Annotated in this window: 54 protein-coding genes and 1 pseudogene; 47 read left to right on the top strand and 8 right to left on the bottom strand. The window is 70.0% G+C overall.

Going from position 1 to position 48,281, the window contains the following annotated elements:
* The first annotated feature begins 39 nt into the window (after positions 1-39).
* A complete protein-coding gene (locus C1I98_RS02850) occupies positions 40-513 on the top strand; it encodes a GNAT family N-acetyltransferase (protein ID WP_158557884.1) in 474 nt (157 codons plus the stop codon).
* 20 nt (positions 514-533) lie between these two features.
* Here C1I98_RS02850 and C1I98_RS02845 read toward each other — a convergent pair whose 3' ends face one another.
* The gene (locus C1I98_RS02845) at positions 534-773 is read right to left on the bottom strand and encodes a glutaredoxin family protein (protein ID WP_111165475.1); all 240 of its coding nucleotides are present in this window, start codon (positions 771-773) and stop codon (positions 534-536) included.
* Positions 774-940: 167 nt separating this feature from the next.
* On the opposite strand from C1I98_RS02845, the gene C1I98_RS02840 reads away from it, so the two are divergent.
* The 7 genes from C1I98_RS02840 (at position 941) to hemL (ending at position 8,745) form a co-directional block, all read left to right on the top strand.
* The gene (locus C1I98_RS02840; protein ID WP_111165474.1) at positions 941-1,648 is read left to right on the top strand and encodes a redox-sensing transcriptional repressor Rex; all 708 of its coding nucleotides are present in this window, start codon (positions 941-943) and stop codon (positions 1,646-1,648) included.
* A complete protein-coding gene (locus C1I98_RS02835; RefSeq protein WP_111165473.1) occupies positions 1,645-3,009 on the top strand; it encodes a glutamyl-tRNA reductase in 1,365 nt (454 codons plus the stop codon). The genes C1I98_RS02840 and C1I98_RS02835 overlap by 4 nt, the downstream gene beginning before the upstream one ends.
* A gap of 5 nt (positions 3,010-3,014) precedes the next feature.
* Positions 3,015-3,923 (top strand): hydroxymethylbilane synthase, encoded by a 909-nt coding sequence (hemC, locus tag C1I98_RS02830; RefSeq protein WP_111165483.1) that lies wholly within the window; start codon positions 3,015-3,017, stop codon positions 3,921-3,923.
* Entirely contained in the window at positions 3,920-5,533 is a 1,614-nt protein-coding gene (locus C1I98_RS02825; RefSeq protein ID WP_438672066.1) for a bifunctional uroporphyrinogen-III C-methyltransferase/uroporphyrinogen-III synthase, read from the top strand. The genes hemC and C1I98_RS02825 overlap by 4 nt, the downstream gene beginning before the upstream one ends.
* Before the next feature lie 15 nt (positions 5,534-5,548).
* Positions 5,549-6,538, top strand: coding sequence for a porphobilinogen synthase (hemB, locus tag C1I98_RS02820; RefSeq protein ID WP_111165482.1), 990 nt, complete (start codon positions 5,549-5,551; stop codon positions 6,536-6,538).
* Between the two features lie 206 nt (positions 6,539-6,744).
* The gene (locus C1I98_RS02815) at positions 6,745-7,386 is read left to right on the top strand and encodes a bifunctional DNA primase/polymerase (protein ID WP_111165472.1); all 642 of its coding nucleotides are present in this window, start codon (positions 6,745-6,747) and stop codon (positions 7,384-7,386) included.
* Between the two features lie 69 nt (positions 7,387-7,455).
* The gene (hemL, locus tag C1I98_RS02810) at positions 7,456-8,745 is read left to right on the top strand and encodes a glutamate-1-semialdehyde 2,1-aminomutase (RefSeq protein WP_111165471.1); all 1,290 of its coding nucleotides are present in this window, start codon (positions 7,456-7,458) and stop codon (positions 8,743-8,745) included.
* A gap of 19 nt (positions 8,746-8,764) precedes the next feature.
* Here hemL and C1I98_RS41110 read toward each other — a convergent pair whose 3' ends face one another.
* The gene (locus tag C1I98_RS41110; protein ID WP_158557883.1) at positions 8,765-8,911 is read right to left on the bottom strand and encodes a hypothetical protein; all 147 of its coding nucleotides are present in this window, start codon (positions 8,909-8,911) and stop codon (positions 8,765-8,767) included.
* Between the two features lie 74 nt (positions 8,912-8,985).
* Between C1I98_RS41110 and C1I98_RS02805 the strand changes: the two genes are divergently transcribed.
* The 6 genes and pseudogenes from C1I98_RS02805 to ccsB all read left to right on the top strand — a co-directional run bounded on the left by C1I98_RS02805 (position 8,986) and on the right by ccsB (position 14,757).
* The gene (locus tag C1I98_RS02805; protein WP_111165470.1) at positions 8,986-9,927 is read left to right on the top strand and encodes a LysR family transcriptional regulator; all 942 of its coding nucleotides are present in this window, start codon (positions 8,986-8,988) and stop codon (positions 9,925-9,927) included.
* Between the two features lie 65 nt (positions 9,928-9,992).
* Positions 9,993-10,674, top strand: a pseudogene (locus C1I98_RS02800) (histidine phosphatase family protein).
* 120 nt (positions 10,675-10,794) lie between these two features.
* Positions 10,795-11,394, top strand: coding sequence for a TlpA disulfide reductase family protein (locus tag C1I98_RS02795; RefSeq protein ID WP_233507072.1), 600 nt, complete (start codon positions 10,795-10,797; stop codon positions 11,392-11,394).
* Positions 11,375-12,112, top strand: coding sequence for a cytochrome c biogenesis CcdA family protein (locus C1I98_RS02790; protein ID WP_111165468.1), 738 nt, complete (start codon positions 11,375-11,377; stop codon positions 12,110-12,112). The genes C1I98_RS02795 and C1I98_RS02790 overlap by 20 nt, the downstream gene beginning before the upstream one ends.
* The gene (gene resB, locus C1I98_RS02785; RefSeq protein ID WP_111165467.1) at positions 12,112-13,740 is read left to right on the top strand and encodes a cytochrome c biogenesis protein ResB; all 1,629 of its coding nucleotides are present in this window, start codon (positions 12,112-12,114) and stop codon (positions 13,738-13,740) included. The genes C1I98_RS02790 and resB overlap by 1 nt, the downstream gene beginning before the upstream one ends.
* A gap of 39 nt (positions 13,741-13,779) precedes the next feature.
* Entirely contained in the window at positions 13,780-14,757 is a 978-nt protein-coding gene (ccsB, locus tag C1I98_RS02780) for a c-type cytochrome biogenesis protein CcsB (protein ID WP_111165466.1), read from the top strand.
* A 14-nt stretch (positions 14,758-14,771) separates the two neighbouring features.
* Here the strand turns inward: ccsB and C1I98_RS02775 are convergent, their stop codons facing one another.
* Positions 14,772-15,071: a PLDc N-terminal domain-containing protein gene (locus C1I98_RS02775; RefSeq protein ID WP_233507071.1), complete on the bottom strand. Its 300-nt coding sequence runs from the start codon at positions 15,069-15,071 to the stop codon at positions 14,772-14,774.
* Positions 15,072-15,218: 147 nt separating this feature from the next.
* Between C1I98_RS02775 and C1I98_RS02770 the strand changes: the two genes are divergently transcribed.
* Positions 15,219-16,241, top strand: coding sequence for a hypothetical protein (locus tag C1I98_RS02770; protein WP_199536677.1), 1,023 nt, complete (start codon positions 15,219-15,221; stop codon positions 16,239-16,241).
* 21 nt (positions 16,242-16,262) lie between these two features.
* Positions 16,263-16,502, top strand: a complete 240-nt coding sequence (locus C1I98_RS02765; protein WP_111165464.1) for a hypothetical protein — start codon at positions 16,263-16,265, stop codon at positions 16,500-16,502.
* 96 nt (positions 16,503-16,598) lie between these two features.
* Here the strand turns inward: C1I98_RS02765 and C1I98_RS02760 are convergent, their stop codons facing one another.
* Complete coding sequence (locus C1I98_RS02760) at positions 16,599-16,838, bottom strand: BldC family transcriptional regulator (RefSeq protein WP_111165463.1); 240 nt, start codon at positions 16,836-16,838, stop codon at positions 16,599-16,601.
* 242 nt (positions 16,839-17,080) lie between these two features.
* Between C1I98_RS02760 and C1I98_RS02755 the strand changes: the two genes are divergently transcribed.
* Positions 17,081-17,362 carry a DUF4229 domain-containing protein gene (locus tag C1I98_RS02755; protein ID WP_111165462.1) on the top strand — a complete coding sequence of 94 codons (282 nt, stop codon included), beginning with the start codon at positions 17,081-17,083 and terminating at the stop codon, positions 17,360-17,362.
* On the opposite strand, the gene C1I98_RS02750 is transcribed toward C1I98_RS02755, so the two are convergent.
* Positions 17,259-18,509: a hypothetical protein gene (locus C1I98_RS02750; RefSeq protein ID WP_233507069.1), complete on the bottom strand. Its 1,251-nt coding sequence runs from the start codon at positions 18,507-18,509 to the stop codon at positions 17,259-17,261. The two genes, C1I98_RS02755 and C1I98_RS02750, sit on opposite strands and share 104 nt — an antisense overlap.
* A 98-nt stretch (positions 18,510-18,607) precedes the next feature.
* On the opposite strand from C1I98_RS02750, the gene C1I98_RS02745 reads away from it, so the two are divergent.
* The 17 genes from C1I98_RS02745 to C1I98_RS02665 all read left to right on the top strand — a co-directional run bounded on the left by C1I98_RS02745 (position 18,608) and on the right by C1I98_RS02665 (position 37,174).
* Positions 18,608-19,333 carry a demethylmenaquinone methyltransferase gene (locus tag C1I98_RS02745; protein ID WP_111165461.1) on the top strand — a complete coding sequence of 242 codons (726 nt, stop codon included), beginning with the start codon at positions 18,608-18,610 and terminating at the stop codon, positions 19,331-19,333.
* A gap of 123 nt (positions 19,334-19,456) precedes the next feature.
* The gene (locus C1I98_RS02740) at positions 19,457-20,731 is read left to right on the top strand and encodes a geranylgeranyl reductase family protein (protein WP_111165460.1); all 1,275 of its coding nucleotides are present in this window, start codon (positions 19,457-19,459) and stop codon (positions 20,729-20,731) included.
* A 127-nt stretch (positions 20,732-20,858) separates the two neighbouring features.
* Complete coding sequence (locus tag C1I98_RS02735; RefSeq protein ID WP_111165459.1) at positions 20,859-21,218, top strand: NADH-quinone oxidoreductase subunit A; 360 nt, start codon at positions 20,859-20,861, stop codon at positions 21,216-21,218.
* A 2-nt stretch (positions 21,219-21,220) separates the two neighbouring features.
* Positions 21,221-21,769 (top strand): NuoB/complex I 20 kDa subunit family protein, encoded by a 549-nt coding sequence (locus C1I98_RS02730; protein WP_111165458.1) that lies wholly within the window; start codon positions 21,221-21,223, stop codon positions 21,767-21,769.
* Between the two features lie 59 nt (positions 21,770-21,828).
* Positions 21,829-22,476: an NADH-quinone oxidoreductase subunit C gene (locus C1I98_RS02725; RefSeq protein ID WP_199536680.1), complete on the top strand. Its 648-nt coding sequence runs from the start codon at positions 21,829-21,831 to the stop codon at positions 22,474-22,476.
* The gene (locus tag C1I98_RS02720) at positions 22,473-23,813 is read left to right on the top strand and encodes an NADH-quinone oxidoreductase subunit D (protein WP_111165457.1); all 1,341 of its coding nucleotides are present in this window, start codon (positions 22,473-22,475) and stop codon (positions 23,811-23,813) included. The genes C1I98_RS02725 and C1I98_RS02720 overlap by 4 nt, the downstream gene beginning before the upstream one ends.
* Positions 23,810-24,484: an NADH-quinone oxidoreductase subunit NuoE gene (gene nuoE, locus C1I98_RS02715; RefSeq protein WP_111165456.1), complete on the top strand. Its 675-nt coding sequence runs from the start codon at positions 23,810-23,812 to the stop codon at positions 24,482-24,484. The genes C1I98_RS02720 and nuoE overlap by 4 nt, the downstream gene beginning before the upstream one ends.
* Positions 24,481-25,767, top strand: coding sequence for an NADH-quinone oxidoreductase subunit NuoF (gene nuoF, locus C1I98_RS02710; protein WP_111165455.1), 1,287 nt, complete (start codon positions 24,481-24,483; stop codon positions 25,765-25,767). The genes nuoE and nuoF overlap by 4 nt, the downstream gene beginning before the upstream one ends.
* Complete coding sequence (locus C1I98_RS02705; protein ID WP_111165454.1) at positions 25,764-28,175, top strand: NADH-quinone oxidoreductase subunit G; 2,412 nt, start codon at positions 25,764-25,766, stop codon at positions 28,173-28,175. The genes nuoF and C1I98_RS02705 overlap by 4 nt, the downstream gene beginning before the upstream one ends.
* Positions 28,176-28,233: 58 nt before the next feature.
* The gene (gene nuoH / locus C1I98_RS02700) at positions 28,234-29,595 is read left to right on the top strand and encodes an NADH-quinone oxidoreductase subunit NuoH (protein WP_111165453.1); all 1,362 of its coding nucleotides are present in this window, start codon (positions 28,234-28,236) and stop codon (positions 29,593-29,595) included.
* Positions 29,582-30,097 carry an NADH-quinone oxidoreductase subunit NuoI gene (gene nuoI, locus C1I98_RS02695; protein WP_111165452.1) on the top strand — a complete coding sequence of 172 codons (516 nt, stop codon included), beginning with the start codon at positions 29,582-29,584 and terminating at the stop codon, positions 30,095-30,097. The genes nuoH and nuoI overlap by 14 nt, the downstream gene beginning before the upstream one ends.
* A complete protein-coding gene (locus C1I98_RS02690) occupies positions 30,090-30,857 on the top strand; it encodes an NADH-quinone oxidoreductase subunit J (protein WP_111165451.1) in 768 nt (255 codons plus the stop codon). The genes nuoI and C1I98_RS02690 overlap by 8 nt, the downstream gene beginning before the upstream one ends.
* Entirely contained in the window at positions 30,854-31,150 is a 297-nt protein-coding gene (gene nuoK / locus C1I98_RS02685) for an NADH-quinone oxidoreductase subunit NuoK (protein ID WP_111165450.1), read from the top strand. Before C1I98_RS02690 ends, nuoK begins: the two co-directional genes overlap by 4 nt.
* Positions 31,151-31,217: 67 nt before the next feature.
* A complete protein-coding gene (nuoL, locus tag C1I98_RS02680) occupies positions 31,218-33,065 on the top strand; it encodes an NADH-quinone oxidoreductase subunit L (protein WP_199536679.1) in 1,848 nt (615 codons plus the stop codon).
* On the top strand, positions 33,065-34,624 hold the full coding sequence (locus C1I98_RS02675) for an NADH-quinone oxidoreductase subunit M (protein WP_111165448.1): 1,560 nt from the start codon (positions 33,065-33,067) through the stop codon (positions 34,622-34,624). The genes nuoL and C1I98_RS02675 overlap by 1 nt, the downstream gene beginning before the upstream one ends.
* Entirely contained in the window at positions 34,621-36,168 is a 1,548-nt protein-coding gene (gene nuoN, locus C1I98_RS02670; RefSeq protein WP_111165447.1) for an NADH-quinone oxidoreductase subunit NuoN, read from the top strand. Before C1I98_RS02675 ends, nuoN begins: the two co-directional genes overlap by 4 nt.
* 10 nt (positions 36,169-36,178) lie before the next feature.
* Entirely contained in the window at positions 36,179-37,174 is a 996-nt protein-coding gene (locus C1I98_RS02665) for a polyprenyl synthetase family protein (RefSeq protein WP_111165446.1), read from the top strand.
* On the opposite strand, the gene rarD is transcribed toward C1I98_RS02665, so the two are convergent.
* Positions 37,150-38,076 carry an EamA family transporter RarD gene (gene rarD / locus C1I98_RS02660; protein WP_111165445.1) on the bottom strand — a complete coding sequence of 309 codons (927 nt, stop codon included), beginning with the start codon at positions 38,074-38,076 and terminating at the stop codon, positions 37,150-37,152. The two genes, C1I98_RS02665 and rarD, sit on opposite strands and share 25 nt — an antisense overlap.
* 99 nt (positions 38,077-38,175) lie before the next feature.
* On the opposite strand from rarD, the gene msrA reads away from it, so the two are divergent.
* From msrA to C1I98_RS02620, 7 genes are all read left to right on the top strand, one after another.
* Positions 38,176-38,877 carry a peptide-methionine (S)-S-oxide reductase MsrA gene (msrA, locus tag C1I98_RS02655; RefSeq protein ID WP_497843988.1) on the top strand — a complete coding sequence of 234 codons (702 nt, stop codon included), beginning with the start codon at positions 38,176-38,178 and terminating at the stop codon, positions 38,875-38,877.
* A gap of 310 nt (positions 38,878-39,187) precedes the next feature.
* The gene (locus C1I98_RS02650) at positions 39,188-39,634 is read left to right on the top strand and encodes a hypothetical protein (protein ID WP_233507067.1); all 447 of its coding nucleotides are present in this window, start codon (positions 39,188-39,190) and stop codon (positions 39,632-39,634) included.
* Positions 39,631-39,984: a hypothetical protein gene (locus tag C1I98_RS02645; protein WP_111165442.1), complete on the top strand. Its 354-nt coding sequence runs from the start codon at positions 39,631-39,633 to the stop codon at positions 39,982-39,984. Before C1I98_RS02650 ends, C1I98_RS02645 begins: the two co-directional genes overlap by 4 nt.
* Before the next feature lie 720 nt (positions 39,985-40,704).
* Positions 40,705-40,890 carry a hypothetical protein gene (locus C1I98_RS02640; RefSeq protein ID WP_111165441.1) on the top strand — a complete coding sequence of 62 codons (186 nt, stop codon included), beginning with the start codon at positions 40,705-40,707 and terminating at the stop codon, positions 40,888-40,890.
* Positions 40,891-41,012: 122 nt separating this feature from the next.
* Positions 41,013-41,660, top strand: a complete 648-nt coding sequence (locus tag C1I98_RS02635) for a PadR family transcriptional regulator (protein WP_111165440.1) — start codon at positions 41,013-41,015, stop codon at positions 41,658-41,660.
* 170 nt (positions 41,661-41,830) lie between these two features.
* Complete coding sequence (locus tag C1I98_RS02630; protein WP_111165477.1) at positions 41,831-42,508, top strand: class I SAM-dependent methyltransferase; 678 nt, start codon at positions 41,831-41,833, stop codon at positions 42,506-42,508.
* 650 nt (positions 42,509-43,158) lie between these two features.
* Positions 43,159-43,542: a nuclear transport factor 2 family protein gene (locus C1I98_RS02620; RefSeq protein ID WP_111165439.1), complete on the top strand. Its 384-nt coding sequence runs from the start codon at positions 43,159-43,161 to the stop codon at positions 43,540-43,542.
* On the opposite strand, the gene C1I98_RS02615 is transcribed toward C1I98_RS02620, so the two are convergent.
* Positions 43,539-44,063 (bottom strand): alpha/beta fold hydrolase, encoded by a 525-nt coding sequence (locus C1I98_RS02615; RefSeq protein WP_438672067.1) that lies wholly within the window; start codon positions 44,061-44,063, stop codon positions 43,539-43,541. The two genes, C1I98_RS02620 and C1I98_RS02615, sit on opposite strands and share 4 nt — an antisense overlap.
* Before the next feature lie 507 nt (positions 44,064-44,570).
* Between C1I98_RS02615 and C1I98_RS43515 the strand changes: the two genes are divergently transcribed.
* A complete protein-coding gene (locus C1I98_RS43515) occupies positions 44,571-44,735 on the top strand; it encodes a hypothetical protein (RefSeq protein WP_233507066.1) in 165 nt (54 codons plus the stop codon).
* Positions 44,736-44,847: 112 nt separating this feature from the next.
* Here C1I98_RS43515 and C1I98_RS02605 read toward each other — a convergent pair whose 3' ends face one another.
* Complete coding sequence (locus tag C1I98_RS02605; protein WP_111165437.1) at positions 44,848-45,183, bottom strand: MmcQ/YjbR family DNA-binding protein; 336 nt, start codon at positions 45,181-45,183, stop codon at positions 44,848-44,850.
* Between the two features lie 104 nt (positions 45,184-45,287).
* On the opposite strand from C1I98_RS02605, the gene C1I98_RS02600 reads away from it, so the two are divergent.
* The 5 genes from C1I98_RS02600 to C1I98_RS02585 form a co-directional block, all read left to right on the top strand.
* Positions 45,288-45,599 (top strand): hypothetical protein, encoded by a 312-nt coding sequence (locus C1I98_RS02600; RefSeq protein WP_111165436.1) that lies wholly within the window; start codon positions 45,288-45,290, stop codon positions 45,597-45,599.
* A 331-nt stretch (positions 45,600-45,930) separates the two neighbouring features.
* A complete protein-coding gene (locus C1I98_RS02595) occupies positions 45,931-46,527 on the top strand; it encodes a dihydrofolate reductase family protein (protein ID WP_111165435.1) in 597 nt (198 codons plus the stop codon).
* Between the two features lie 565 nt (positions 46,528-47,092).
* Positions 47,093-47,569 carry a DMT family transporter gene (locus tag C1I98_RS43510; RefSeq protein ID WP_233507064.1) on the top strand — a complete coding sequence of 159 codons (477 nt, stop codon included), beginning with the start codon at positions 47,093-47,095 and terminating at the stop codon, positions 47,567-47,569.
* The gene (locus C1I98_RS43505) at positions 47,470-47,976 is read left to right on the top strand and encodes an EamA family transporter (RefSeq protein ID WP_233507075.1); all 507 of its coding nucleotides are present in this window, start codon (positions 47,470-47,472) and stop codon (positions 47,974-47,976) included. Before C1I98_RS43510 ends, C1I98_RS43505 begins: the two co-directional genes overlap by 100 nt.
* 2 nt (positions 47,977-47,978) lie before the next feature.
* Positions 47,979-48,281 (top strand): GntR family transcriptional regulator (locus C1I98_RS02585; RefSeq protein WP_233507074.1); only part of this gene is annotated, 303 nt, incomplete at its 3' end.

Here is a 48,281-nt window from a genome sequence, read left to right as displayed (position 1 = left end):
GTTGGGAGGGCGGGATTCGGCCCTCCCAGCATGGGGATCATGCTATCTGTCCGGAGCGCCTTGTCCGATGACGTGGCCGCGATCGTCGCCCTGATGGCCCGGTGCAGGGAGAGGTACGCAGAGCATCAGCCGGTCTTCTGGCGTTGTGCGGCGGATGCTCAGGACCGTCACGCCGAGTTCATCGCCACCCTGGTGGAGGACGCGGAGGTCATCTGCCGGGTGGCCGAGCGGGATGGGCGGTTCGTCGGGTTCGCGATCGGCTCGCTGGTGCCCGCGCCTCCGGTGTACGACCCGGGCGGGCCGACCTGCACGCTCGACGACTTCGCGGTCGAGGAGGACGGCGACTGGACCACGGTCGGTGTCGATCTTCTGAAGGCCGTCACGGAAGAGGCGCACCGGCGTGGGGCGGTGCAGGTCGTGGTGGTGTGCGGGCACATGGACGAGGCGAAGCGGCAGGCCCTGCGCCTCGCCGGGTTGTCCATCGCGTCGGAGTGGTGGACGGCCCCGCTCTGATCCAGAACGTGGTCAGTCGGTCAGGTGGCCAGGGCCGCGCGGAGGCGGGATTCGTCGACCCGCCAGAAGTCGTGCTGCACGCCGTCGATCAGCGTCACCGGGATCATCTCCCAGTATTTCTCCTGGTCCTCGGGAGATCGGGTGATGTCCCGCTCCTCCCACGGAACCCCCAGTTCGCCCGCCACGCGGGCGATGATCTCGCGGGCGTCGTCGCAGAGATGGCAGCCCGGCTTGCCGAGCAGCGTGATCCGGTGGGTCATGTCCGTCAACGCTAGTCCAGGCACGGGACGGTAAGACTCGCTGCCTCTCACTTTGTGCATACGTTCACAAAGGGATTAACCTGGAAGACGCTGCTCATCACCTTATCCACCGCGTCCGGGCACGCGGCAGCGCCGCGCCGGAGGCCCGTCCCCTGGAGTTCCGGCACGTGATACGCCGCCTGCCCCAATCCCGCGACCGTGGCATACCCGAGGCGACCGTGGCCCGGCTGCCGCTCTACCTGCGGGCGCTGACCGGCATGGCCGAGCGCGGGGTGGCCACCGTGAGCTCGGAGGATCTCGCGCTGGCCGCAGGTGTCAACTCGGCCAAGCTCCGCAAGGACCTCTCCCACCTCGGCTCGTACGGCACGCGCGGTGTCGGCTACGACGTCGAGTACCTGATCTACCAGATCTCCCGCGAACTCGGCCTCACCCAGGACTGGGCGGTGGCGATCGTCGGAATAGGAAACCTCGGCCGGGCGCTTGCCAACTACGGTGGATTCGTGTCGCGCGGCTTCAGGGTGGCCGCGCTGTTCGACGCCAACCCCGAAGTCGTGGGCGACCACATCGCGGGGTTGAATGTCGAGCACATCGACGAGCTTGAAGCCGTGATCGAGCGGCGGGGGGTGTCGATCGTGGTGATCGCGACACCGGCTGCGGCTGCCCAGCAGATCTGCGACCGGGTCATCGCCGTCGGGGTGACCAGCATCCTGAACTTCGCCCCCACCGTCCTCTCCGTCCCAGAGGGCGTCGATGTCCGGAAGGTCGATCTGTCCATCGAACTGCAGATCCTCGCGTTCCATGAGCAGCGCAAGGGTGATCGCGAAAGTGGGGGCCCAGTGATGGCCGAGGGGTTGCAGCAGGGAGCCAGCGCATGAGCGTCCTTGCTGTCGGGTTGAGTCACCGGACGGCACCGGTGGCACTGCTGGAACGCGTGGCCGTGTCCGGCGACTCGCTGGTGAAGCTGCTGCACGACGTACACAGGAGCGAGTGCGTGGCCGAGGCCATGGTCGTCTCCACGTGCAACCGGGTGGAGATCTACGCCGACGTCCACCGCTTCCACAGCGCGGTGAGCGGCCTGAGCGAACTGCTCGGCACCTATGCGGACGTACCGGTCGAGCATCTCACGCCGCACCTGTACGTGCACTACGAAGACCGCGCCGTGTCCCACCTGTTCTCGGTCACGAGCGGCCTTGAGTCCATGGTGGTCGGCGAGGGTCAGATCCTCGGCCAGGTGCGCCAGGCGCTGCGCCTGGCCCAGGAGGAGGGCACGCTCGGCTCCACGCTCAACGAGGTGGCCCAGCACGCGCTGCGCGTCGGCAAGCGCGTCCACACCGACACCGGCATCGACCACGCGGGCGCATCGCTCGTGGGCGTCGGCCTGGAGCTGGCCGAGCGGGTGCTCGGGCCGATCCAGGGCAAGCGCGCGCTGGTCGTCGGGGCCGGATCGATGAGCGCGCTGTCGGCCGCCACGCTGGCCCGCGCCGGGGTGACCGGCATCGTGATCGCCAACCGCACCTACGAGCGCGCCGTACGGCTGGCCGAGACGGTCGGCGGCCGTCCCGCCCGGCTGGACGACCTGCCCGCCGAGCTGGCCCAGGCCGACATCGTGATCTCCTGCACCGGCGGCGGCAACCTGGTGATCACCCCCGAGATGATCACCGGGACGGGCCCGCTGTTCCTGCTGGACCTCGCGCTGCCGCACGACATCGACCCCGGCGTCCGCGCCCTGCCCGGCGTGACCCTGATCGACCTCGAAGCGATCCAGAACTCCGGCCTGGGCTCAGGCACGGGCCCAGGCACGGGCACGGACGGCGGCGACGTGGTCGAGGCGGCCAGGCGGATCGTGGCCGAGGAGGTCGCCGGCCACCTTGAGGTCGTACGCGCCGCCCGGGTCACCCCCACGGTCGTGGCGCTGCGCAGCAAGGCCGCCGGCGTGGTGGAGGCCGAGCTGGGGCGGCTGGTGTCCCGGGTGCCCGACATGGACCAGCGGGTCAGGGACGAGGTCATCCAGACCATGCGCAGGGTGGTGGACAAGCTGCTGCACGAACCGACCGTGCGTGTCAAACAGCTCGCCGCCTCGCCCTCGGGCGATCATTATGCCGAGGCGCTGCGCGAGCTGTTCGACCTCGACCCGAAGATGCCCGAGGCCGTACGGCAGGCGGGGATCGACGGGTCCGTTCGATCTTCTCAGATGACTCGATCTTCTCCGGCGACCCGGCGAAAGGGGGAGCTGTGACCGAGATGCCCCCCCTCGAGCTGGGCACCCGCCGCAGCCTGCTCGCGACCACCCAGTCCCAGCTCGTCGCCGACCGGCTCACCGAGCTGACCGGGCGGCCGGTGGAGCTGGTCGGCGTGACCACGTTCGGCGACGTGACCAAGGCGCAGCTCAGCCAGCTCGGCGGCACCGGCGTCTTCGTCAGCGCGCTGCGCGACAAGGTGATCGACGGTGAGATCGACTTCGCGGTCCACTCGCTGAAGGACCTGCCGACCGCGCCCGATCCCCAGATCGCGCTGGTGGCGACACCGCCGCGCGCCGACCACCGGGACGCGCTGATCGGGTCCGCCAAGCTCGCCGACATCCCCCCGGGGGGCAGGGTCGGCACCGGGTCGCCGCGCAGGATCGCCCAGCTCCGGGCACTCCGCCCCGACCTCGACTTCGTGCCGATCCGCGGCAACGCCGACACGAGGATCGGCAAGGTCCTGTCCGGCGAGCTGGACGCGATCGTGCTCGCCGTCGCGGGGCTGTCGAGGCTCGGCCGGGAGTCAGAGATCTCCCAGATCTTTGAGATCGAGGAGATGCTTCCGGCGCCCGGACAGGGTTCCCTGGCGGTGGAGTGCCGCGCCGACAGGGACGATCTGGTCGAGCTGCTCGGCGTGCTGGACGATCCCGGCACGCGGGCGGCGGTGACCGCCGAACGGTCCCTGCTGGCCGCACTGGAGGCCGGGTGCGCCGCCCCTGTCGGGGCGTACGCGGTCACCGATGGGCATGTCCTGAACATGACCGCCGCCGTCATCGCAGTCGATGGCGCGCGTGCGGTTCGTAAGTCCGCCGCCGGGCCTCTCCCGGCGGCCATGGAGATCGGCCGCGACCTCGCCGCCGCCATGGTCGCCGAGGGGGCCGGCACGTTGATGGGGGAGCAGTCCCATTGAGCTCCGCGAGTCCGACCTCACCGATACCGACCAACTCACCACCGCCCTTCGTCGAGCACGCGGGCGGGTTCGTCGCCTTCGTCGGCGCGGGTCCCGGTGATGAGAACCTGCTGACGCTGCGCGGCGCGGCGCTGCTCGGCAAGGCCGACGCGGTCGTGCTGGACCGCGCCGCGTTCGGCGCGCTGCTGCGGCACGCCCGGCCCGACGTAGAGGTGATCGACGTCACTGACGACGACCCCGCCCCGCTGGGCGCGGTCAAGGCCGCCAAGGGCGGCAGGCGCGTCGTACGGCTGTGCCCTGGCGACCCGATGTTCTTCTCCTCGATCAGTGAGGAGGTGGCCGCCTGCGCCAAGGGGGAGGTGGACTTCGAGATCGTTCCCGGGGTGCCGCCGGCCACCGCGGTGCTGGCCTACGCCGGGATTCCGGCGGCGGCGTCCGGGCCGGAGTTCCGCGTCGTGGACGCGGGGCTGGTGGACGACTGGTCGGTCCACGCGGCGACCGCGGGCACGCTGGTGATCTACAACGCCGGCGGCGACACGGTGTCGGTCGGCAAGGCGCTGGTCGCGGCCGGCCGCCCGGACACCACACCGGTCGCGGTGACCGGCGCGGGCACGACGACCGAGCAGACCACGGTCGCCTCCACGCTGGGCAGGCTCGGGCCCGACCTGAAGCACGCGGTGATCGACGAGCCGTCGCTGATGGTGGTCGGCGAGGCGGTGACGCTGCGCGACTCGCTGTCGTGGTTCGAGACCAAGCCGCTGTTCGGGTGGCGGGTGCTGGTGCCGCGCACCAAGGAGCAGTCGGCCCGACTGGTGGAGCAGCTCCGCTCCTACGGCGCGGTGCCCGAGGAGGTCCCGACGATCTCGGTCGAGCCGCCGCGCACCCCGCAGCAGATGGACCGGGCGATCAAGGGCCTGGTCACCGGCCGGTACGAGTGGGTGGTCTTCACCAGCGGCAACGCCGTCAAGGCGGTGCGGGAGAAGTTCGAGGAGTACGGGCTGGACGCGCGGGCCTTCGCGGGCCTGAAGGTCGCCGCGGTGGGCGAGGCGACCGCGCGGGCGCTGGTGGAGTTCGGTGTGCGGCCGGACCTCGTGCCCACCGGGCAGCAGTCCTCTGAGGGGCTGCTCGCCGAGTGGCCGCCGTACGACTCGATGCTCGACCCGATCAACCGGGTGCTGCTGCCCAGGGCCGACATCGCCACCGAGGCCCTGGTGGCGGGGCTGACCGAGCTGGGCTGGGAGTGTGACGACGTCACCGCCTACCGCACGGTCAGGGCCGCGCCGCCGCCCGCGCCGATCCGTGAGGCGATCAAGGGCGGCGGGTTCGACGCGGTGCTGTTCACGTCGTCGTCCACGGTCCGCAATCTCGTAGGAATCGCCGGAAAGCCACACAACGTCACCGTTATCGCCGCGATCGGCCCGCAGACCGTGCGGACCGCCGAGGAGTTCGGGCTCAGGGTCGATGTGATGGCCGATCGTCCGTCGGCTTCGGCCCTCGCGGCGGCTCTGGCGGAGTACGGTGCCAAGCAGCGGCAGGCGGCCGTCGCCGCGGGGGAGACGCCTCGCCGGCCGTCCCAGACCCGCAGGGGCGCACGCCGCCGGGCCAAGTGAACGAGAAGGGGCATGATGAGCGCTGAGTTTCCGGTCGCCCGCCCGCGCAGGCTGCGCCGTACGGCGCCGCTGCGCAGGATGGTGGCGGGCACCCGGCTGCACCCGGGGGACCTGATCCTGCCGGTCTTCGTCAAGGAGGGCATCACCGAGCCCAACCCGGTCGGGTCGATGCCGGGCGTGGTCCAGCACACGCTCGACTCGGTGCGCAAGGCCGCCCACGACGCCGCCGAGGCGGGGGTGGGCGGCCTGATCCTGTTCGGCATCCCGGCCGTCAAGGACGGGCGCGGGTCGGGCGCCGACGACCCGGAAGGCATCGTGCAGCGGGCGCTGGGCGACGTGCTGGCCGAGGTCGGCGACGCGCTCGTGGTGATGACCGACACCTGCCTGGACGAGTTCACCCACCACGGTCACTGCGGCATCCTCACGCCGGACGGCGAGGTCGACAACGACGCGACACTGGAACGCTACGCCTCGGCGGCGGTGTCCCAGGCTCGCGCGGGCTCCCAGATGATCGCGCCGAGCGGCATGATGGACGGCCAGGTCGCCGCGATCAGGGACGCGCTCGACTCGGCCGGGTTCGCGCAGGTGCCGATCATGGGCTACTCGGTGAAGTACGCCTCGGGCTTCTACGGGCCGTTCCGGGAGGCCGCCGAGTGCGCGCCGCAGTTCGGCGACCGCAGCTCCTACCAGCAGGACTCTGCGGGCCCGATCGGCGAGGCGCTGCGCGAGGTGCGTCTCGACCTCGCCGAGGGCGCCGACGCGGTGATGGTCAAGCCCGCGCTGGCCTACCTCGACATCCTGCGCCAGATCCGCGACGCGGTGGACGTGCCGGTGGCCGCGTACCAGGTCAGCGGCGAGTACGCGATGGTCGAGGCGGCGGCGGCGAACGGCTGGATCGACCGCGAGCGGGTGATCATGGAGACGCTGACCGCGATCCGGCGCGCCGGGGCCGACCTGATCCTCACCTACTGGGCGACCGAGGTGGCCCGCCGCCTGCCGGTCTGACCGGCGCCGGCGGCACCACGGGTGACCACCGGGAACCACCGGCAACCGGGGGGTTTCCGGTGGGTTGCCGAGGCGCGTGCGTTAAAGTGCAAGCAGGCGTAAGCACCCACGCGGATGTGTCCCACGGTGGCTTTGGCGCGCCCTTTCCGGCGCCGCCCGCCGTGGCCTTCGCGTAGGCGATCCCGGCGCGCGGACGGAGGAGACCAATGGTGGGGGTACCACTCGCTCGGCGTGCCAAACGGCGGGGGCGGCACACGTCGCGGATCACCTCGGTGCTGGAGTACGCCGCGCTCGGCTGGGCCGTCTGCCCGGGGGCGCATCCGCTGCGCACCGGCTCGCGGGCCTGTTCCTGTGACCGCCTCGGGTGTCCCGATCCGGGCGCGCATCCGCAGTCCCCGGCGTGGCAGATGCAGGCCACCCTGGACGCCGCACAGCTCGGCCGCTGGTGGGAGCGTGACCCCGAGGCCAATGTGATCCTCCCCACCGGACGCGTGTTCGACGTCTTCGACGCCCCGCTCGACGCGGGGCTCGCCGCCCTCAGCCGGATGGACGCATCCGGCTCTGGCACCGGCCCGGTCGCCGCCAACGGCGACCGGGTTCTGTTTTATGTGGCCACCCGCGGCAATCCGGACGACGAGGACGAATGGTGGTCGTGCAACCTCGACTGCGTGCCCGAGAGCGTGGACGACACGCCTGGCCTGCGCTGGCACTGCCGCGACAGCTACGTCCTGGCCCCGCCCTCGACGCTGCCCACCGGGCAACCGGTGTCCTGGCTGCGCCCGCCCGACGGCCGCCCGCTGCCCGACCCGTTGCGCGTCCTGGACTGGCTGGCCGACTCCTTCGAGTGACCCCCGGTTCTTCGGGCGCGCTGGAGTGGCACCCGAGTGACCGGAGAGGGCCGGTCGTAGGCTTGTGAGGTGACCAGTAGCGCCAAGTCCTCCCAGGATCTGTTCGACCGAGCCCGCACGGTGATTCCCGGCGGGGTCAACTCCCCGGTCCGCGCGTTCGGCGCGGTCGGCGGCACGCCGCGGTTCATGGCCTCGGGCCAGGGGCCCTACATCACCGACGTCGACGGCAACCGCTACGTCGATCTGGTCGGCTCATGGGGTCCGATGATCCTCGGCCACCGGCATCCCGCCGTGATCGAGGCGCTGCGCGCCGCGATCGAGCACAGCACCTCCTACGGCGCCGCGACGCCCGGCGAGGTCGAGCTGGCCGAGGAGATCGTGGCGAGGGTCGCCCCCGTGGAGAAGGTCCGGCTGGTCAACTCCGGTACCGAGGCCACCATGTCGGCCGTGCGCCTGGCCCGTGGCCACACCGGCCGGTCGAAGGTCGTGAAGTTCGCCGGGTGCTACCACGGGCACGTGGACGCACTGCTCGCCGCGGCGGGGTCGGGGGTGGCGACGTTCGGCCTGCCGGACACCCCCGGCGTGACCGGCGCGTCGGCCGCCGACACGATCGTGCTCCCGTACAACGACGTGGCGGCGGTCGAGGAGGCGTTCCGGACGTTCGAGGTCGCCTGTGTGATCAGCGAGGCGTGCCCGGCCAACATGGGCATCGTGCCGCCGCGCGACGGCTTCAACGCCAGGCTGCGCGAGCTGTGTACGGCCAACGGCGCGCTGCTCATCCTGGACGAGGTGCTGACCGGCTTCCGGGTCTCCCGCGCCGGTTGGTACGGGCTGGACCCGGTGGACGCCGACCTGATGACCTTCGGCAAGGTGATGGGCGGTGGTCTGCCCGCCGCCGCGTTCGGCGGGCGGGCGGAGGTGATGGACCGGCTCGCCCCTGATGGGCCGGTCTATCAGGCGGGCACGCTGTCGGGCAATCCGCTGGCCTGCGCCGCCGGTCTGGCGATGCTGCGCGGATGCGATGAGGGGGTGTACGAGCGGCTGGACACCGTCGCCGCGGAGATCGGCTCCGCGGCCTCTGCGGCGCTGTCCGCCGAGGGCGTCCCGCACCGCTTGCAGCGGGCGGGCAGCCTGTTCTCGATCTTCTTCACCGACGAGCCGGTGCTTGACTTCGCCGGGGCCCAGCGTCAGGACACGTCCGCGTACCGGGCGTTCTTCCACTCGATGCTGGACCAGGGGGTGTATCTTCCGCCGTCGGCCTACGAGGCGTGGTTCGTGTCGGCCTCGCACGACGACGAGGCGGTGGAGCGGGTCACCGGCGCCCTCCCTCTGGCGGCCAAGGCCGCCGCGCGCGGGTGAACCCGGGCCGGCCGGTCGATCAGTTGGTCTCGGCCGACTTCACCGGGCGGGGGTCGCGGCCGGTCCTGCGGGCCCGGGCGCGGCGCTCCCGCTCGGCGGTGGCGAGCTTCTCCAGGTAGTTGATCTGGCTTTCGTGCTGCTTGCGCGAGACGGTTTGTATTCTCATGCATCTATTTTCCGGGCAGGGGACTGTTCAGCACAAGCGAGTATTTCTTTGGGGTGTAGTTTAGACTTGCTTACATGTTGGACCTCAACCGTCTGAAGGCGCTGCACGCGGTGTCGGTCTACGGATCGGTGGGCGCGGCGGCGGAAGCGCTGATGGTGACCCCCTCGGCGATCTCCCAGCAACTCGCCAAGCTGGAGCGCGAGACCGGCACGACGCTCCTGGAGCGCAGCGGGCGCGGCGTGCGGCTGACCGACGCGGCCGGCCTGCTCGCCGAGCACGCCGAGCGCATCCTCGCCCTGGTGGAGACCGCGGAGGCCGACTTCGAGGCGCTGCGCGGGGCGGTGGTCGGCAAGCTGTCCATGGCGGCCTTCCCCACCGCGGCGCGCGGGCTGATCCCCGCCGCGCTCACCTCGCTGCGCACCCGCCACCCCGATCTTGAGCTCCAGTTCTTCGAGCGCGAGCCGGACCGGGAGATACGCGAGGTGGCCCGCGGCGAACTCGACCTCGCGGTGGCCCAGGATTGGCTCAACCGCCCGAAGGCCCTGCCCGACGGGCTGTCTCGCGCCACGCTCTTCGACGACATCGCCGACGTGATCATCCCCGCGGACCACCCGCTGGCCGGGCGGGCCGAGATCCAGCTCGCCGAGCTGTGCGGCGAGCGGTGGATCAGCTCCTCGCCGGGCACGATCTGCCACGACTGGCTGGTGTTCACGTTGCGCTCGGCCGAGGTCGAGCCGGAGATCACCTGCATGGTCGACGAGTACGCCACGCAGATCGCGCTGGTGGCGGCCGGGCACGGGTGCGCGATCGTGCCCCGACTGGGCAGCGAACGCCTGCCGGACGGCGCGCGCGCCGTACCGATCAGGCCCCGGCCGACCCGGCGGATCTTCGCGGTGTGGCGCACCGACGCCGCCCGCCGGCCCGCCATCCGGGCCGCGGTCGAGGCGCTGCGCCGAGCCGCCGAGCCGTACATCGCCGGCGGCGAGGACGCCCGCGCCGAACCGGTCCAGGCGTAGCCCCGGCCCGCACCGGGTCCCTGCTCGCGTCACGCAAGGTACGTATGGGTAGGCTGAGGCCCACCATGGCTCAAACCACCGTCGTCCACCTGCTTCGGCACGGTGAGGTGCACAACCCCGGGGGCGTCCTGTACGGCAGGCTGCCCGGCTACCACCTGTCGGACGCCGGCCGGCGGATGGCCGAGATGGTGGCCGGCGCGGTCGCGGACCGCGACGTTTCCCTGCTGGTCAGCTCTCCGATGGAACGCGCGCAGGAGACCGCGGCGCCGCTTTCGGAAAAGCTCGGCATCCCCGTCGCCCTGGACGAACGACTGATCGAGGCCGTCAACGTGTTCCAGGGCGTGCCGATCCGCCCCGGCGAGGGCGTGTTCCGCAACCCGCGGCACTACCGCCACTTCTGGAACCCGTTCCGTCCCTCGTGGGGCGAACGCTACGTCGATGTGCTGGCCCGGATGCGCGCGGCGATCGACGACGCCAGGCGCGACGCGCGCGGCCACGAGGCGGTGCTGGTGAGCCACCAGCTTCCGATCTGGATCATCCGGCTGGCCGCCGAGGGCCGCCGGCTGTGGCACGACCCGCGCCGCCGCCAGTGCGGCCTGGCCAGCCTGACCTCCTTCACCTTCGAGGGCGACCGGCTGGCCAGCGTGGGCTACAGCGAGCCCGCCGGGTCGCTGGCCCGCGAGGCCGACGACCCCCGGAGCGCGCAGCCCGGACGCCCCGACCAGGGCTGGCCCGACCCCGGCCTGACCGGCCCCCGCTGAACGCGCCGCGCGCCGGGCCGGCACCCGGCGGGGCGGTGTGCCGGGCGACTCCGTGCGCCGGTAGAGTGACAGCTCTACTGCTTGTAGTGCAAGGAGCCTCCCTCCCGTGATCACCAGGAAATCCGCCGTGCTCCGGGCGTTCGCCTACGCGCTCGTGCCGGTCTTCGCGCTGGCCGGGTGCGCGGGTTCGCAGGGAGGCCAGCCCAGCACCGGCGACACCCGCTTCATCGCGGGCGACGGCAAGGTGTCGGTCTTCCCGGCTGACGGGCGCAAGCCCGCTCCGGCCGTCGACGGTGCCGCGCTCGACGGGAGCAAGGTCGCGCTCGCCGCCGCCAAGGGCAAGGTCGTCGTGCTGAATTTCTGGGCGTCGTGGTGCGCTCCCTGTGTGGCCGAGGCCCCCGTGCTGAAGGACGTCGCGGACAAGACCAAGGGCGACGGCGTCGAGTTCATCGGCGTCGCCTTTAAGGACGACAAGGCCGCCGCGCTGGCCTTCGAGCGCAACCACCAGCCGGGCTACCCCAGCCTGTACGACCAGCCCGGCAAGGTGGCGCTGGCCTTCCAGGGCACGGTGCCACCCGCCGCCATCCCGTCCACCTTGATCATTGACCGGCAGGGCCGCATCGCGGCCAGGGCGCTCGGCGCGGTCAAGTACACCGACCTGCTCAACGCGGTCAAGACGGTGAGTGATGAACGAAGGTCTGGCTGACACCGTCGCGTCGGGGTCGCTGGCGCTGGCACTGCCCATCGCGCTGGCGGCCGGGCTGGTGTCGTTCCTGTCGCCGTGCGTGCTGCCGCTGGTGCCCGGTTATCTGTCGTACGTCACGGGGATGAGCGGCGAAGACCCGAAGCGCGGGCGGCTGCTGATCGGTTCGGGGCTGTTCGTGCTCGGCTTCGCGCTGGTGTTCGTGGCGGGCGGCGCGCTCGCCGGGAGCGTCGGCGCGGCCCTGCTCGGCAACTCCGAGATCATAACCAGGGTGCTCGGCGTGCTGACCGTCGTGCTCGGCCTGGCCTTTCTCGGGCTGATCCCGGGATTGCAGCGAGACGTGCGGTTCCACCGGCTGCCCAGCGCGGGGCTGGCGGGCGCGCCGCTGCTCGGCGTGGTGTTCGGCCTCGGCTGGACCCCCTGCATCGGGCCGACGCTGGCGGTGGTGCTCACCCTCGGCCTGGACCAGGGCAGCGCGGGGCGCGGGGCGATCCTCGCCTTCGCGTACGCGCTCGGGCTGGGCCTGCCGTTCGTGATCGCCGGGCTCGGCTACCGCAGGCTGCTGCACGCGCTCCCGGCGGTGCGCCGCCGTTCGCGGCTCATCACCCGCGTCGGGGGTGGCATGCTGGTGGCGGTCGGCGTCCTGCTGGTCACCGGGCTGTGGGGCGATCTCGTCATGACCATGCAGGGCTGGATCGGAGGGTTCCGGCCGGTGATCTGATGAAGAAGACGACTACGGACGACACGACGACACGCGAGAGCGCCGCGCCAGGGGACCGTCCCGCCGTCAAGGGGCTCGGCGCGGTGGGCTGGCTGCGCTGGTTCTGGCGCACGCTCACCGCCATGCGGACCGCGCTGGTGCTGCTGTTCCTGCTCGCGCTCGCCTCGGTGCCCGGTTCGCTGTTCCCGCAGCGCGGCGTCGAGCCGGGCGCGGTGACCCGCTACTTCCAGAGCAACCCCGGCACCGCCGAGTGGTTGGACCGGCTGTGGATGTTCGACGTGTTCCAGGCCCCCTGGTTCGCGGCGATCTACCTGTTGCTGTTCGTGTCGCTGATCGGCTGCATCCTGCCGCGTACCAGGGTCTACCTGCGTGAGCTGCGCCGTGAGCCGCCCGCCGCGCCGCGCCACCTGAACAGGCTGCCGCACCACGCCGCCTTCGAGGGCACCGCCCCGACCGACCGGCTCGTCGCCGCGCTGCGCCGCAGGCGCTTTCGGGTGGTCACCGGCCCCGGCTGGATCGGCGCCGAGAAGGGTTACCTGCGCGAGGCGGGCAACCTGCTCTTCCACACCGCGCTGGTCGGCATCCTGCTCGCGCTCGGCATCGGCGCCCTGTACGGCTACCGAGGCAACGTGCTCATCGTCGAGGGCAACGGCTTCGCCAACACCGTCGCCGCCTACGACCGGTACATCCCGGGCAGCCAGGTCTCCGCCGAGTCGCTGGAACCGTTCTCCTTCCAGCTCGACGACTTCAAGGTGGACTACCAGATCGCCGGTGACCGGCCCGGCCAGGTGCTGGACTACACGGCCCGGCTGTCGGTCCACGACTCGCCCGCGGCGGCCGAACGCGACTACACGCTCAAGGTCAACCACCCGCTCGACGTCAACGGCACGCTGACCTACCTGATCGACCACGGCTACGCGCCGACCTTCACCGTCACCGACGGGGCAGGCCAGGTCGCCTTCGAGGGACCGGTCGCCTGCCTGCCACAGAACAGCCGGACCTTCGCCTCCGAGTGCACCATCAAGGTCCCCGACGCCAAACCCGACCAGCTCGGCCTGGCGATCAGGTTCCTGCCCACCGCGACCGAGATGCAGGACGGCTCCTGGGACTCCACCTTCCCCGCCGCGATCAACCCGGTCGTCCAGGTCACCGCCTTCGCCGGCGACCTCGGCCTGCGCTCCGGCGTGCCGCAGTCGGTCTACCTGTTCGACCAGGAGCGGCTGAAGAAGATGAAGCGCCTGGTCATGATGTCCGAGCCGGTGGAGCTGGGCAAGAGCCTGGACCTCCCGGGCGGGCACGGCAAAATCACCTTCACCGGCGTCAAGGAGTGGGCCGCGCTCCAGATCGCGCACGACCCGGGCCGGCTGCCCGCCCTGGTGGCCGCCGTGGCGGCGGTGCTCGGCGTACTGCTGTCGCTGATGATCCGCCGCCGTCGGCTGTGGGTCCGCGTCCGTGACGACGGCACCGGCCAGGTGATCGAGGTCGGCGGGCTGACCCGCACCGAGAGCGGCGACGGCGGCTTCGCCGACGAGTTCGCCGACATCGTCAAGGCGCTCAAGGAGTCCACGGCGCCCGAGGAGCCCGAGAGGTCCACGGAGCCCGCAGGGCGTAAGGGCGCGCCCGGCTGACCGGCCACGCCACACCCATCACACCTTCCGGAGGTGAACATGCCCGCTGAGGTCGACACCGGTCTCGCCACGCTGAGCGACCAGCTCCTGCTGGTGACGGTGCTGCTCTACGTCTTCGCCATGATCGGTTACGCGCTGCACCTCGGTTTCGGCCGCCGTTCGGTACAGCAGGCGGCCGTGGTGCGCGAGCACGCGCTGGTCGGCGCGGGCACGTCCGTGCCCGAAGCCGCGCCCGTCGTTGAGCCCGCGCCCGCGGACGACGACACGGCGGGCCCCCGATGGCCGGCCCGGGCGGGGTTCATCGCCCTGGTGCTGACCTGGCTGGGCTGGGCCGCCAACGCGGGCTGCCTGGTCACCAGGGGACTGGCGGTGGGCCGCTGGCCGTGGGCGAACATGTACGAGTTCGTGGTGGCCATCTGCCTGGCCACGGTGACCGCGTACCTGGTGATGCGCCACAAGTTCCCGCAACTGCGCTTCCTGGGCGCGTTCGTCGCCGTCGCCGCCGCGCTCTCGCTCGGCTTCGCCGTACGCTACCTGCACGTTCAGGCCGGCCCCGTGCAGCCGTCACTGAACTCTTACTGGGTCGCCATCCACGTGAGCGCGGCGATCATCGCGACCGGGCTGTTCACGGTGGGCGGCGTCACCGGGATCATCTACCTGTTCCGCAAGGACGGCCGTCCCTCCCGGCTCCCCACCCGGGCCGACCTGGACCGCATCACCAACCGGGTGGTCGTGCTGGCCTTCCCGCTCTGGACCTTCGCCGTCATCGCCGGAGCCCTGTGGGCCGACAAGGCGTGGGGACGCTACTGGGGCTGGGACCCCAAGGAGATCTGGGCGTTCATCACCTGGATCGCCTACGCGGCCTACCTGCACGCCCGCGCCACCGGCGGATGGCGGGGCAGAGCGGCCATGGTGGTGCAGCTCGTGGCCTTCGGCTGCCTGCTGTTCAACCTGGTCGGCGTCAACATGTTCCTCGGCGGGCTGCACTCCTACGCCGACATTCCGGGCAGCCCCTGACGGTCTCCCGGGGCTCAGTCCTCGTCGCGCAGGCGGCGGTCGAGGTCCTTCAGGAACTCGGGGTCGTCGTCGGGGCCGCGCGGGGCCGCGGGACGTGCGGTCTCGCCCGGCCCTGCTTCCGGCGCGAGCGGGGAAGGGACCCGCGGCCGGCCGAGCAGCAGCCACAGCAGCCCGCCGACGGCGAGCAGGAGCACCACGATGAGCACCCACAGCACCTTGGGGAGATTCCTGGTCTCTTCTTCGGGCGTCGTGATGACGTCGAAGAGGCAGTAGAGCCAGAAGGCCAGCAGGGCCAGGCCGAGAACCATGGGCATGCCCGCAGCGTAAGCCATCGGCGCCGGTGGTGCGTCCATCACGTCGAGTCAGGTTGCGGACACCGTACTGCCTGGACATTTCGGATGACGGGCGGGGCCCGGCGTCGTACCGTGGATGCGCGAACCGTGGGGCGATGAAGGGGCGCGATGGCGCATTCGGGCGAGAAGGGGCGGCACCGGCGGGGCACCACCCGCTGGTGGCAGCGCGGGCCGTACGCCTCGCCGTACCGGGGCGAGACGGTACGCGAGGGCGAGGGGTCACGAGAGCGCCAGGACAGCACGCGGGAACGCGCCGACCCTTGGGAGGCGACCCGGGCGTTCCCCAGCGAATACCCGGCCGGATATCCGGCCGGAAACCAGACCGGATACGCGGCCGGTCAGCAGAGCGGTTATCGGCCGGGGCGCCAGGGCCGGGTGCGCGAGGTTTCCGGCGAGCAGGACGAGTTGCGCAACGGCGGCGGCCGGTCGGCCGCCGCGGGCGGCTACCGCCCGCAGTACACCTGGCGCGACTTCGAGCTGGACGACGAGCAGCCGAGGGCCCAGCCCAACTCTCCGGACTCGCCCGACCTGGGCGACGGCCTGCGGCACTGTGGCGCCCTGGAGAGCATCCTGCACCGGCAGTGGGACTCCTGGCAGGGTCCTCCCTCTCCGGAGGCCGTGCGGGCCGTTGAGAGCCTCGCCAAGCTGCCGGAGCGGCTGAAGGCCGTGCTGGCCGCGGGGCTGGACGGGATCTACGTGGGGCCCGGCGGCGTCCCGGACCTCGACGACATGGGCTACCTGCGCGGTGCGCCGCTGCCCTCGGGCCGGGCGACCTGGGACATCTGCGCGGGCGCGTACGGTGACCGCAAGATCGTCGTGGGCGACCGGCCCTCGCCGACACCCGATGTGATGATGCACGAGGTGGGCCATGCCCTCGACGACATCGACTCGCGGCCGGGGGAGTGGGTCTCCGACTGCCCCGAGTTCGTCGCGCTGTACGAGGCGTGCGAGCCGCTGCTCTTCTCCGCCTTCCACCGGCAGCCGGCCGGGCTCGGGCGCAAGGAGTTCTTCGCCGACGCCTTCGCGGCGATCGCCTCGCGCCAGCGTCCCGCGCTGGTGGACATGCTCGGCGGTGACACGCGGATGGCCCTCAACGTCATGCTGTTCTTCAACCGGCGCTACGGAATCTAGGGGCGTGGAAAGGTCACGATCATGAACGTCATCCGGCTCGCGGACGGGACACTGCGCGTACCGCAAAGCCTGGCAAGCGATGACGGTCGCCTGATCGGCAACGCTTACGTCGATCTGTCTCCCGGCGACCCCGAGTACGACCGCTGGCTGCCCGAGGCGCTGACCGAGGAGGAGTGGCACGAGCGCCGTCGTCGTTGGCAGGAGGACAACGACGATCTCGAACGAGAGTTCCTGGCCTTCAAGGCCGAACACGAAGGATGAACGGCCCCCCGAGCCCGTCCACCTGACACGGTGACCCTGCGGCCTCCTGTTGGGTGCGCAGGGACCACCGTGCTGACGATTCGTGTCAGATCATCGTCAGACGCGCGGGGACTCACCACTCGGCCGGTCGGCCGTCAGAACGTCCTCGCCGCGAAGGAGGGCGTGCACTTCCGATTCACGGAAGCGACGGTGCCCTCCGGGGGTGCGAATGCTACTGATACGGCCGGCGGCCGCCCAGCGCGTCACCGTCTTCGGATCTACCCGGAAGAGGGCGGCAACCTCGCCGGGTGTCAGCAGACGCTCGCTGCTACTCTCCACGATCTCTCCCCCTCGCATCCCGCCTCCTGCCAGCGGGCGGACAGGTAACCAGTGTGCCGAGCGAAGCCTGTTATATCCGTGCTTTTCAGCAAAGATCACGGGTTGTTATAGGCCGACTGCCCGATTGTTATATGATAGAGCCTCTTTGGGGCTCTCATGGGTGTTTCTTTACGAAAGGCGGTGTTGGGGAAGACTAGCAGCGCTCGCGCCCGATGCGAAGTGCGCTCGCTGCGCGGGAAGGGTGACGTAACCTCGACGCTGTGCGTGCCCTACTCGTTTACACCGCGTCCAGGCTGGGTCTGTTCGCCGTGGCCTTCTGCGTGCTCTTCCTGCTCGGCCTGCGCAACTGGCCGCTGCTCCTGATCATCTCGTTCGTGCTCAGCGGCCTGGCGAGCTACGTCCTGCTCTCCCAGCAGCGCGACGCCGTCAGCGCCCGCCTCACGAAAGAGGGAACATCCCGACCCGCGCATGATACTCCCGGCCAAGACGGGTCGTATCGCTCCCGACCAGCAGACCGCGACGATGCGGAAGAAAAGCCTTGACGCCGATCCCCCGGTCGCGGGTGGGGTTCCAGCGCAGGGCCTTACCGCTGACCGGATGGATCGCCCCGATTCCCGGCCGGGCCACGGCGCCCGGCCCCGCGTCGTTGTGACCTCGGGGGTTGTCCAGCCAGCGCTGGTGGCCGCCGACGTAGATCGCCGCGCCGGTCACCGCCACCGAATACAGCGAGTCGCCGCCGGTGTGATTGACCCACGTCGGTTTGATCGTGTCACCCCGGGAGAAAGTCTCGAATCTCGCGGCGGTGTCGCACAGTTTCGCGGGCCCGCCGTACCCGCCTGTCGTGACGACCACGAAGTAGTCGCCGCGCGGTGAGAAATCCAGGCCCCGAACGTAAGTCGGAAACCGATCGTTGCAGGCGGGTTTGTAGGCTTCGGTGCGCCAGGGCGCGACCGACGCGGCCGGGCGGCCGATGTCGATCAGCCCGAGCTGCGGCCTGGACCGGCCGTCGAGCGTGGTGAACGCGCCGTCCACGGCGAGCCGGGAGCCGGCCGCGGCGAGGGCGAGCACCTTGGGCCGGCCGCTGACCGGGGCGCCCGGAGTGATCGTGAAACCGGGGTCGGGCGCGCCGGTGACCGGATCGAGGCGGGCCAGCGCGGTGCGCGCGGTACGGCCGACCCTGGTGAAGTCGCCGCCCGCGTAAAGGCCCGTCCGGTGGATCGCCAGCGCCTGGACGCCGCCGCCGGACACCCGTGGCCGGAAGTCGGTCAGGGCCGCGCCGTCCGACACCCGCAGCCGCGCCAGCGCCGGACCGCCGCCGCCGGCGGCGGTGAACGACCCGCCCGCGTAGACCGTGCCGTCGGGGCCGGGGGCCAGCGCGTGGACCGGCCCGTTGACCCGCGGCGCGAAGCCGGGCAGGACCCGGCCGCTGACCAGATCGAAGGCGAACAGGTTGGGCCGGTCGAGGATCGGGCCGGGCCGGCCGGCGTCGCGCACCTCGCCGAACGAGCCGCCGACGACGACCGTGCGGCCGACCAGCGCGATCGCGTTGACGATGCCATCGAGGACATGAGGGGTGAAGTCGGCCGGATCGGCCGAGACGACCTTGTTGTGGGCGATCCTCGCCGGAGGGAACGGCGGCGGGACGGCCAGGCTTAATGCGGTGAGGACCGCTGCGGTGGGGACGAGCACTCCCTAGTAGGTACCAGACGCAACGTAGCCGTGTCGCTACTTTCCGTTGACGGCTTCCCGCCGCGTGCCGCTCAGGCGCAGGCCGTACCCTTGAGCGCATGACCCGCGCATCGTTGGACAAGCAGCCGCACGAGGTCGCCGCCATGTTCGACCGTACGGCGCGGCGTTACGACCTGGTCAACGACGTCATCTCGGCGGGGCAGGTCAGGCTGTGGCGCAAGGCCACCGCGGCGGCGGTGGACGCCGGCCCCGGCGAGCTGGTCCTCGACCTCGGCGCGGGCACCGGCACCTCGACCGACACCTTCACCAGGCTCGGCGCGCGGGCGATCGCGTGCGACTTCTCGATGGGCATGCTCGCCACCGGGGTGCGCCGCCGGGGCTCCTCCGGCCGGAGCGGCGGTGGCGTGCGCGGGGTGAGCTTCATCGCGGGCGACGCGATGCGCCTGCCGTTCGCCGACGAGACCTTCGACGCGGTCACGATCTCGGTGGCCCTGCGCAACGTGCACGACACGGTGGCCGGGCTGCGCGAGATGCTGCGCGTGACCAGGCCCGGCGGGCGGCTGGTGATCTGCGAGTTCTCCCATCCGCCGCTCAAGCCCTTCGACCTGGTCTACTCCCAGTACCTGATGCGGCTGCTGCCACAGGTGGCCAAGGCGATCGGCTCCAACGACGACTCCTACGAGTATCTCGCCGAGTCGATCCGCGACTGGCACGACCAGGCGTCGCTGGCCGGGCTCATCCAGCAGGCCGGGTGGCGCGAGGTCGCCTGGCGCAACCTGACGTTCGGCGTCGTCGCCCTGCACCGCGCGCGCAAATCCGGGTAGGGGACCGGCTGTCACCTCTTGTGTAAAACGCGTTAGACTTCACGCCGACAAGTTTGTGAAGAGCTTCACAAAGGAACGAGGCCGCACCCAAGGCCGCCCAGCGTGTAGGACAGGACAGGTCCCGTGACCGAGCCAGCCGCCGCACAACGCAGCGCCGACATCGACGCCGACGTAATCGTCGTCGGCGCCGGGCCCGCCGGTTCCACCACGGCGTTCTATCTCGCCCAAGCCGGGCTTGAGGTTCTGTTGCTGGAAAAGACGACCTTCCCCCGGGAGAAGGTCTGTGGCGACGGCCTCACCCCGCGCGCGGTCAAGCAGTTGATCGCGATGGGCATCGACATCGACAGTCCCGGATGGAGCAGGAACAAGGGCCTTCGGGTCGTGGGCGGAGGCCGGCGCTTCGAGCTGGAGTGGCCGCAGCTCACGTCCTTCCCCGACTTCGGGCTGGTCCGCGTGCGCAAGGACTTCGACGAGATCCTGGCCGTCAACGCGGTCAGAGGCGGAGCCAAGCTGCTGCAGGGGGTCAACGTCACCGGCCCGCTGCTCGACGACCGCAGCGGCCACATCATCGGCGTCACCGCCAAGAAGGACGGCGAGCCGGTCACCTACCGATCCCGCCTGGTGGTCGGGGCCGACGGCAACTCGGCGCGGCTGGCCCTGGGCATGGGCCTGCACAAGCGCGAGGACCGGCCGATCGGCGTCGCCGTGCGCACCTACTTCGAAAGCCCCCGCCACGACGACGACTTCCTGGAGATCTGGCTGGAGCTGTGGGACGGCTCGACGCTGCTGCCCGGCTACGGCTGGGTGTTCGGCGTCGGCGACGGCACCAGCAACGTCGGGCTCGGCCTGCTCAACACCAGCGACAAGTTCAAGGACGTCGACTACCGCGCCCTGCTGCGCCGCTGGGTCCGCAACATGCCGCCCGAGTGGGGCTTCTCCGAGGACAACATGCGCGGCCAGGTACGCGGCTCCGCGCTCCCGATGGCCTTCAACCGCCAGCCCCACTACACGCGCGGCCTCGTTCTCGTGGGCGACTCCGGCGGCATGATCAACCCGTTCAACGGCGAGGGCATCGCCTACGCCATGGAGAGCGGCGAGATCGCCGCGCGGACGATCGCGCAGGCACTGCCACGGTCCACCCCTGCGCAACGGGAGCGCCTGCTACGGGCATACCCTGGTGTGCTGAAGGAGGCCTACGGTGGCTACTTCACCATGGGCAGGTTGTTCGTCGAGGCGATCGGCAGGCCCGGGGTGATGAACTTCGCCACTCGGCACGCACTTCCGCACCCCAGGTTGATGCGGCTCGCCTTCAAGCTGCTCGGTAATCTGACCGACCGGCGAGGAGACGCGGGAGACCGCATCATCAACGCCCTGTCGAAGGTCGTGCCGTCGGCATGACCTCCGTTACGCCCCCGCGACTGGAACGAATGACGATGATCGCCCTGCCTGGACTTGCACGACACATCACGACCGACCGCGCGCCCCGGCACGAAGAGCGGGGACACGCGGAGATGGGAGCGTAGCGATGGAGCTTTATGTGCCCATCCTGGTGCTCGCCGTGCTCGCGGCGGGGTTCGCCATCTTCTCGCTGACGATCGCGCCCTTCACCGGTCCCAAGCGCTGGAACCGCGCCAAGCTCGACGCCTATGAGTGCGGCATCGAGCCGACGCCCCAGCCGGTCGGCGGCGGGCGATTCCCACTGAAGTACATGATCACGGCGATGTTGTTCATCGTCTTCGACATCGAGATCATCTTTCTCTATCCGTGGGCGGTCGCCTTCGACGCCCTCGGCGTGTTCGGGCTGATCGAGATGCTGCTGTTCATCGTGACCGTGCTTGTGGCCTACGCGTACGTGTGGCGCCGCAAGGGCCTGGATTGGGACTGACAATGGGTCTTGAAGAGAAAATCCCCAGCGGATTCCTGCTCAGCACGGTTGAGGCACTGGCCGGCTGGGGCCGCAAGAACTCGGTGTGGCCGGCCACCTTCGGCCTCGCCTGCTGCGCCATGGAACTGATGACGGCCGGCAGCCCCACCTACGACCTGGCGCGCTTCGGCATGGAGCGGGCCTCGGCGACGCCCCGGCAGGCCGACCTCATGATCGTCGCCGGTCGGGTGTCCCAGAAGATGGCGCCGGTGCTGCGCCAGATCTACGACCAGATGGCCGAGCCCAAGTGGGTCATCGCGATGGGCGTGTGCGCCTCCAGCGGCGGCATGTTCAACAACTACGCCATCGTGCAGGGCGTCGACCACGTCGTGCCCGTGGACATCTACCTGCCCGGCTGCCCGCCGCGCCCGGAGATGCTGATGGACGCGATCGTCAAGCTGCACGACAAGATCCAGAACACCAAGTTCGGAGCGCACCGCGCCAAGCAGATCGACGAGCTGGAAAAGCGCGCCCTCCGCTCGCTGCCGCTGATCCAACAGGGGGCATCGTGACCGGCAACCCGCCCGCCAACCTCCCGGGCCTGCCCGAGGAGCCGGTGGCCCGCACGGGCATGTTCGGCGCGACCGGCACCGGCGACACCTCCGGGTACGGCGGGCTCGTGGTGCGCCGCGCGCCCAAGCTGTCCACCCCCCGCCCGTACGGCGGGCCGGTCGGCCCGTCCGGGCGCGGCGATTTCGACGACATCGCCGACCAGCTCGAACGCGCCCTCGGCGGTGACCTCGCCGAGGCCGTCGAGAGCGTCGTGGTCGACCGCGGCGAACTGACCTTCCACGTCAAGCGGGAGCGCCTGCTGGAGGTCTGCCGGCACCTGCGCGATGACCCGGCGCTGCGTTTCGAGCTGTCGCTCGGCGTCTCCGGCGTGCACTACCCGGACGACACCGGCGCCGAGCTGCACGCGGTGATCCACCTGTGCTCGATCACCCACAACCGCAGGCTGCGCGTGGAGTGCGCCGCCCCCGACGCCGACCCGCACGTGCCCTCCACGGTGGAGATCTACCCCACCCACGACTGGCACGAACGCGAGGCGTACGACCTCTTCGGCCTGATCTTCGACGGGCACCCGGCGCTGACCCGGATCCAGATGCCCGACGACTGGGAGGGGCACCCGCAGCGCAAGGACTACCCGCTCGGCGGCGTCCCGGTCGAATACCGCGGCGCCGAGATCCCCGCGCCCGACGAGAGGAGGTCGTACGCATGAGCACCGCATACGACAACGCCCAGGAAGAGGCGACGGAAGGCAAGGTCTACACCGTCACCGGCCAGGACTGGGACGAACTGGTCGCCGCGGTCGCCGGCTCCGACGAGGAGCGCCTGGTCATCAACATGGGCCCGCAGCACCCCTCCACGCACGGCGTGCTGCGGCTGGTGCTGACCCTCGACGGCGAGACGGTGATCGAGGCCCGCACGGTCATCGGCTACCTGCACACCGGGATCGAAAAGAACATGGAGTTCCGGACGTGGACGCAGGGCACCACGTTCGTGACCCGGATGGACTACCTGGCGCCGATCTTCAACGAGACGGCCTACTGCCTGGGAGTCGAGAAGCTGCTCGGCATCACCGACCGCATCCCGGAGCGGGCCGACGTGATCCGGGTGCTGATGATGGAGCTCAACCGGATCTCCTCGCACATGATGGCGATCGCCACCTTCGGCATGGAGCTGGGCGCCACCACGCCGTTCCTGTTCGGCATCCGGGAGCGGGAGATGGTGCTCGACCTGTTCGAGTACATCACCGGCCTGCGCATGAACATGGCCTACATCCGGCCGGGCGGCGTCTCGGTCGACCTGCCCGCGGGCACGGTCGACAAGATCGGCGAGTTCCTGAAGATCATGCCGAAGCGCATCTACGAGATGCGCAAGCTGCTCGACGCCAACCCGGCCTACCTGCGCCGCACCAAGGACGTCGCCTACCTCGACCTTACCGGCTGCATGGCGCTCGGGGTGACCGGGCCGATCCTGCGCTCCGCCGGCCTGCCCTGGGACCTGCGCAAGTCGCAGCCCTACTGCGGCTATGAGACCTACGACTTCGACGTCCCCACCGAGAAGACCTGCGACGTCTACGGTCGCTACCTGGTGCGGATGTCGGAGATGGAAGAGTCCCTCAAGATCATCGAGCAGTGCCTCGACCGGCTCGCCGGCCCCGACCTCAAGGGCAAGCCGGTCATGATCGAGGACAAGAAGATCGGCTGGCCGGCGCAGCTCGCGCTCGGCCCCGACGGGTTCGGCAACTCGCCCGACCACATCGCCCACATCATGGGCACCTCGATGGAGGCGCTGATCCACCACTTCAAACTGGTGACCGAGGGCTTTCGGGTGCCGGCCGGGCAGGCGTACGCGGCGGTGGAGTCGCCCCGCGGCGAGCTCGGCGCACACGTCGTCAGCGACGGCGGCACCCGCCCCTACCGGGTGCACTTCCGCGACCCGTCGTTCACGCACCTTCAGGCCATCCCGGCCACGTGCGAAGGCGGTATGGTCGCCGACGTCATCTCGGCGGTCGCCTCGCTCGACCCGATCATGGGAGGTGTGGACCGATGAGCCGTGGATTCTCCCCGGAGACCAGGGAACGGCTGGAGCGCGACGCGAAGGAGATCATCGGGCGTTATCCGAAGCCCCGATCAGCGCTGCTGCCGCTGCTCCACCTGGTACAGGCCGAGGAGGGTTATGTCTCAGACCGCGGCGAGGAGTTCTGTGCCGAGATGCTGGGCCTGACCAAGGCCGAGGTCGTCGGCGTGTCCACCTTCTACACGATGTACAAGCGCAAGCCCGTCGGCGAGTATCACGTCGGTGTGTGCATCAACACGCTGTGCGCGGTGATGGGCGGCGACCAGATCTGGGACGAGCTGAGCGAGCACGCCGGCGTCGGCCACGACGAGTCGACCCCGGACGGCAAGGTCTCCCTCGAACGCATCGAGTGCAACGCGGCCTGCGACTTCGCCCCGGTGATGATGGTCAACTGGGAGTTCTTCGACAACCAGAACCCGGCCTCGGCCAAGCAGCTCGTGGACGACCTGCGAGCCGGCAAGCAGGTCACGCCGACCCGCGGCCCCAAACGGCTGTGCACGTTCAAGGAGGCGTCGCGGGTGCTGGCCGGCTTCCCCGACGACCTCGCCGGCGACGGCCCCGCGGCGGGCGCGCCCTCCCTGGAGGGCCTGCGGATCGCCAAGGAGAACGGCTGGACCGCCCCCGCTAAGGAAGACAGCGAATGACCACCCTGACACCGGTCCTGACCCGCAACTGGGACCAGCCCGACTCCTTCACCCTGCGGGGCTACGGAGACTACGCCGCGGCCCGCAAGGCGCTCGGCATGGATCCGGACGCCGTCATCCAGGCGGTGAAGGACTCGGGACTGCGCGGCCGCGGCGGCGCGGGCTTCCCCACCGGCCTGAAGTGGGGCTTCATCCCGCAGAACGACGGCAAACCGCACTACCTGGTGGTCAACGCCGACGAGTCCGAGCCGGGCACGTGCAAGGACATCCCGCTGATGATGGCCAACCCGCACGCGCTGGTCGAGGGCATCGTCATCACGTCCTACGCGATCCGGGCCGCCCACGCGTTCATCTACGTGCGCGGCGAGGTGCTGCACGTGGTGCGCCGGCTGCGCGCCGCCGTACGGGAGGCCTACGACGCGGGCCTGCTGGGCACCGACGTCCTCGGCTCCGGCTTCGACCTCGAACTCACCGTGCACACCGGCGCGGGGGCCTACATCTGCGGCGAGGAGACGGCGCTGCTCGACTCGCTGGAGGGATATCGCGGGCAACCTCGCCTCAAGCCTCCCTTCCCGGCGGTCGCGGGGCTCTACGCGTGCCCCACTGTCATCAACAACGTCGAGTCGGTGGCGAGCGTTCCCAGCATCGTGGCGAACGGCCCCTCCTGGTTCTCCTCGATGGGCACCGAGAAGTCCAAGGGCTTCGGCATCTTCTCGCTGAGCGGCCACGTCACCCGGCCGGGCCAGTTCGAGGCCCCGCTCGGCATCACGCTGCGCGAACTGCTCGACATGGCGGGCGGCGTGCGCGCCGGGCACCGGCTGAAGTTCTGGACACCGGGCGGGTCCTCCACGCCGATCTTCACCGAGGAGCACCTGGACGTCCCGCTGGACTTCGAGTCCGTCGGCGCGAAGGGCTCCCTGCTCGGCACCCGGGCGCTGCAGATCTTCGACGAGACCACCTGCGTGGTCCGCTCGGTGCTGCGGTGGACCGAGTTCTACGCCCATGAGTCCTGCGGCAAGTGCACCCCCTGCCGGGAGGGCACGTACTGGCTCAAGCACGTGCTCAAGCGGCTCGAGAAGGGCGAGGGCACCGAAGAGGACCTCACCACCATCACCGACATCGCCGACAACATCGTGGGCCGGGCGTTCTGCGCCCTCGGCGACGGCGCCGCCGCGCCGATCCACTCGTCGATCAAGCACTTCCGCGACGAATACCTCAAGCACTTCGAAGTGGGCGGCTGTCCGTTCGATCGTGCCGCGTCCACTGTCTGGGAGAACGCATGACCATCCAGGCGACCGCAGGAGGCGCGGTCGAGCAGCCGGTAGACCTGGTCAGCCTCACCATCGACGGGTTCCAGATCAGCGTGCCCAAGGGCACCCTGGTGATCCGCGCCGCCGAGCTGCTGGGCATCCAGATCCCGCGGTTCTGTGACCACCCGCTGCTCGATCCGGTCGGCGCCTGCCGCCAGTGCCTGGTCACCGTCGAGGGCATGCCCAAGCCGGCCGCCTCCTGCACCACCACCTGTACCGAGGGCATGGTGGTGCAGACCCAGCTCACCAGCCCGGTCGCCGAGAAGGCTCAGCGCGGCGTCATGGAGATGCTGCTGATGAACCACCCGCTGGACTGCCCGGTCTGCGACAAGGGCGGCGAGTGCCCCCTGCAGAACCAGGCGATGTCCAACGGGCAGGGCGAGTCCCGGTTCCAAGAGGACAAGCGCACCTTCGAAAAGCCGATCCCGCTGTCCACCGAGGTGCTGCTGGACCGCGAGCGCTGCATCCAGTGCGCCCGCTGCATCCGCTTCTCCGACGAGATCGCCGGAGACCCGCTCATCGACTTCTTCGAGCGCGGGGCCAAGGAGCAGGTAAGGACGGCCGACGGCGAGCCGTTCCAGTCCTACTACTCCGGCAACACCGTCCAGATCTGCCCGGTGGGGGCGCTGACCGGCGCGGCGTACCGCTTCCGGGCCAGGCCGTTCGACCTCGTGTCCACGCCGAGCGCCTGCGAGCACTGCGCGAGCGGCTGCGCGATGCGCACCGACCACCGCCGCGGCAAGGTCACCCGCCGGCTGGCGGGCGATGACCCGCAGGTCAACGAGGAATGGAACTGCGACAAGGGCCGCTGGGCCTTCGCCTACACCACCCAGCCGGACCGGCTGCGCAGCCCGCTGATCCGTGACGAGGAGGGCAACCTCGTGCCCGCCTCCTGGCCGGAGGCCCTGGCGGTCGCGGCGGCCGGGCTGACGCGGGCCAAGGGCAGGGCCGGAGTCCTGGTCGGCGGCCGGGTCACGGTCGAAGACGCCTACGCCTACAGCAAGTTCGCCCGGATCGCGCTGGCCACCAACGACATCGACTTCCGCGCCCGCCCGCACTCGGCGGAGGAGGCGCAGTTCCTCGCGCACGCCGTGGCCGGCAAGGGCATCGAGACCTCCTACGCCGACCTGGAGAAGGCCCCGGTCGTGCTGCTCGTGGGCTTCGAGCCCGAGGAGGAGTCGCCGATCGTGCAGCTCCGGCTGCGCAAGGGCGTGCGCAAGCGGGGCCTTTCGGTCTACAGCGTCGCGCCGTTCGCCTCGCCGGGGCTGCGCAAGCTGTCCGGCACGCTGCTTTCGGCCCTGCCCGGCGCCGAGGCCGACGTGCTCGGCGGCCTGATCGGCGGTGACCACCCGCTGGCCGAGGCGCTCAAGCGCCCCGGCGCGGTGGTGCTGGCCGGCGAGCGCCTGGCCGCGCTGCCCGGCGCGCTGTCGGCCGTCGCGCGGCTGAGCGCCGCCACCGGCGCCAAGCTCGCCTGGATCCCGCGCCGGGCCGGTGAGCGCGGCGCGCTGGAGGCCGGCGCGCTGCCCAACCTGCTGCCCATCGGGCGGCCGGTCGCCGAGGCCGAGGCGCGCGCCGAGGTCGCCCGCGCCTGGGACGTCGCGACGCTGCCCGCCACCCTGGGCCGTTCCACCGCGCAGATCCTCGCCGCCGCCCTGGACGAGCAGCTCGACGCGCTGCTGGTCGCCGGCGTCGACCCCTACGACCTGCCCGACCCCGACGCGGTGCTCGCCGCGCTGGAGAACACCCCGTTCATCGTCAGCCTCGAACAGCGGGCCAGCGCGGTCACCGACCGCGCCGACGTGGTGCTCCCGGTGGCCACCACCAGCGAGAAGGCCGGGACGTTCGTCGACTGGGAGGGCCGGGGCCGCACCTTCGCGGCGGCCATCAAGACCCCCGGCGTGATGAGCGACCTCGCGGTCATCGGCGCCATCGCCGACCACATGGACGTGCATCTGGGGCTGCCCGACGAGGCCGCCGCCCGCCGCGAGCTCGGCTCGCTCGGCGCGTGGCGCGGCACTCGGGCCGCCGCGCCCACCGTCGCCGGCCGGCTCGCGGGCGAGCCGCAGGCCGGCGAGGCGGTCCTCGCCACCTGGCACCACCTGCTCGACGCGGGGCGGATGCAGGACGGCGAGCCGTACCTCGCGGGGACGGCGCGGGCCAGTGAGGCGCTGGTGTCCGCGGACACCGCGGCGGAGATCGGCGTCGCCGACGGCGGCAAGATCTCCGTGACCACCGACCAGGGCTCGATCCGGCTCCCGGTGCGGGTCGCCGACCTGCCCGACCGGATGGTCTGGCTGCCGGCGAACTCCGCCGGCTGCTCGGTGACCCGCGACCTGCGGGCCGGGGCCGGCGACATCGTCAAGATCGGGAGCGCGTCATGAGGAGCGGTGAGCTACCGATGCGGGAGGAATCCCTGATGAGCGGAGCGGTGAGGGACCGATGAACGCGATCCGAGTGCTCGCGGCGCCCGAGCCCGCCCTGCCGAACGTGCAGAGCTTCGGCCACGACCCGCTGTGGATCACGATCATCAAGGCCGTGGCGATCTTCGTGTTCCTGCTGCTCTCCGTCATGTACGGGGTGTGGATGGAACGCAAGCTCATCTCCCGCATGCAGCACAGGTACGGCCCCAACCGGGCCGGTAAGTTCGGGCTTTTGCAGTCGATCGCCGACGCGCTGAAGATGGGCTTCAAGGAGGACCTCTACCCCAGCAAGGTGGACCGGTTCCTCTACGCGATAGCGCCGGTCATCCTGGTGGTGCCCGCGTTCATGGCGTTCTCGGTGATCCCGTTCGGGCCCACCGTGTCCATGTTCGGCGAGCAGACGCCGCTGCAGCTCACCGACCTGCCCATCGCCGTGCTGTTCGTGCTGGCGATGGCCTCGATCGGCGTGTACGGCATCGTGCTCGCCGGGTGGTCCTCGCGCTCGCCGTACGCGGTGCTGGGCGGGCTGCGCTCCAGCGCGCAGGTGGTCTCCTACGAGATCGCGATGGGCCTGTCGTTCGTGGGCGTCTTCCTGTTCGCCGGGACGCTGTCCACCTCCGAGATCGTCGCCAAGCAGGCGAGCGGCGGCACCTGGGAGGTCCTCGGGCTCAGCATCCCGATGCCGTCGTGGTACGTGGTCATGCTGATCCCGTCCTTCCTGATCTACGCGATCACCATGCTGGGCGAGACCAACCGCGTGCCGTTCGACCTGCCGGAGGGCGAGGGCGAGCTGGTCGGCGGCTACCAGACCGAGTACAGCTCCTCGCTGAAGTTCGCGCTGATCCAGATGGGCGAGTACGTCAACGTGTTCGTCGTCTCGGCGGTGTCCATCACGCTGTTCTTCGGCGGCTGGCGGGCCCCGTGGCCGATCTCCCTGTGGGAGGGCGCCAACGTCGGCTACTGGCCGCTGCTGTGGTTCTTCATCAAGCTGGTGCTGGTGTTCGGCGGATTCATCTGGGTGCGGGCCTCGATGCCGCGCATCCGCTACGACCAGCTCATGGCCTTCGGCTGGAAGGTGCTGATCCCGCTGAACCTGGCGTGGATCATGCTGGTGGCGACCGTCCGGGCGTTCCGCATCGAGGGCGCGGACCGCACCGCGCTGTTCACCATCGCGGCGCTCGTGGTGGTCGGCTGCCTGGTGCTGTTCTTCCGCTTCGACACCGTGCTCCAGCGCCGCCGCGAGACCAGGGCGGAAGAACTCAAGCAGGAGTTCGAGCTGCTCGAAGAGCAGCCGGCCGCGGGAGGCCATCCGGTACCGCCGCTGGACCTGCCGCACTACCACGGCGCGGACCGCAAGGAGATCTCCAGTGGGATTCACTGATTGGTTGAACCCCGTCAAGGGCTTCGGGGTGACCTTCCACCATATGTTCAAGAAGCCCCTCACGGTGCAGTACCCGGAGGAGAAGCGGCCCACCGCGCCGCGCTTCCACGGCCGCCACCAGCTCAACCGCTGGCCGGACGGGCTGGAGAAGTGCGTCGGGTGCGAGCTGTGCGCCTGGGCGTGCCCGGCCGACGCGATCTTCGTGGAGGGCGCGGACAACACCGAAGACGCCCGGTTCTCCCCCGGGGAGCGGTACGGTCGCACGTACCAGATCAACTACCTCCGGTGCATCCTGTGCGGCCTGTGCATCGAGGCGTGCCCGACTCGCGCGCTCACCATGACGAACGAGTACGAGCTCGCCGACGACAGCCGGGAGAGCCTCATCTACACCAAGGAGATGCTGCTCGCCCCCCTCGGTCCGGGCATGGAGACCCCGCCGCACCCGATGCGCCTGGGGGAGACCGAAGAGGACTACTACCGGCTTGGACGCAACAATGGGTGAGACCATCACGTTCTGGGTGCTCGCGGTCGTCTCCGTGGCCGCGGCACTCGGGCTCGTCCTCAGCCGCAAGGCGGTCTACTGCGCGCTGATGCTCGGCGTGGTGATGGGCTCCCTGGCGGTGCTGTACGCGGTGCAGGAGGCGCCCTTCCTGGCGGCGGTGCAGATCATCGTCTACACCGGCGCGGTGATGATGCTCTTCCTGTTCGTGCTCATGCTGGTCGGCGTGGACTCGACCGACTCGCTGGTGGAGACGATCAAGGGGCAGCGCTTCTGGGCGATCGTGGCCGGCCTGGGCTTCGCGGCCCTGCTGGCCCTCGCGATCGGCAACGTCGCCTTCGTCCGGCCGACGGGTCTGGGCGGCGCGACCTCGCAGTACGGCGGCAACGTCCAGGGCCTCGCGCAGCTCATCTTCACCCGCCACGTGTTCGCCTTCGAGGTGGCCTCGGCCCTGCTGATCACCGCCGCGCTGGCCGCCATGGTGCTGGCCCACCGCGAGCGCGCCAAGGCCAAGCCCACCCAGAAGGACCTGGCGAGGGCCCGCTTCGCCGGACCGCACCCCACGCCGCTGCCCGGCCCTGGCGTCTACGCCAGGCACAACGCCAACGACATGCCCGCGCTGCTGCCCGACGGCACGGTCTCGGAGCTCTCGGTCAACCGGATCATCGCCCGGCACGACGTGCAGGAGGGCAGGCTTCCGGAAGACCCGAGGCTGGCCGAGGCCATCAGGCAGGCCGTCGAGGTTGAGGAGGAGAGCAAGTGACGACGCACTACCTGGTGCTGTCCGCCCTGCTGTTCGCCATCGGCGCGGTCGGCGTGCTGGTACGGCGCAACGCGATCGTGATCTTCATGTGCGTGGAGCTGATGCTCAACGCCTGCAACCTCGCGTTCGTCACCTTCGCGCGGCAGCACGGCAACCTCGACGGCCAGCTCATCGCGTTCTTCGTGATGGTGGTGGCGGCGGCCGAGGTCGTGGTCGGCTTGGCGATCATCGTGACGATCTTCCGAACCCGCAGGTCCGCGTCCGTGGACGACGCCAACCTGCTGAAGTACTAAGAGGTGCCGAGTGGAACCCGCTAAGATCGTCGAGCACGCCGGGGGAGTGATCGGGGCCTCTTGGCTGATGATCGCGCTTCCGTTGCTCGGAGCCGCGATTTTGCTGCTGGGCGGACGCCGAACCGACCGGTGGGGCCATCTGCTCGGCGTCGCCATGTCGCTGGCCTCGTTCGTGGTGGCCGTCGTCACGTTCTTCGAGCTGATCGGGCTTCCCGGGGGCGAGCGGCGCAGGGCGGTCGGGCTTTTCGAGTTCATCCCCGGCCTCGTGGACATGGGCCTGCTGATCGACCCGCTGTCGATCTCGTTCGCCCTGCTGATCACCGGGGTCGGCTCGCTGATCCACATCTACTCGATCGGCTACATGTCGCACGACCCCGGACGGCGCAGGTTCTTCTCCTACCTGAACCTGTTCGTCGCGGCGATGCTGCTGCTGGTGCTCTCGCACAACTACGTCGGGCTCTACATCGGCTGGGAGGGCGTCGGCCTGGCCTCCTACCTGCTGATCGGGTTCTGGCAGTACAAGCCGTCGGCGGCCACCGCGGCCCAGAAGGCGTTCATCGTCAACCGGGTCGGTGACTTCGGCCTGGCGATCGGCATCTTCACCATCTGGACGACCTTCGGCAGCGTGACCTTCCAGGGCGTCTTCGAGAGCACCCTCAAGCCCGAGCAGGGCGTGCTGACCGCCATCGGCCTGCTGCTGCTCCTCGGCGCGTGCGGCAAGTCGGCCCAGGTGCCGCTGCAGTCCTGGCTGCTGGACGCGATGGAGGGCCCGACCCCGGTGTCGGCCCTGATCCACGCGGCGACCATGGTCACCGCGGGCGTCTACCTGGTGGTCCGCTCCGGCGCCGTGTTCTTCCCCGAGGGTTCCACCGCCGCGCTGTTCGCGGCCATCGTCGGCACGGTGACGCTGCTGGCCGGCGCCATCATCGGTATGGCCAAGGACGACATCAAGAAGGGCCTGGCCGGCTCGACGATGTCGCAGATCGGCTACATGATGCTGGGCGCGGCGTTCGGCCCGGTGGGCTACGCCTTCGCCATCGGCCACCTGATCACGCACGGCTTCTTCAAGGCGAACCTGTTCCTGGGCGCCGGGTCGGTCATGCACGCCATGAACGACGAGGTCAACATGCGCAGGTACGGCGCGCTGCGCAAGGCGCTGCCGGTGACGTTCTACACGTTCCTCATCGGTTACCTGGCGATCATCGGCTTCCCGCTGTTGTCCGGATACTTCACCAAGGACGGGATCATCGAGACGGTGATCCACCACAACGAGGTGCTCGGCTGGCTGGCCGTCCTCGGCGCCGGGCTGACCGGCTTCTACATGTCCCGCATGGTCTTCATGACCTTCTTCGGGGAGAAGCGCTGGGCCGACGACGCGCATCCGCACGAGTCGCCCGCGGTGATGACGATCCCGCTGGTCCTGCTGTCCATCGGATCGATCTTCCTGGGCGGCTACCTGGTTCTGGGCGGGAGGTTCATGACCTTCCTCGGCCCCGCCGTCGGCATGCCGGAGGGCGGCGTGCCCGCGTTCCACCCGTTCACCGTTCCCGGCCTGGCCACGCTGGCGCTGGTCGCGGTCGGCGCGGCCATCGCCTGGCTGCGGTACGGCAGGGTCCCCGTCCCGGTCACCGCCCCACGCGGTTCCTTCCTCACCACCTTCGCCCGGCGTGACCTGTACGGCGACGCGCTGAACGAGTCGCTGTTCATGCGGCCCGGTCAGTGGCTCACCAGGATCGCCGTGTTCTTCGACAACCGCGGGGTGGACGGCCTGGTCAACGGCCTGGCCGCGGGCATCGGCGGCACCTCGGGACGGCTGCGCAGGGTTCAGACCGGATTCGCCCGATCGTACGCGTTGTCCATCCTCTTCGGCGCTGCCGTGGTGGCCGGCGCTCTGCTCCTTGTAGGGAACCTGTGATGCCCTGGCTTCCGATACTGATCGCCGCGCCCGTGCTGGGCGCGGTCGGTGTGGCCGCGCTGCCCAAGGGCAGCGACAAGGCCGCCAAACAGCTCGCCCTTGCGGTGTCGCTGGTGGTCTTGGCGCTGACCCTGGCGATGGCCTTCCAGTTCCCGCTGGAGAGCGGCAAGCGCTTCGCCTTCGAGCAGACCTACTCCTGGATCCCGTCCTTCGGTGTCCACTTCGGCGTCGGCGTGGACGGCATCGCCCTGGTGATGATCGCGCTGTCCGCCGTGCTGGTGCCGATCGTGATCCTGGCCTCCTGGCACGACGCCGACGGCACCGGCGCGGAGAACCCGCCCAAGCGGTCGGTGAAGACCTACTTCTCGCTGCTGCTGGTCCTTGAGGCGATGATGATCGGCGTCTTCGCGGCGACCGACGTCTTCCTGTTCTACGTGTTCTTCGAGGCCATGCTGATCCCGATGTACTTCATGATCGGGTCTTATGGCGGCGCGCAGCGGTCCTACGCGGCGGTCAAGTTCCTGCTGTACTCGCTGTTCGGCGGGCTGCTCATGCTGGTCGCGGTGATCGCGCTGTACGTCACCGCCGGCAAGAACACGTTCATGTTCCCCGAGCTGATCGGGGCGGTCACCGACCCGGGCGTGCAGAAGTGGCTGTTCCTCGGCTTCTTCATCGCCTTCGCGATCAAGGCGCCGCTCTGGCCGTTCCACACCTGGCTGCCCGACGCCGCCGCGCAGGCCCCCGCCGGCGCCGCCGTGCTGCTGGTCGGCGTGCTGGACAAGGTCGGCACGTACGGCATGCTGCGGCTGTGCTTGGAGCTGTTCCCGCAGGCGGCGAAGGACTTCACCCCGCTGGTGATCATTCTTTCGGTGATCGGCATCGTCTACGGCGCGATCGTGGCCATCGGCCAGACCGACATGAAGCGGCTCATCGCCTACACGTCGATCTCGCACTTCGGGTTCATCGCCATGGGCGTGTTCGCGATGACCAGCAACGCTCAGGCGGGCGCGACGCTCTACATGGTCAACCACGGGTTCTCCACGGGCGCGCTGTTCCTGATCGCCGGGTTCCTGATCTACCGCAGGGGCTCGGCCAGGATCGACGACTACGGCGGTGTGCAGAAGATCGCGCCGGTGCTGGCGGGCGCGTTCCTGGTGTCCGGTCTGTCCGGTCTGGCACTGCCCGGCCTGTCGTCGTTCGTCAGTGAGTTCATGGTGCTGATCGGCACCTACCAGCGCGATGAGGTGCTGTTCGTCACGTCCGCGATCATCGGCACCAGCGGCGTGATCCTGGCCGCCATCTACATCCTGTGGATGTACAAGCGCGTCGCCAACGGGCCCACCGCCGAGTCGGTCTCGGGAATGAAGGACCTCAACGTTCGAGAGAAACTGGTGATCGCCCCGCTGCTGGTGCTGATCATCGGGCTCGGCTTCTACCCCAAGCCGGTCCTCGACGTGATCAATCCGGCCGTGCAGCACACGCTGACCAGCGTGGGTGTGCAGGACCAGCCGCCCGTCGCGGGCGTAGGCCAGGCAGATGAGAAGGGGGCCGGCAATTGAACGGCATCCAACCGCCGACGATCGAGTACGGGCAGCTCAGCCCGCTGCTCCTGGTCTTCGGCGCGGCCATCGTCGGGGTGCTGATCGAGGCGCTCGCCCCGCGTTACCTGCGTAAGTCGCTCCAGATGCCGGTCACGCTGCTCGGCCTGGTGGGCGCGTTCGCGCTGGTGCTCACGGTGGTCATGCAGGGTGTGCCGACCAAGGCCGCGGCCGAGGGCGCCATCGCGGTGGACGGCCCCGCGCTGTTCATCTGGGGCGTCATCCTGGTGCTCGCGGTGATCAGCGTGCTGCTGATAAACGACGACAACGAGTTCGTCGCCTCGGCCGCCGCCGTGCCCGGCACGCCCGAGGAAGAGGACGCGATCGCCGCGGGCGGCGCGCACACCGAGATCTACCCGCTGGCGCTGTTCGCGATCGGCGGCATGATGCTGTTCGCGTCGGCCAACGACCTGCTGATCATGTTCGTGGCCCTTGAGGTCATGTCCCTGCCGCTGTACCTGCTGTGCGGCCTGGCCCGCAGGCGCCGCCTCCTGTCGCAGGAGGCGTCGGTGAAGTACTTCCTGCTCGGCGCGTTCTCCTCGGCCTTCTTCCTGTACGGCATGGCGCTGGTGTACGGCTTCGCCGGCACGGTCAGCCTGGCCGGGATCAGCGACGCGCTCGGCGCGGTGGGCGGCCAGAACACGCTGCTGCTGATCGGCGCGGGCATGCTCGGCGTCGGCCTGCTGTTCAAGATCGGCGCCGCGCCGTTCCAGGCGTGGAAGCCCGACGTCTACCAGGGCGCGCCCACCCCGATCACCGCGCTGATGGCCTCCGGCACGCTGGTCGCCGCGTTCGGCGCGGTGCTGCGGGTCTTCTGGGTCGCGCTGGGCAACCTGGACTGGGACTGGCGTCCGGTGATGTGGGGCGTGGCGATCCTGACCATGGTCGCCGGGGCGGTCCTGGCGATCACCCAGACCGACATCAAGCGGATGCTCGCCTACTCCTCGATCGCGCACGCGGGCTTCCTGCTCACCGGCGTGATCGCCACCGGCGCGGAGGCGCAGAACGCGCTGTCGCTCAAGGGCATCCTGTTCTACCTGGTGGCCTACGGCATCACCACGGTGGGCGCGTTCGCGGTCGTCACCATGGTGCGCGACGCGGGCGGCGAGGCCGGGCACCTGTCCCGCTGGGCGGGCCTCGGCAAGCGGTCGCCCGCGCTCGCGGGCGTGTTCGCGTTCTTCCTGCTGGCGTTCGCGGGCATCCCGCTGACGTCGGGGTTCTTCGGGAAGTACGCGGTGTTCGCGGCGGCGGTCGCCGGTGGCGCGGTTCCGCTGGTCATCGTGGGCGTGGTCAGCTCGGCGGTGGCGGCGTTCTTCTACGTCCGGGTGATCGTGCTGATGTTCTTCAGCGAGCCCGCGCCGGACGGCCCGACCATCGCCGTCCCGAGTGTTGGTACCGCGGGTGTGGTCGCCATCGCGGCAGCGGCTACCGTAGTGCTCGGGATCTACCCGGAGCCCGTGCTCCGGCTGGCGGAGGACGCCGCGTCGACATTGTTCATTCGTTAAGGGGATCACTATGGCCGCGCCACCCGTTGTGGACCTGCCCATCGGCGACGAACGGCTGGCGCGGGACATGGCCGGCGGCCTCGCCGAGGTGGAAAAGCTGCTACGCGCCGCCGTGGAGAGCGAGGACGCCTTCATCACGGAGGCGTCCCGCCACCTCATCGAGGCGGGCGGCAAGCGGTTCCGGGCGACGCTCGTGCTGCTGGCCGCGCAGTTCGGCAACGCCGCCGCGGCGGGCGTCGTGCCCGGCGCGGTGGTGATCGAGCTGACCCACCTGGCCACGCTCTACCACGACGACGTCATGGACGAGGCGCGGATGCGCCGCGGCTCGGCCTCGGCGAACGCGCGCTGGGACAACACCATCGCCATCCTCACCGGCGACTACCTGTTCGCCCAGGCGTCGATCCTGCTGGCCGACCTGGGCAACGACCTGATCCGTACCCAGGCCACCACGTTCTCCCGGCTCGTCCAGGGCCAGATCAGGGAGACCAGGGGCCCGCGCCCCGGCGATGACCCGATCGAGCACTACATCGAGGTCCTGGCGGACAAGACCGGCTCGCTCATCGCCACCTCGGGACGGTTCGGCGGGCTGCTCGGCGGGGCCCCGCCGCGGATCGTCGATCGGCTGGACCGCGCCTGCGAGGCCATCGGCATCGCCTGGCAGCTCAGCGACGACCTGCTCGACGTGGCCGCAAGTACGACCGAGAGCGGCAAGACCCCCGGCACCGACCTGCGCGAGGGCATCCGGACGCTGCCGGTGCTGTACGTGCTCGCCTCCGACGACCCGGCGGACGCGCCGCTGCGTGAGCTGCTGTCCGGCCCGGTGCCTGAGGAGCGCCTGGACGAGGCCCTGACCGCGCTGCGCGCCCATCGGGCGATGGACCAGGCCAGAGCAGAGCTGAACCGCTGGGCCGACCGGGCCAGGGCCGATCTGGCCGAGCTGCCGGACATCCCGGCCCGGGAGGCGTTCATGTCGCTGTGCGACTACGTGGTGGCCCGCTCCGGCTGAGGCCGTACGGCCTGCGCCGCGATCCGCGAGCGCCGCGCCTGGCGCAGCGCGTCCCAGGTGAAGACGCCGAGCGCGACCCACACGATGGCGAACCCCGCCCAGCGTTCCGCGGGCATCGTCTCGCGCACGATCAGCACGCCGGTCAGGAACTGCAGGACCGGCGCGATGTACTGCAGCAGCCCGATCACGGTCAGCGGCACCCGGATGGCGGCGGCGGTGAACAGCAGCAGCGGTACGACGGTGACCATGCCTGAGGTCGCCAGCAGCCAGGTGTGCCCCCAGCCGTGGCCGACGAACGTCCCGGCGCCCTGACCTTGCAGGAACAGCAGGTAGCCGAGCGCGGGGAAGAACAGCAGCAGCGACTCCACGGTCAGGCTCTCGGCCGCGCCGACGTTCGCCATCTTCTTGACCAGCCCGTACGTGCCGAAGGACACCGACAGGACCAGCGCGATCCACGGCAGCCTGCCGTAGTCGAGGGTGAGCACCAGTACGGCCACCGTGCCGAGGCCCACCGCGGCCCACTGGGCGGGGCGCAGCCGCTCGTGCAGCAGTACCACCCCGAACATCACGCTGACCAGCGGGTTGATGAAGTAGCCCAGGGCGCTTTCGACGACATGGCCGGTGGTGACCGCGTAGATGTAGGTGCCCCAGTTGAAGGTGATCAGCACGGCGGCGAGGGCCAGCAGGCCGAGCCGGCCGGGCTGCCGCAGCAGCGGCCGTACCCAGGACCAGTGCCGCCTGGCCGCGAGAATCCCGACGACCGCGATCAGCGACCAGGCCATCCGGTGGGCGAGCATCTCCAGGGAACTGGCCGGTTCGAGCAGCGGCCAGTAGAGCGGGAACACTCCCCACAGGGCATAGGCGGTCGCGCCGTAGAGGACTCCACGCTGTTCGTCTGGCATGTAGCCAAGTTTCCCTCCTTACGGGACATTAGGGCAAATAAGCTGTTCTGTAGGGATGGTTAAGTCCTGCTTACGCCAAGGAACAACCGGGACGCGCGGATGGTTGGGATAGGGCGACAACGGATGAGGAGGTCCCTGATGGGCCGGCTGTTCGGCAGAGACAAGACCACCATGGTTCCCGCCCAGGACGCGCTTCCCGGCCGTCCAACCCCGATCCCGGTGCCCGAGCGGCACCTCGTCCTCGGCACCCGGCTCGCCCCGCCGTACCCCGAGGGCAGTGAGATCGCCGATGTCGCGCTGGGCTGCTTCTGGGGGGCCGAGCGGGCCTTCTGGCAGATCCCCGGGGTCATCACCACGGCGGTCGGCTACCAGGGCGGCCACACGGTCAATCCGACGTACGAGGAGGTCTGTTCCGGCCTCACCGGCCACGCCGAGGTGGTCCGCGTCGTCTTCGACCCGGCCAAGGTGAGCTACGAGGAGCTGCTACGGGTCTTCTGGGAGACCCACGACCCCACCCAGGGCATGCGCCAGGGCAACGACGTGGGCACCCAGTACCGCTCGGCCATCTACACGCATGGCCCGGTCCAGAAAAAGTCCGCCCACACCACCCGCGACACCTACCAGCAGACCCTGTCCGACGCCGGCTACGGCGAGATCACCACCGAGATCGCCCCCGCCGGTCCCTTCTACTTCGCCGAGGACTACCACCAGCAGTACCTCAAGGCCAACCCCAACGGCTACTGCGGCATCGGCGGCACCGGCGTCTCCTGCCCGGTGGGCATCGCGTCCGCCGGTAAGTGAGCGAGATCCCTCTCGCCGGGCCTCCAGCGGGGTGAGGGGACGCTCGGCGGGGTTCGTGCCCAAGGGTCATGCGCGCGTCCGCGTGGCGACGCGCTCGGCAACACAGGGCCTGCGCCCACGCTCCCTCGACGCGCCATGACCCCAGGTGCGCCCCGTCCGCCGTCGAGCAGGAAGCCGAGGCGCCACGTAGGCGCCTCCCGGGCGGGCCGCCTATACCAGCAGCACGTTTTCGCTGGATTTACCGGCATGGCCAACATCAGAACGTGTTCTGACATAGGCTTGCCGGGTGAGTGCCGGCCATGCTGACGCAGTGACTTTCTCGGACTTGTCGCGAAATCCGCGCGCGGTCGCCGAGCGGGCGGCACGTCTGGGGCGAGTTCGTGTCACACATCGGGATGCTCCAGACTTCTACCTGACCGCAGCAGACCACGAAGAGGAACGCGACCGGACGCTGGCGACCGCGTCCCGGCTGTTCCTGGCGTTGATCAAGCACGACCCTACCGCGCGTGCCCTGGTCATAGCCATGCCGGAGGTCTTCCCCTGGGTTCGCCACCTGTCTTCGGACGAACTACGCGCCTTCACGCTGGAACTCGTCGAAGCGCTCTCCGATGCCGCTGAGCTGGATGTCGATGTCACGACCCGTGAGGTCATCGCGGGCTGGCGGTCCACGGCCAGAATCAAGGCGGACCCCGCCGGTTACGCCGAGGCCCGCAAAGCCACAAGTGGCGATTTCGGGCCGGTGCAGGTCTCGGCGTGAGCCCGAAGCGCGGAGATCGGGTAACAGTGCCGCCGCCGGAGGACGAATGGGATGTCCGGTTCGGCACCGGCGACGCAGCCCGTGGCCGGGAAGAGCTGTGCCGCCATGCGCTGGCGAACACGCGTCGATGCTTCGAGATTTTGCGCGTCGATCCTCGTTCGGGCGCCGGCCACGACCGTCAACATCGCCTACGCGGTGACCTCGCGAGCCATCGCCACAATGGCAAGGACCTGGAGCAATGGGAATTCGAGGTCACCAATGGCGGGCGAGTGCGCTATGCCATCGATGACACGACACGTACCGTCTGGGTGATCTACGCATCGCCTCGGCACCCCAAGGACACGGAGTAGTCCGGCATTATCGACGGAGCCGGTCAGGCGGTCAGTGACCTGCGATCCGAGCATGTCTCGCTCGACGTCGAGTTAGTGGTTCTGTGCGAGGGCCGCGGCGGGGCCGGCAGGACCCTGGTCGTGAATGGTCGCGGTAGCCGGCGTCATGCGGACCGGACTCCAGAGCATGGCCTGTGCGTCGCCATGCCGTGCTCCGGTTGGCGGGCCTCTCAGTCCATGGGAGCCTCACAGCCACCGGTTGCTGGGCTTCCGGTCGCACCCGACGATGCCGCGCTCTGCGAGCCCTGTGCGGCCGTCAGCATGGTGGAACTTCCGCAGCCAAGGCTGCTCCCCCTGCGCGCCCTGCGGCAGCGGTACTCCCGCGCGAAGCCGGTACGGCGGCCGGAAAGCGCGCCACTCGGCAGGAGGTCATCCGTCCCATGAGACGCCGCAGCGGGTTGTCCACAGGTGGCGGTGTGGCGCGATCGGCGGTTGTCCACAGAATGGCATTCGGCGGGTGGGTGGCCTGGCCGGGTGGCGCATGCTGCTGTTCATGGCGGAAATGGTCACGCCGAGATTTCTCGGCCATGCGTTGTTGGTGTCCGGGCTCGATCCCCGCGTGGTCGCGTGGGGGAAGACGGCGGCGCATCTGTGGAAGATCGACACGGCGGCGGCGAGGGCGCCCGCCGAGCCGTGGCCGATGGGGTTCATCGTGCCGCCGGGGTTCGGTGATCCACCGGGGTGCCTGGTGCGGGAGGGCTGGGCCGGCGGATCATCCCCGTCCGCCGCGACGTCATCCCCGCCCGGGCCGCCGACTACATCGAGATCGTCGCCAACGCCCTGCTCGAACGCGGCTGGAAGCCCTCACACGACCACCTCCTCGCGGTGATGTCCCGGGTCCGCGCCGCCCGGCGACGCCCCCCGTGATCGATCGACATGGGAGCCGGCGTGCCATCCGCCTGGCCATTCACCGCGACGCAATGGGCGATATTGGAGGATTGATCTGCTTTACTCGCATACGTATACTCGTCTACGAGTAGGAGGTGACCATGGTCAGGCGGCGCAAGGTGAACAACATGCTCGGCCTGGCCGTGCTGGCGGCCCTCGCAGAAAGGCCGATGCATCCCTACGAGATGGCCGCCGTGCTGCGCGAACGCGGCAAGGACGAGGACATGCCGATCAAATGGGGCACCCTCTACACCGTGGTCCGCAACCTGGAGAAGTACGGATTCATCACCGTCTCGGAGAGCGTCCGGGATGGCTCGCATCCCGAGCGCACGATCTACCAGATCACCCGGGAGGGGCGGGTGGAGTTCGCCGACTGGGTGCGTGATCTGCTCGCCGAGCCCCAACGCGAGCAGCCGAAGTTCATGGCGGCGCTCTCGGTGTGGCAGGTGCTCGGGCCGGAGGAGGCGATGCGGCTGCTCCGCCAGCGGCTCACCCTGCTCGACGCGGAGGTCGCCGACCGCCGCACCACGCTGATGGGCTATGCCGGCGACTTGCCGCGCATCTTCCTCGTCGAGTCGGAGTACGGCCTGGCCATGCGCGAGGCCGAGGCGGCATGGATCCGATCGCTGCTCGACGAGCTCACCACAGGCTCGTTCCCCGACCTGGGCGCATGGCGGGAGTGGTACGAAACCGGCCGCCTGCCGTCCGAGGTGCGATCCCCCACCGAAAGGGGCGAGCAAAGCGACTGAAACCGCATTAAGGGGCCCGGCGGCGGTGCGGGAACACCGCCGCCAGGCCCTCGACCTCGAACCGAAACCCGTGGAACGGAAATCCGGCCGCAAGGTGCCAACCGTAAGGATAGCCGGGCTTCCGTCCCTGGGCCGGTTCGGACATCACAAGATCCGAAACCGGAGTGACCATGCATAACACGCAAAGCAAGCACACCCAGGCGGTGTCCATCGAAGGGGCGATGGCACGCTGGTATGCGCGCCAACGCGCTTCCGCCCCTCAGCTCGCGGAGGTACGCCGGCTCGCCACCCGCCTCGGCGACGGCCTGCCGGCCGGCGCCGCCGTCCTCGAAATCGGCCCCGGACCCGGCTACCTGGCCATCGAGCTCGCCCGGCTCGGCTTCAAGGTGACCGGCCTTGACCTCAGCCGGACACTGGTCGAGATCGCCACCGACAACGCCCGCCAGGCGGGCGTGCACGTCGACTTCCAACGCGGCGACGCCGCGGCCCTGCCGTTCGCCGACCGAACCTTCCGCCTGATCGTCTGCGTGGCGGCGTTCAAGAACTTCGGCAGCCCGGTCCGGGCTCTGAACGAGATGCATCGGGTCCTCGGCGACGGTGGCACCGCCGTGATCCAGGACATGAACAAGGAAGCGTCCAACGCCGCCATCAACGAGGAGGTGCGCGGCATGGACCTGGGCCGCATCAACTCCCTGATGACCAAGGTCCCGCTACGTGGCCTCCGCCGCCGCGCCTATTCCCCCGCCGACTTCCAACACCTCGCCGCTGGAAGCGCATTCGGCACCTGCGAGGTCCACACGAGCGGGATCAGCGTGGAGGTACGCCTGACCAGACGCCCCCGCCACTGATGTGCCTTGCGCCGGTGGCGTCGTACGGCCCAGGTCGGAGCGGGAGTGATCCCCGACAGAACGCCGGACTCCCACGTCGGCCCGATCGCACGCTGTAGCCGCCGCCGGCACCGCCACTCGACCGGCCCAACGACCACAGGGGCCCGCGGTGCGTTGCCCGGCCGTGTCATGGGCCCTCGACCGCGGCCGGGCCTGTGCCGCCGGTCATCAGGCCGACTGCCCATGCCAGGCATGCTGGCCGTCCCGGGCCCCTGGTCGTCCCAGGGCTCTGAGACGCACTGGGGCTGTTATCGGGTCCGGGCGCTGCTGCATGTCTTGGAATTCATCGTCAATGACGGCTACGTGGAAGTGGTCCGGGATGGGCGGCTCCTGGCCGAGCCGGCATGTGGCTGGAGCTCAGATCGTCAGGCTCAGGTCGGAGGGGGGCTCAGCGGGGTTGGGGGCGTAGTCCATCGAGGATGAGCTGGGCGATGTGCGCCGAACTCGTGCGGCTGGTTTCTGCGCCGGCGTGGCGGATCGCGGCGAAGGCGCTCGGTATCAGCCTGACCGGGGCGGTACACCGAATAGTATGGCCTCAACCGGGGCAGCGCACCGGTTAGGGCCTGTGCCGCTCTGAATGAACCGTTCTGCCTGTTCAGGAGGAGACGCCGATGGCCACCCGAGAGGACGTGAGCGCCCCGGTACAGCGAATGCAGGAGTGCTTCGACAGCTGGCAGTTCGACCAGGCCGCAGACCTGCACACCCCCGGCTCTCTCAGCCATCCGCTCGGCACCACCGGATTCGAGGCGGGCAAGGACGCCTGGCGTGTACTCGTCACCCGGTTTCCGGGTATACGCGTTGTCGCCCAGGACATCCTGATCGATGGTGACAAGGCCGCCGTCCGCTCGACCGTCGAGAGGATCACGTCCCCGGGCGGCGACGCGCAGCCCATGTTGTTCGAGATCCTCCGCATTGAGAACGGCCGGTTCGCGGAGATGTGGGGGGCCAGTGCGGGGTTCCCGTCCTCGGCCAGTCCGGAGGATCTGCTCGGCTAGTCCCGAGAACGTGCGCTGCGGCGTGAGCGCCCAGTGCTGCACGAACCGGGGAGGTGACAAGGGCCTCGACGACCTTGCCCGGCCCAGGTCGTGGAGCGCTTGTCGGCGTTCCGTCGTCGCCGCTCGCCACACGTCTCTGCCTGCGGCCGGGGTCGTGCCGCCATCCGGACCTCTTCGCGATCGTCCCCGCCGTCCCAGGCGTCGAGTGCGGCGCACGCCGTGCCGTACCACGGTTCCGCCGAGCGGCGCTCCACGGCGGCGATCCACTCCTCGTCCGTGACCTCGATCCCGGCTGCCGCCAGCCCGGGAGTCAGCAGGAGGAGCCGGCGCACTCGCTCGGGATGACGAGCGGCATAGAGGACGGCCAGGTCGGCCGCGGCCGAGTGAGCAAACAGGTCGATCCCGTCGAGAGCGAGGTGCGCCCGCAGTGCCTCGACGTCCGCCACAAGCCGGTCGGCCCGATACGTGCCCGGGTCGCCGGGGGTCGCGGACTCGCCCGTACCTCTGCCGTCCAGCAGGATCAGCCTGTGGTGGAGGCCGAGGCCGCCCAGATCGCCCAGGTACCCCGAGGGCCGCCCGGGTCACCGGGGAGACAGATGAGCGGAGGGCCCTGTCCGAGAATGTGGTAGGCGAGGAGCGTGCCGTCATAGGACGGGAAAGTCGGCATGATCCAGGCGATCACGGCCGTCCGGTCCGCAGCAATTCCTTTTCGGCCGGGAACGTCACAGCACGCTGAAGCGTTTCGCAGCCGGTACACGCAGCCGGGCGTGGGGGTGTGTCGGGTCGGCCCCCGCCGTATGGGTGCTTCGCGCACACAGGCCCAGGGCAGGGCCGACGCGCGGTGCGCGCAGGGAGGTGGGGATCCCAGATCTTCGGCGTGGTGATCCGCGAGCTGCCGGTCTACCGGGGATGGGAGCAGGAGATCGCTGTCGGCGGGGTCTTCGAATGCTGGCGCGACATCGTGGGCGCGGAGCTGGGGGCGCGCACCAGGCCGGAGAGCTTCACGGACGGCGAGGTCGTCCACCCGCGTGGCCCAGGCGGTGGAGTCCGCCGAGACCCGGTTGCCGGCGACGGCGCTGGTCGAACGGGTGAACGAGGAGCTGGGCGAGGGCACTGTCCGCCGGGTGAAGGTCCAGGGGCGCAGCGCGGGCCGCGCCCGAGCGGGCGGTGCCCGGCACAAGCGGGTGGAGTAGGGAGCCTTGGGCGGCTGTCCAGTGGGTGCGGCGGGATGGTATGTGGTTGTTCAGTGGTGAGATTTGAGTGACCGTGTGGTACGTGCCAATGGTGATCGGTCGGCTGGAGGCTTCATTCCAGGAGGGCGATCAGCCGTTTGGGGGCCTTGAGGCGCCAGGCGTCGGTAAGCAGCTCGCGTAGCTCGTCCTGGTCGACCGCTGCCAAGTGGACCCGCATCCGGTCGTAGTCATCGTCGTGGCCTTGACGGATGTAGAACTTGGTGGGTTCGGCGGCGAGCAGGTGGGCGCGTTCGGGGCGGGGTACGGCGACGCCGATGGCCATGTCGTCGTCGCCGATCGAGGCGAAGATCTTGTTGCGCACCCGGAAGGTGGGCAGGCCCCAGGCGAGCTTCTCGGTGGCCTCCGGAAGTGAGAGCGCTATCGTGCGGACATCATCCACAATCGTCATGCCTCCATACTCAACCAGCTCGGTTTTCTGGCTTTCAGGTGACTTCGGAACCATCCGGCTCCCGGGCACGTCTTGAAGGTAAGGAGCGACAGGGGGAGAGGCGCATGCCATCGGTCGCGGAACTGGTCGAGTCGGAGGTGGCCCGGGTGTCGCAGGCGGTGCGTGCCCGAGGCGTGGAGTTGGAGCAGGAGGGCGCGGTGCAGCTCGTGCGCTACGCCCCGCTGGTGGTCACCGCCGAGGTCGACGACGCGGCGGCCCGCGTCGAGCTGACCATCGTGGAGGGCTCGTTGTGCTGGTTCTGCACTTGTGCTGAGGGCAGATCCGGCGCGTTCTGCGGACACTGCGCGGCCACCGCACTGGTCGCCTGTCAGCGCAAGGGTTCGCTGGCACGGTCAGGCCAGAGCCCCAGCCCCTAATCGAATAGGCCGGTGCCAAAAGCCCCATCCGCCTCGCAGGGGCGGGGGTTATCGCCCCTTTGCGCGCCGGCCGCCCACAGGCCGGGCCCTGACCGTATCCGGCGGCGGGCGCCATCGCCCCTGGTCGGAGAGAGCGTTTCGGGTCAGTGGCGTGTCCGCCTTTGGTAGGAACGACCGGCGGGAGCTAGGTCAGGTCGCGGCGCGTATCTCCGGTTCCGTACCGCAAGATCCCCTGGTGCCCCAGCGTTCGCGGCCAGGGCGGCGCGCCGATGCGCATCTGCGCCGGGGGCTTGGGGCCGGGCCTCGTACGCAGATCGCAGGAGGCGACGGAATGATCGACACTGAGCCGCAGACCGCGGGCGGGAAGGTGCTCCGGCACTTCACGATGTCACTGGACGGCTTCGTGGCCGGGCCGGACCACGCCATGGACTGGATGGCCACCGGCATCTCGGCCCGTCCGGGCCTGATCGACGAGTACGTCCAGACCACGGGCGCCGTGCTGGGCGGCCGGGACGGCTGGGATGCCTCGCCCGGCAGCCGTCCGTACGGCGGCGCCTGGAAGGGCCCGGTCTTCGTGCTCACCCACCATCCCGAGGACGCGGCCCCCGCCGACGGTGTCACGTTCCTGAACTGCGGCCCGGCCGAGGCGGTGCGGATCGGGTGGGAGGCGGCCGGTGGCAAGAACCTCGAAGTGTTCTCTCCCGGCATTGGCCGTCGGCTTCTCGAACTGGGCCTGATCGATGAGATCGACCTGCACATCGCACCGGTACTGCTCGGCGAGGGCATCCGGCTCTACGACGACCCCGGCGGTGAGCCGATCCGCCTCCACCGGGTCGGCGAAGGCGACCCGACGGCGGTCGTGAACGTACGGTACCGGCCCAGCGTACCCACCGGCGGGTCCCCGTCGAACGAGAAGGCCGGTGCCTGAGTCACCGTCACACGCCACGTCCCAGGCCGGATGTGCCCGCGGGGTATCGGACCTGATGGCCAGAGCATGCCCACCTGCTTTTCGCTATTGGGCCCCTTTGGGACGGGATTCTTGACAGAGCCTTCGCCGGCTTCCAAGCGAAGTCGGCCCGCGTTAACGAAGCCGGTCTGCCCACCAGCCGGTGTCGGGGCTCGGGCATGCGCGTGATGCCGGCTGCGTCGATCTTCATCCGCATCAGGGGGCGTCGCGTGGTGGCGCGGGCTGCCACCACGGTAGTGGGGAAGCCCGCTGAAATGGGCTCACTTTGGGCTGAGCGATTTCACCCACGACGACGAACGCCTGGGCGGAGTCGGCGTGCGTGCCGCGACCTGCGTCGACCTGTGCTTTTCGAGGACGGTTGTTTCTTGGTGAGCAAGGTCTCCATGGTGTCAACGTTCCTGTTGAGTTCACGTCAATGCGGACTCATGGTTTCGGCGGGGGAGTCCGTCGTCGCAACGCCGCCGGGGGACGAGGGGAGGAGGAAAACGATTGGACGGCGAGTGTCTGGTTGTCAGACAATCGTACGGTGAAGCTCAATGGACCACTCGCCGTGGTCGGTGCTGCCATGCTCTGGGGGACCGCCGGTACTGCGGGGGCGCTGGCAGTGCTCGGTGGTGTTGATGTCGCGCCCGTGTCACTGGCCGCGGCCAGGCTGCTGATCGGCGGTTTGCTGCTGGCCGTCCTCACCGGTGCGCCCGCCGCGGTGGCGCTGCTGACCGGCAATGGGCCGGCCCGGCTGCCGATGTTGCTGGCCGCGGTCGCCGCGGCCGGTTACCAGCTCGCGTTCTTCGCGGCGGTCACCCGGACCGGGGTCGCGATCGGCACGGTCGTGGCGATCGGCAGTGGGCCGATCTTCACGGGTGTGCTGGCGTGGCTGATCGACGGCGTACGGCCGACCCCGCGCTGGGCCGCGGCCACCGTGGCGAGGTCCTGTCGGGCATCCTGTTCGCGCTGCTGGGCGGCCTGCTGTACGCGTTCTACGCGGTCATCGCGGCCCGCGTGATCGGCGCGGGCACGCCGTCGGGGGTGGTGATGGGAGCGATGTTCGGCGGCGCGGGCGTCGTGATGCTGCCCATCCTGCTGACCTCCGACTTCACCTGGCTGGGCAGTGCCGCGGGCCTCGGTACCGCGGTGTACCTGGGGTGCGCGACCACGGCGCTGGCGTGCTTCGTGTACGGCCTGGGCCTGCGTACCACCCCGGTCGCCACGGCCGCCACGCTGACCCTCGCCGAGCCCGCCGTCGCGGCCCTGCTCGGTGTGGTCGTGCTGGGGGAGCGGCTGGCCCCGGCCTCGCTGGCGGGGCTCGGCCTGCTGGCCGCGGCGCTCGTACTGGTGGCCCTGCCGACCGGCGGCGCGCGGCTCGTACGGCGGCGCCCGGCCGCACCGGAGAGGGCAGAATCGTCGGCGTGAGCATGCCATTGCGACCGGTCTCGACGGTCAGCGCGCTGGCCGACGCGCTGCGCGCCAGGGTGCTGTCCGGAGAGATCGAGCCGGGGACGGCGCTGCCGGAGCAGGAGATCGCCGCGGCGTACGGCGTGGCGCGTCCCACCGTGCGTGAGGCGCTGGCCGCGCTCGTGCACGAGGGGCTGCTCCGCCGCGAACGCAACCGCAGCGCCCACGTGCCGGTGGTGAGCGCGGCGGACCTGGCCGATCTGATGTTCGTACGCCGGCCGCTGGAGGAGTTGATGGCCACGGCGCTGGCGCTGTCTCTTATA

This window comes from Spongiactinospora gelatinilytica (assembly GCF_003236385.1).
Lineage (GTDB): Bacteria > Actinomycetota > Actinomycetes > Streptosporangiales > Streptosporangiaceae > Spongiactinospora > Spongiactinospora gelatinilytica.
Note: the sequence above shows the minus strand (reverse complement) of the source record. Positions and strands in the feature narration are given on the sequence as shown.

What these genes read in the sequence shown, in the direction of transcription:
- C1I98_RS02850 (WP_158557884.1), top strand. Translation starts at nt 40, where the DNA reads ATGCTATCTGTCCGGAGCGCCTTGTCCGATGACGTGGCCGCGATCGTC.
- C1I98_RS02845 (WP_111165475.1), bottom strand. Translation starts at nt 773, where the DNA reads ATGACCCACCGGATCACGCTGCTCGGCAAGCCGGGCTGCCATCTCTGC.
- C1I98_RS02835 (WP_111165473.1), top strand. Translation starts at nt 1,645, where the DNA reads ATGAGCGTCCTTGCTGTCGGGTTGAGTCACCGGACGGCACCGGTGGCA.
- hemC (WP_111165483.1), top strand. Translation starts at nt 3,015, where the DNA reads ATGCCCCCCCTCGAGCTGGGCACCCGCCGCAGCCTGCTCGCGACCACC.
- hemB (WP_111165482.1), top strand. Translation starts at nt 5,549, where the DNA reads ATGAGCGCTGAGTTTCCGGTCGCCCGCCCGCGCAGGCTGCGCCGTACG.
- C1I98_RS02815 (WP_111165472.1), top strand. Translation starts at nt 6,745, where the DNA reads ATGGTGGGGGTACCACTCGCTCGGCGTGCCAAACGGCGGGGGCGGCAC.
- C1I98_RS41110 (WP_158557883.1), bottom strand. Translation starts at nt 8,911, where the DNA reads ATGAGAATACAAACCGTCTCGCGCAAGCAGCACGAAAGCCAGATCAAC.
- C1I98_RS02805 (WP_111165470.1), top strand. Translation starts at nt 8,986, where the DNA reads ATGTTGGACCTCAACCGTCTGAAGGCGCTGCACGCGGTGTCGGTCTAC.
- C1I98_RS02790 (WP_111165468.1), top strand. Translation starts at nt 11,375, where the DNA reads ATGAACGAAGGTCTGGCTGACACCGTCGCGTCGGGGTCGCTGGCGCTG.
- resB (WP_111165467.1), top strand. Translation starts at nt 12,112, where the DNA reads ATGAAGAAGACGACTACGGACGACACGACGACACGCGAGAGCGCCGCG.
- ccsB (WP_111165466.1), top strand. Translation starts at nt 13,780, where the DNA reads ATGCCCGCTGAGGTCGACACCGGTCTCGCCACGCTGAGCGACCAGCTC.
- C1I98_RS02775 (WP_233507071.1), bottom strand. Translation starts at nt 15,071, where the DNA reads ATGCCCATGGTTCTCGGCCTGGCCCTGCTGGCCTTCTGGCTCTACTGC.
- C1I98_RS02770 (WP_199536677.1), top strand. Translation starts at nt 15,219, where the DNA reads ATGGCGCATTCGGGCGAGAAGGGGCGGCACCGGCGGGGCACCACCCGC.
- C1I98_RS02765 (WP_111165464.1), top strand. Translation starts at nt 16,263, where the DNA reads ATGAACGTCATCCGGCTCGCGGACGGGACACTGCGCGTACCGCAAAGC.
- C1I98_RS02760 (WP_111165463.1), bottom strand. Translation starts at nt 16,838, where the DNA reads ATGCGAGGGGGAGAGATCGTGGAGAGTAGCAGCGAGCGTCTGCTGACA.
- C1I98_RS02745 (WP_111165461.1), top strand. Translation starts at nt 18,608, where the DNA reads ATGACCCGCGCATCGTTGGACAAGCAGCCGCACGAGGTCGCCGCCATG.
- C1I98_RS02735 (WP_111165459.1), top strand. Translation starts at nt 20,859, where the DNA reads ATGGAGCTTTATGTGCCCATCCTGGTGCTCGCCGTGCTCGCGGCGGGG.
- C1I98_RS02730 (WP_111165458.1), top strand. Translation starts at nt 21,221, where the DNA reads ATGGGTCTTGAAGAGAAAATCCCCAGCGGATTCCTGCTCAGCACGGTT.
- C1I98_RS02725 (WP_199536680.1), top strand. Translation starts at nt 21,829, where the DNA reads ATGTTCGGCGCGACCGGCACCGGCGACACCTCCGGGTACGGCGGGCTC.
- C1I98_RS02720 (WP_111165457.1), top strand. Translation starts at nt 22,473, where the DNA reads ATGAGCACCGCATACGACAACGCCCAGGAAGAGGCGACGGAAGGCAAG.
- nuoE (WP_111165456.1), top strand. Translation starts at nt 23,810, where the DNA reads ATGAGCCGTGGATTCTCCCCGGAGACCAGGGAACGGCTGGAGCGCGAC.
- nuoF (WP_111165455.1), top strand. Translation starts at nt 24,481, where the DNA reads ATGACCACCCTGACACCGGTCCTGACCCGCAACTGGGACCAGCCCGAC.
- C1I98_RS02705 (WP_111165454.1), top strand. Translation starts at nt 25,764, where the DNA reads ATGACCATCCAGGCGACCGCAGGAGGCGCGGTCGAGCAGCCGGTAGAC.
- nuoH (WP_111165453.1), top strand. Translation starts at nt 28,234, where the DNA reads ATGAACGCGATCCGAGTGCTCGCGGCGCCCGAGCCCGCCCTGCCGAAC.
- C1I98_RS02690 (WP_111165451.1), top strand. Translation starts at nt 30,090, where the DNA reads ATGGGTGAGACCATCACGTTCTGGGTGCTCGCGGTCGTCTCCGTGGCC.
- nuoL (WP_199536679.1), top strand. Translation starts at nt 31,218, where the DNA reads ATGATCGCGCTTCCGTTGCTCGGAGCCGCGATTTTGCTGCTGGGCGGA.
- C1I98_RS02675 (WP_111165448.1), top strand. Translation starts at nt 33,065, where the DNA reads ATGCCCTGGCTTCCGATACTGATCGCCGCGCCCGTGCTGGGCGCGGTC.
- C1I98_RS02665 (WP_111165446.1), top strand. Translation starts at nt 36,179, where the DNA reads ATGGCCGCGCCACCCGTTGTGGACCTGCCCATCGGCGACGAACGGCTG.
- rarD (WP_111165445.1), bottom strand. Translation starts at nt 38,076, where the DNA reads ATGCCAGACGAACAGCGTGGAGTCCTCTACGGCGCGACCGCCTATGCC.
- msrA (WP_497843988.1), top strand. Translation starts at nt 38,176, where the DNA reads ATGGTTGGGATAGGGCGACAACGGATGAGGAGGTCCCTGATGGGCCGG.
- C1I98_RS02635 (WP_111165440.1), top strand. Translation starts at nt 41,013, where the DNA reads ATGGTCAGGCGGCGCAAGGTGAACAACATGCTCGGCCTGGCCGTGCTG.
- C1I98_RS02630 (WP_111165477.1), top strand. Translation starts at nt 41,831, where the DNA reads ATGCATAACACGCAAAGCAAGCACACCCAGGCGGTGTCCATCGAAGGG.
- C1I98_RS02620 (WP_111165439.1), top strand. Translation starts at nt 43,159, where the DNA reads ATGGCCACCCGAGAGGACGTGAGCGCCCCGGTACAGCGAATGCAGGAG.
- C1I98_RS02605 (WP_111165437.1), bottom strand. Translation starts at nt 45,183, where the DNA reads ATGACGATTGTGGATGATGTCCGCACGATAGCGCTCTCACTTCCGGAG.
- C1I98_RS02600 (WP_111165436.1), top strand. Translation starts at nt 45,288, where the DNA reads ATGCCATCGGTCGCGGAACTGGTCGAGTCGGAGGTGGCCCGGGTGTCG.
- C1I98_RS02595 (WP_111165435.1), top strand. Translation starts at nt 45,931, where the DNA reads ATGATCGACACTGAGCCGCAGACCGCGGGCGGGAAGGTGCTCCGGCAC.